Source organism: Streptomyces montanus (assembly GCF_005786655.1).
GTDB classification, from domain to species: Bacteria; Actinomycetota; Actinomycetes; order Streptomycetales; family Streptomycetaceae; genus Streptomyces; species Streptomyces sporangiiformans.
Genome location: NZ_VBZC01000014.1, coordinates 113,340 through 171,010, shown reverse-complemented (window position 1 = coordinate 171,010; position 57,671 = coordinate 113,340). Strand labels below are relative to the sequence as shown.

Here is a 57,671-nt window from a genome sequence, read left to right as displayed (position 1 = left end):
ATCCAGACCGGCTCGATGCCGGCCCGCACCGTGGCCCTCACCTTCGACGGCGGCCCCGATCCCGTATGGACTCCGCGTCTGCTGGACCTGCTGCGCCAGAATCGGGCGCGCGCCACGTTCTTCCTCCTCGGATCGCAGGCGGCCCGCCATCCGGAGCTGGTGCGGCGGATCCGCGCCGAGGGGCACGAGATCGGCTCGAACACGTACACCGGCCCCGCCCTGGGCGAGACGTCCCCCGTCCGCTTCTCGGCCGAACTCGATCTGACCCAGACCGCGTTGGCGGGTGCCTCGGGCATGAACACCACTCTGCTGAGGATGCCGAAGACCACCTCGGCGGACACACTGTGCGGCCGTGAGTGGCAGGCGGCGAAGCAGGCCGCCGACAAGGGGTATGTGCTGGTCGCCGCCGACAAGCCGTCCCGGAAGCCGGCCCAGGGCCTGGTCCGGCAGTTCAGCCAGACGGATACCGCGTACCAGGAGACGAAGAAACTCCTCGCCGACCCGAACGTCGACCGGTTCACCACCGTGTCGGCCGGCCTCAGGCTGCTCCCGGTCAACACGCAGGCAGCCTCCGCCGATCGATGGGAGGGCACGGGCCTGATCTGGGTCACCACCCTCGGCCGTCTGTTCGCGAACGCCATGATCTGGGTGCTCGGCATCGCGGGTGGTCTCGGCGTGCTCCGCCTGGTGCTTCTCTCCTTCTTCGCCCGTGCCCATGTCCGGCGCCTCGAACGCTTCAGTCCCGGCGCGCCCTGGCTGCGGGAGGTGACGGAGCCGGTGACGGTGCTCGTCCCCGCGTACAACGAAGAGGCCGGCATCGAGTCCACCGTCCTCTCGCTGCTCGACTCCACTCACCAGAACATGCAGCTCATCGTGATCGACGACGGTTCGACGGACCGTACGGCGGACATCGCCGAGGCGATCGACGACCCGCGCGTGACGGTGATCCGCAAGCCCAACGCGGGCAAGGCCGCCGCCCTCAACACCGGGCTGGGGTATGCGATGCACGACATCGTGGTCATGGTCGACGCCGACACCGTCTTCGAACCGGACGCCATCTACCGCCTCGTGCAGTCGCTTGCGCATCCGGCGGTCGGCGCGGTCAGCGGCAACACCAAGGTCGGCAACCGGCGCGGGCTGCTCGCCAAATGGCAGCACCTCGAGTACTGCTTCGGCTTCAATCTCGACCGCCGGATGTTCGAAGTCCTGGAGTGCATGCCGACGATCCCCGGCGCCATCGGGGCCTTCCGCCGGGACGCGCTGATGGGAGTCGGCGGGGTCAGCGAGGACACCCTCGCCGAGGACACCGACCTCACGATGACGCTGTGGCGGGCCGGCTGGCGCGTGATCTACGAGGAGTCGGCCATCGCCTGGACCGAGGTGCCCACCTCGCTGGGCCAGCTGTGGCGGCAGCGCTACCGGTGGTGCTACGGCACGATCCAGGCCATGTGGAAGCACCGGAGTGCCTTCTTCGGGGTGGGCACGGCCGGGCGCTTCGGCCGGCGCGGACTGAGCTACATCGCGCTCTTCCAGGTGCTGCTTCCGCTGCTCGCGCCGATCATCGACGTCTTCGCCCTGTACGGCGTGCTGTTCCGCGATCCGCTGGAGTCCGCCCTCGTGTGGTTCGGCTTCCTGGGCATCCAACTCATCACCGCGGGCTACGCGTTGAAGCTCGACGGCGAGAAGTTGAGGACCCTGTGGTCGATGCCCTTCCAGCTCCTCGTCTACCGGCAGCTGATGTATCTGGTCGTCATCCAGTCCGTGGTCGCCCTGCTGCTCGGAAGCAAGCTGAAATGGCATCGGATCAAGCGTTCCGGCACGGCCGCTGAACAGATCGGAGGCCCCGCGCCGTATAAGAGCCTGCCGACGAGGTGATTCCATGAAATGAGCTACTGGGCAGGCAGATGAGTGACTGGACAGACCGATGGGCGGGCCACGATCGGCGCGATGGCGTGATGGAGCCGCCGCGCGACACCACGGAGGGGCAGCCGTACGGGAACGCGGCCCCGCCCCCGGCGCGCACCGCACCACTGCCCGGCATGCCCTCGCCCACCGCCCCGGGGCGCACGGACGCCGGGCGCCCGCCCGCCGGGCACAGGACCAGGTCCCGTGTCCGGGGCGGGGACGGGGACGGGGGCGGGAGCAGGAGCGTCTACGACCGCGGCAGGAGATCCCCCAAGCCCCGCCCCACCCGGCGCCGCCGGCTGGCGCGGTGGGCGATCCTCGTGGTCAGCGCGGTGATCGCCTCCTTCTTGGGCACGTACGTGTGGGCCGACACCAGGCTCAACCAGGAGGTCGACCTCGGCGCGATCGCGCAGCGCGCGCCGAGGGGCGAGGGAACCAACTACCTGGTGGTGGGCTCGGACAGCCGTGAGGGACTGTCGGAGCAGGCCAGGAAGCAGCTGCGCACCGGCACGGCCGAGGGCCGACGCACCGACTCGATGATCCTGCTGCACACCGGCGCCAACGGCACCACGATGATGAGTCTGCCGCGCGACTCGTGGGTGACCATCCCGCCGTACGTCCGTCCCGAGACCGGCAAGAACTTCCGTGCCGCGAAGAACAAGCTGAACGCGGCGTTCTCGTTGGGCGGCCCCGACCTGCTCGTACGGACCGTGGAGTTCAACACCGGACTCCACATCGACCACTACGCGGAGATCGGCTTCGCGGGCTTCGTCGGGGTGGTGAACGCGGTCGGCGGCGTGGACATGTGTCTCGACAGGGCGGTCAAGGACGAGAAGTCGGGCGCCGACCTGCAAAAGGGCTGCCAGACCCTCGACGGCACCAAGGCACTCGCGTTCGTCCGGCAACGCAAGCAGGAGGCCAAGGGCGACCTGGGCCGCACCCAGAACCAGCAGAAGTTCCTGGCCGCACTCGCCAAAAAGGCGGCCAGCCGGGGCACTCTCCTCAACCCCTCCAAGGCCTTCCCGACTGCCGCCGCGGGCCTCGACACGCTCATCGTGGACAAGAGCACGGGCCTGCGGGAGCTCATGTCGCTCTTCGAAGCGATGCAGCGCGTCACAGCCGGCAACGGCAGACAGCTCAACGTCCCCGTCTCCGACACCAACTTCGTCACCTCCAAGGGCAGCGCCGTGCGGTGGGACGATCGCAAGGCACGGAAACTCTTCACCGAGCTCAGGGACGACCAGGCGGTGACGCTCCAGCCGGAGCAGGGCAGTTGAGAGACAGTCGAGGGGCAGTCGGTCAGAGGAAGGGTGTGCCCGCGTCGAGTCCGGACAGGACCCGGCCGTACAGCTCCAGATTGGTGGCGGGGTTGACGAACGAATGGAGGCTCAGGGCGTGCAGGTCGCGGACCGCCCGCTGGATGGGCACATCCCGGTGCAGGGAGGAAGCGCCCGAGGCCGAGCCGATCAGGTCGACGGCCTCCTTGCAGAGTCGCGTGACATAGCCGCTCTGCGCGCGGGTCCTGGCCCGCTCCTGCGGTGTGTACGGATCGCCGCAGGTGGCCCTGGACTCGATCCGCGCGACGATGTCGCCGGTGAGTAACTCGGCGCAGGAGATCTTCATCGCGGCCTCCGCCGCCTGCAGATGGGTGACGGCCGCTTCGCTCTGCCGCTCGTAGAAGGTGTACGTGATACCCCGTCGGTGGCTCCGCTCGGTGAACTCCGCCAGGGCCGCCCGCGCCACACCGAGCGCGTTCGGTGTCGTCCACGCGCAGAACAGCAAGAGCACCGGCATCCGGTAGAAGGGGTCGTCGGCGTTGGTCTTCGACGGGAAACCGCCGCCCAGCAGGGGCCCGACCGGCAGGACGCGGTGGGCGGGTACGAAGACGTCGTGGGCGACGACGCTGTTGCTGCCGCTGCCGGCCAGACCCGAGACGCGCCAGTCGTCGAGGATCTCGAGATCGCTCATGGGGACGGCGGTCCAGAGCACTTCGGGCGGCCCGTCACCGGACTCGACCCGGACGGTCAGCAGATGCCAGTCGGCGTCCTGGCAGCCGGTGGCGAAGGCGGAGGTGCCGTTGACCACGTAGCCGCCTGGCCGCGCGACCGCGGTCGCGTCCGGGATGAGGGTGCCGCCGACCCGTACGTCGGGACTGGTGAAGATCTCGTCCTGGGCCTCGTCGGGAAAGAGCGCCGCGATGTAGGAGCACCCCGCCTGGATCAGGGCCATGAAGGCGGCCGAGCCGCACGCGGCGGCGATCTCGGCCAGCGCGTCGACCTGGGTGCGCAGCGTGCTCTGGTAACCGCCGTACCGCCGCGGGACGTTCATCCGGTAGATCCCGGCGTCCGTGAGCGCCGCGACGACCTCGCGCGTCACCCGCCTCTCCTGCTCGGTGCGCAGAGCGTGCTCGCGGATGAGCGGTCGTATCGCTCGTACGCGTTCGACGATGTCGGCGTCGGGACGCGGTGCGGCGGCTTGCGGTGCGTCGGGGTGCGGTGCTGATGACGGAGCCATGGACGACCTCCGGGCACGACGGGTCATCACCGTGACCCGGATTGTCGCGAACTGTCAACGGCCCCTTCATAAGCGGGAGTTGAAGTCAGCAGCCGAGGGCTCGTTTCGCGGAAACGTGGACTGGCATACGTACGCCCGAAGTTGGGCCGTAGGTTGTGCGTGACCATGCACACCGGCTGAGGAGACGGCGCCCATGAGCGACCACGTGACCACGCCCAGAACGGTGCCGGACCGGGAGTTCGACACCTCGGTGCCGCACTCGGCCCGGATCTGGAACTACTGGCTGGGCGGCAAGGACAACTACCCGGTGGACCAGGAGGCCGGCGACGCGTACAGCGCCGTCTTCCCCGGCATCGTGACCATCGCCCGCAGCAGCCGGGCCTTCCTGCGCCGCAGCATCGACCACCTGGTCACCGAGACCGGCGTCCGGCAGTTCCTGGACGTCGGGAGCGGCCTTCCGACCGTGGACAACACCCACGAGGTCGCCCAGCGGAAGGCACCGGACGCCAGGATCGTCTACGTCGACAACGATCCCATCGTGCTGGCCCACGCCGAGACTTTGCTGCACTCCACCCCGCAGGGAGCGACCGCCTATGTGGACGCCGGCCTGTACGAGCCCGACCGTATCCTGGCGGCCGCCGCCGAGACCCTGGACCTCAACCGTCCCACCGCCCTGATCTTCAGCGGCATTCTGGGGCACGTTCCGGACTACGACCAGGCGCGCTCCATCGTCGGTCGGCTGTTGGACGCCCTTCCGCCGGGCAGCCATCTGTGCGTCAACGAGGGTTCGCGCGGCACCGACCCGGCTTACGAGGCTGCTCAGGATGCCTACAACGAGACCGGCGCGGTCCCGTACTTCCTGCGGCCGGTGGCCGACATCGCGGGATTCTTCGACGGCTTGGAACTCGTGGAGCCCGGCGTGGTCTCGGTGCCGCTGTGGCGGCCGGAGCAGACCGCGGCGGGCGAACCGACACCGATCGGTCAGCACGGCGGCCTGGGCCGGAAACCCTGACGGTCCCTCTGCCGGAACTGGAAACGGACAGGCCCTAGTTCTGATCCTGGGCGCGGGCGATGAGCAGGGCCACGTCGTCGTGGTTGTCCGGGTGGTGCAGGGTGCGCAGGAGGAGGTCGCAGACGTCTTCCAGGGGGCGGCCGGGATCGTCGAGGAGGCTCAGGAGTGTGTCGAGGCGCTCGTCGAGGGGGTGCTGGCGCGTCTCGACGAGTCCATCGGTGTAGAACACGAGCTGATCGCCGGGTTCGAGGGCGACGGTGGTGGTGGAGAAGGCGACGCCGCCCACGCCCAACGGTGCCCCGGTGGGCAGTTCGAGCAGTTCCGGACGCCGGCCGGCACGGAGGCGGACGGGCGGCAGGTGTCCGGCGTTGGCGATGAGGCACTCCCGGCGATGCGGGTCATGGACGGCGTACACGCAGGTGGCGATGTAGTGGTCCAGGCCCGCGGTGATCTTGTCGAGGTGTTCGAGGAGCCGGGCGGGATCGAGGTCGAGCGAGGCCAGCGTGCTCGTGGCGGTGCGGAGACGGCCCATGGTCGCGGCGGCGTTGATCCCGCTGCCCATCACATCCCCCACGACGAGCGCGGTCTTGTCGCCGTCCAGCGGGATGACGTCGAACCAGTCGCCGCCGACCTCGACGGCCGCTCCCGCGGGCTGGTAGCGAGAGGCGACCTCGAGTCCGGTCGTCGTGGGCGGGTGGCCGGGCAGCAGGCTGCGCTGGAGGGTCAGGGCGGTGTTGCGGGCGTTCTGGTACCAGCGCGCATTGTCGATCTGCACGGCGGCGCGGGCGGCCAACTCCCGGGCGAGTACGAGGTCGTCCTCGCTGAAGGGCAGGGGGTTGCGGGTGCGTTTGAGATCCAGGGCGCCGAGTACTTCGCCGCGTGCGATCAGCGGCACCGCCAGATAGGAGTGGACACCTGCCCGGTCCAGGAGCGCGGCCGCCTCCGGATCGCGGGCGATGCGGGGCAGATCCTCGTTCGTCACCCGCGGCACCATGACCGGGCGGCCCGTGCGTACGCACTCGGTGACCAGGCGGTCGGGCCCGTATCGGGCGATCCCACCGGGAGTATCGGCCGCCTCGAGGGCTTCGGCGGCACGATCCGCTTCGACGGCCAGCGCGCGGATCACCGCCGGCTCCGTGGGCCCGAGGCCGCTGGGGCGGCCTTCCACCACCGCGTCGAGCAGGTCCACGGCCGCGATGTCGGCGAGTTCCGGCACGGCGACGTCGGCCAGCTCACGGGCGGTCAGGTCCAGCTCCAGCGTGGTGCCGATACGGGTTGAGGCGTCGGCGATGACGGCCAGGCGCCGCCGCGCGGCCTCGGCCTCCACTCCTGCCTGGTACCGCTCGGTTACGTCCAGGACCGAGGAGGCCACGCCCAGAACATGTCCGAGGGCGTCCTCCAGCCGGTAGAACGAGATGGACCAGGCATGATCCTGATCCGGATCGGCCGGAGTCCGGCCGATGGTGGACTGTTCGACCAGAGGGACACCGGTGTCCAGCACCTGACGCGCCGCGGATTCGAGGGCTTTGACATCGACGAACGGCAGCACCTCGGGGACCGTCCGGCCGATATGCTCCTCCGCCGGTACGCCGTTGATGCGCTCCAGCGCCGGGTTGACCGATACGTACCGCAGGTCGGTGTCCAGGACGGCGAGCCCGATCGGGGACTGCGAGACCATGCGTGCGGACAGGGCCACATCCCGCTCCAGCCTGCGCAAGGTCGACTGATCGGCGGCGAGGCCGAGGGCGTAGAGGGAACCGCGGTCGTCCAGGAGCCGCATGTTCCGGAACTCCACGAGGCGCGTGGTGCCGTCCTTGTGCTGCACGGGAAAGGCCCCGGACCAGCTCTGACCGGTGCCCATGACGTCGGCGAACAGCTTGCTGACCAGATCGATGTGCTGCTCGTGGACCATCAACCGGGCCGCGTACTGCCCCAGTGCCTCCTGTGCCGTGTAGCCGAACAGCTCCTCGGCCTGCGGGCTCCACAGCACGATGCGCCCCTGGGTGTCCAGCACCACCGAGGCCACACCCAGCACATCCAGCAGCCCGCTCGGCTGCACCGGCCCGCGAACAGGCTCGTGGACCGGGTCATGAACCGGGTCATGAACCGGCTCGTGACCGTCGGCCACGGAGGAACCGGCCGCGCTCATGCCAGGCACCGCCTTCGCCCCTGCATGCGGCGCATGGCCTCACGCACCGTCGGCTGCCCCTGACTTATCGCGTTCACACTGCCCTCCGGCGTCACCATCGTGCTGCTTCACCATCCCCCAACAACGCACCGCCTGTCCGGCGAAGGCATCACGAGGGCATCGCGGAAATGCGAAGGTGTGATGGCCCGCATGTGCACAACGGAGGAGAAACCACGGCATGGCCGTCATTCACCACACCACCCTCAAGCCGACCAAGCTCGAACTGCTCACCTCCTGGCTTCCCTCCCGACCGTGGTACCACGGTGGCGCCGGCGCACCGGAGTTGGCCAAGGCCGGAGGCTTCCGGCTGGACGATCCCCAGGGCGAGGTCGGAATCGAGTTCATGGTGGTGTCCGACACCTCCGGCAGCCGGCCGGCCGCCTACCTGGTGCCGCTCACCTATCGAGGTGCCCCGCTCGCCGGGGCGGACGATGCTCTCGTCGGCACGATGGAGCACGGTGTGCTGGGGCCGCGCTGGGCCTACGACGGCTGCCACGACCCCGTACTGGTCGCCCAGTTGCTCGCTCTGATCGAGGGCCGGGTCCAGGCCCAGGCCCAGAGCCTCAGCGACACCCCCGACCGGGAGGTGACCCGCTCCTACACGGGTGACGGTGCCGCCTCCACGGAGTCCACCACGGCACACACCGCCACCGACGACCAGGAGGGCACCGAACTCCTGCTCCCGCACGGAGCGACGACCCTCCGCCTGCACAGGGCCCTGCACCCCGCTCCCGACGGCCCACCCCTCCTCCCGCAGGGCACGATCGGCCATGTCTCCGGCACCTGGCTCCTCCCGGACGGCACCCACGCACGAGGGCTGTTCGCCGCCCTGCAGTCGGTTCTCCAGGTATAGGCGGTCGAGGCGCGCCCTTCAGGGGCGCGGGGAACTGCGCGACCGGCCACAACCGACCCGCACCCGAAGGACGAAACCCACGCACCTCCCGCACCTTTCAGCGCGTGGGGGGGGGCGCCCCTTTAGGGGCGCGGGGAACTGCGCGACCAGCCACAACCGACCCGCACCCGAAGCACGAAACCCACCCACCCCCTTCCCCCTCCCGCGCGCGGGCGCCCGCGGGCACGGGGGCCTGGGGGCGCAGCCCCCCGTTTCGGGAAGGGGTGGGGTTGGGGAAGGAAACCCGATGCGACCGAACCGTTCGCGGGACCCTCGCGGAGGAGGCCATCAAGCCTTGACCGACATGCCGACCGAGGCGACGGGGTCGTGCCGGGGCAGCAGGAACGGGGTCGTCAGGAGAAGGAGACCGGCGATCGCGATCGCGGTGCGGGGGCTGGTGATGCCGGCCAGCAAACCCCACAAGGCGGTCATGGCCGCGATGGCGACCTTGCTGCTGATCGACCACGCGGACAGAGTGCGGATGACCCGATCCGGCGCTGTCTGCTCGAGCCGGTAGGTCGCGGACACCGGGTTGAACACGCCCGCGCAGGTGATCAGCCCAAGCTCCACGGCCATGACGAGCACCAGTCCGCCGACGCCGGGTCGGACGAAGGCCAACCCGAGAGGCCAGCACGCGCGCAGTGCCCCGGCGGTGAGCAGGACCTTGTGCTGTCCGAACCGCGCGACGAGTGGGCGGGCCAGCCGCGAGCCCACCAGGCCGCCGACGCAGGGCACGGCGAACGCGAGTCCGTACTGCCACGGCGTGAACCCGAGAGGGCCGAGCATCAGGAGGGCGAGCAGCGGCGCAGCGGCCATGATCAGGCCGTTGACCAGCAGCGTGTTGAGGAACAACGGGCGCAGCACGGGGTGGGCCAGGATGTACCGCCATCCTTCGAAAAGGTCACCGGCTCTCAGGCGTGACGCATCGGTGCGTACAGGCCGCGGCTCCCTCCCGCCGATCGCGCGGATCCCTGCCGCGGAGAGCAGATAGCTGACCGCGTCGGCCGCCACGGTCACCACTGGACCGAACAGCCCGATCGCGGCCCCGCCGAGCGGCGGTCCGAGCGCGGTGGCGGTCCAGGTCGTGGACTCGAACCGCCCGTTCGCGACGAGCAGGTCCTCCGGGCGCACCAGCGCTTTGAGGTGTGCGCCGCCGGCCGCGTTGAAGGTGATGTCGGCCGCGGCGGCGATGACCGACACGACCAGGAGCTGGGCGAAGGTGAGCAGGCCGAGCGCGAACGCGAGGGGGAGGCTTGCCAACGCCGCGAACCGGATCAGGTCCATCGTGACCATCACCGGCCGCTTACGGCGGAACTCCACCCACGGGCCGAGCGGCACCGCCACAGCCGCCCCCACCGCCGGCCCCACAGCCGCGAGCATCGACACCTCGGTCGGCCCGGCGTGCAGCACGAGAATCGCGATCAGGCGGAACGCGTCGAAGGCGAGCCATGTGCCGATCGCACTGACCGCGTACGCCGCCCAGAGCCATCCGAACTGCCGCCCCAGAGGCCGCCGCCCACCCACCATGTCCAGCGCACCCTTCGCCGCCCCGCACCGCCCCGCACCGCCCCGCCCCGAGCGACATCACGTCCCCGAGAGAGATCAAAGCGAGCAGCCGTCCAGTGGGTCAAACAACGGTTCGTCAGCGAGCAACAACCATGCGTTGTGCACCTAGGATCGGTCGGCGTGAATCTCGATGCCGTACGCACCTTCGTCGCCGTGGCGGACACAGGCCAGTTCCAGGAAGCCGCCGCGGATCTGTCGATCACTCAGCAGGCCGTCTCCAAGCGCATCGCAGCGCTGGAGCAGGACGTCGGTGTGCGGCTGTTCACCCGCACGGCGCGCGGAGCCCAACTCACCATCGACGGGCGGGTGTTCCTTCCGCACGCCCGCGGTCTCCTCCGAGCCGAGGAGCGGGCAGCCGCCTCCGTACGTCCCGGACGCCGCGCGCTGCGCGTCGATGTGATCGGCCGGAATCTCGCACCAGCAGGTTTGCTGCGCGACTTCCACCGCGCGTATCCCGAGACCGAACTCGATGTCGTGACCCACCTCCTCGACACGGACGCGGCCCTCGCCGCTGTCCGGTCCGGGACGATCGACGCGTCCTTCCGCGCGGTCACCTTGCCCGCGCGGCAGCTTCCCGACGACATCGAGGCTGTTCCGGTCCTCGACGAGCCCATCCAGCTCCTCACCGGTCCGGCACACGAGTTCGCCGCCGCCCGTGCGGTCATGCCCGCCGAGCTCGCCGGGCACAGAATCTGGATGCCCGGCATCGTCACCGGAACCGAATGGGCCGCGTACTACGGCGAACTCGCCGCCGCGTTCGGGCTCACCATCGACTCGACCGGGCCCAACTTCGGTATCGAGACCCTCCTTGACATGATCGCCGACTCCTCGGCTCTGGCGACCTTCGTCGGCGAGCAGACCCGGCTCGTCTGGCCCGCGGACTACGACCTGCGGCGCGTTGTCCTGCACGGTCCGACACCGGTCTACCCGCACTCATTGATCTGGCGCCGTGACAACCCGCACCCTGCCCTCACCACACTCCGCGACCACCTCGACTCCACAAGGCCCCTGCGCCGCGGCGCCGAGACGTGGGCACCCCCATGGGCCGCAAACAACTAACCGTTGCGTTCCACGACGTGGATGTTGAACGTGTGAGTGCTCGGCCCGCCCGCGATTCCCATGACGAGCAGGGCGAAGTGTTCCTGTCCACGTGCGGTGGCGATGCCGCCCAGATCGGTGCGGTCCTTCGGCTGCCGCGACCCGAGCAAGACGTCGTGCCCGGCCGCTGACCAGCCCGCGGCCAGTGCCCGGCCGACATTGCCCGTGCCCAAGGTTCCTATACGCATGGGGCGACGCCAATCGCCACCCCCAGGATCAGCGGATCGGGCTGCGGGCCCAGCCAGGACCGGTACCAACGACGTAGGCCGACGGCGCGGCCTCGCGGTAGGAGTCACGACGCGGTGCGCGCCCGCCGGCAGCGTCGTACGCGACGTGCGCCTGGCGATCGAGTCGACCGCGTCCGTCAGCACCTCGGCCGGGGGAGCGGCGCCGGGGGCGGCTCTATGTCTTTCGTCAAGCGAGGCGTTGAGCGTCGAATCCTTGACCCCCGGTCGGCGCTCCTCGATGCTGTGCGTTGCGGCACGTGAGGTGTGTGCCGTAATGAGCAACATCTGACTCAGATCTCGTACCAGCAGAGGAGTGGCCATGACTCACCAGGTCCGTGCTGTCGTCGCGCGGGGGAAGGGCGTCCCCGTCAGCCTGGAAACGATCAACGTGCCCGACCCGGGCCCGGGTGAGGCGCTGGTGAAGATCGAGGCCTGCGGGGTCTGTCACACCGATCTGCACTATCGCGAGGGCGGCATCAACGACGACTTCCCCTTCCTGCTGGGCCACGAGGCCGCGGGTGTCGTGGAGTCGGTGGGAGAAGGTGTCACCGACGTCGCCCCCGGCGACTTCGTCATCCTCAACTGGCGCGCGGTGTGCGGGCAGTGCCGGGCCTGCCTGCGCGGGCGGCCGTGGTACTGCTTCGACACCCACAACGCGAAGCAGAAGATGACCTTGGCCGATGGCACCGAGCTGTCGCCGGCGCTGGGCATCGGCGCGTTCGCGGAGAAGACACTGGTGGCGGCGGGGCAGTGCACGAAGGTCGACCGGGCCGCGTCGGCGGCCGCCGCCGGTCTGCTGGGGTGTGGGGTGATGGCCGGCATCGGCGCGGCCATCAACACCGGCAAGGTCGGACGTGGTGACAGCGTGGCGGTCATCGGCTGTGGGGGAGTAGGGGACGCGGCGGTCGTCGGGTCGAACCTGGCGGGCGCGGCGAAGATCATCGCGGTGGACATCGACGACCACAAGCTCGAAACCGCCCGCAAGCTGGGCGCGACGCACACGGTCAACTCCAAGGAGACCGACCCGGTCGAGGCGATCCGTGACCTGACCGGCGGCTTCGGTGCCGACGTGGTCATCGAGGCGGTGGGCCGCCCGGAGACGTACAAGCAGGCGTTCTACGCCCGGGACCTGGCGGGCACGGTCGTCCTCGTCGGTGTGCCGACCCCGGAGATGAAGCTGGAACTGCCGCTGCTGGACGTCTTCGGCCGGGGCGGCACGCTGAAGTCCTCCTGGTACGGCGACTGCCTGCCGAGCCGGGACTTCCCGATGCTCATCGACCTCTATCTGCAGGGCCGTCTGGATCTGGACGCCTTCGTCACGGAGACCATCGCGCTGGACGAGGTCGAGAAGGCCTTCGAGCGGATGCACGGTGGCGACGTGCTGCGCTCGGTGGTGGTCTTCTGATGGCCCGCGCCCGCATAGAACATCTCGTCACTTCGGGGACGTTCTCACTGGACGGCGGCACCTGGGACGTCGACAACAACGTGTGGATCATCGGCGACGACAGCGAGGCAGTCGTCATCGACGCCGCACACGATGCCGAGGCGATCGCCGAAGTCCTCGGTGAGCGCACCCTGCGGGCCATTGTGTGCACCCACGCCCACAACGACCACATCGACGCCGCGCCCGAGCTCGCGGCTCGCGCCGGTGCCCCGATCCTGCTCCACGGTGACGACCTGCCGCTGTGGAAGCAGACCCACCCGGACCGGACGCCCGACGGCGACCTGGCCGACGGCCAGGTCCTCACGGTGGCCGGTGTCGAGCTGACCGTGCTGCATACCCCCGGCCATGCCCCCGGCGCGGTCTGCCTGTACGCACCGGCCCTGACGGCGCTCTTCAGCGGTGACACGCTCTTCGCGGGCGGCCCGGGGGCGACGGGGAGGTCGTACAGCGACTTCCCGACCATCGTCGATTCCATCCGGCACCGGCTGCTGACTCTGCCGGGCGACACCGTCGTACACACCGGCCACGGCGAGACGACCACCATCGCCGCCGAGGCCCCGCACCTTCAGGAGTGGATCGACCGCGGCTTCTGACCCCGCCCAATCGAACAGCGCACGCCCGCTCTCGGCCATGCAGGCCGACGAGGCGGGCGTGCGTGCGTCCGCCCCGCAATCTGAGGGGACCCGACGGCTGGACACCCCCTCTGAGCAGGTCGAAGACGCTGATTCCGCGTTGCTCCCCCTCTCCGGTGAGTTGCTTATTGCGCTTCTAGTTGCGTGATGAGAGACGTTGATCGGTGACTCAACAGGCCTTCTGAATGCCTTGACAAGGGTTCTGGGCCGACCTCAGACTGATGTTGCGCTAACCGCAATCCGTTTCGCTATACGCACCGAGGTGTGATGATGATTCCCGCGTGCCGTCTCGCGGATCTCCCGCGCGGCGAGGCCCTCCGGCTCGACATCGACCCGCCGGTCTCGGTGTTCCACACCGAAGACGGCGAGATCTTCGCCATCGACGACACATGCACCCACCAGGACGCCTCGCTCGCCGACGGCTGGCTGGAGGGCTGCGAGGTGGAATGCCCGCTGCATGCGTCGAAGTTCAACCTGAAGACCGGTGCCGTCGACGCCCCGCCGGCCAAGCTTCCCGTCCGGACCCATGAGGCCGTCGTCGAGGACGGCATGATCTACGTCCGGCTGTCCACGGCTGCCCCCAATCTGCCGCCCTGTGTCGCAGCCCGGCTCGCCGGGGCTCCCGCGTGAGGACAGTGGCCGTGGTGGGTGCGTCGCTGGCCGGGCTGTCGGCGGCGCGCTCACTGCGGAAACAGGGCTACGACGGGCGCCTGGTTGTCATAGGAGACGAGCTCCACCGCCCGTACGACAGGCCCCCGCTGTCCAAGGAGTTCCTGGCCGGCACGATGGGTGAAGCGGAACTCGCGCTGGAGGCGGAAGACGAGGACCTGCAGGCGGAGTGGCTGCTCGGCGTCCGTGCCACCGGACTCGACAGCACCGACCGCGCCGTCCGGCTCGCCGACGGCCGGGAGGTCCGCGCCGACGGCTTCGTCATCGCGACCGGCGCCGCCGCGCGCACCCTGCCCGGCTCCGAAGGTCTGGCCGGGGTGCACGTCCTGCGCACCCTGGACGACGCCCGCACCCTGCGGGACGAATTGGCCCGCGGTGGACGGCTGGTGGTGATCGGCGGCGGATTCATCGGCGCCGAGGTCGCCTCCACCGCATACGCCCTCGGGCTCGATGTGACGGTGATCGAGGCGGCTCCGACGCCGCTCGCCGGGTCGCTCGGCGAGACCATGGGTGGCATCGTCTCCGCTCTCCATGCGGACCACGGCGTACGGCTGTTGTGCGGCGTGGGCGTCAAGGGGCTGAGCGGGGACGAGCCAAGCGAGATGGGGGTCCCCCCGGCCGAAGGCTGGGGGAGAAGCGAGGTGGGGGTCCCCCCGGACGGAGTCCGGGGGAGGGTTGACGCCGTCCTGCTCGACGACGGCCGCAGTATCCCCGCCGACATCGTCGTGGTCGGTGTGGGTGCACGGCCGTGTGTCGAGTGGCTGGAGGGATCCGGCGTCGCGCTCGACAACGGCGTCACATGCGGTGCGGACGGCCGCACCAGCCTGGCCGGCGTGGTCGCGGTCGGCGACTGCGCCAACTGGTACGACCCCCGTGCGGGTGCCCATCGCCGCGTCGAACACTGGACCGGTGCGCGGGAGCGCGCCGATGCGGCCGTCGCGACGCTGCTGTCCTGGGGTGCGGCGGAACCGGGCATGCCCCGGCCGCCGTACTTCTGGTCGGACCAGTACGGCGTCAAGATCCAGTTCGCCGGTCATGCGGCAGGCGCCGACAGCGTGACCATCGAGGAAGGCGCCCCGGACGAGCGCAACGTCCTGGCCGTCTACCGGCGTGCCGGTCATCCGGTTGCCGTGCTCGGGATGAACCAGCCGCGGCTGTTCACCCGCTGGCGCAAGCAACTGGCCCTCACGGCACCTTGACACCGCCCCAGAGGCGTCCCATGCTGCGGTTGCATATGGCGCGCAGCGTTGCTCCATACACAACGCCGTCCGGAGTCGCTCTTCCCGGCGCGTGAATGACCGATCCACGACGTTCCCCGAGGAGTGCACCGTGACCTCGACCAGCCTGCCGAACAGCCTGATCGCAACCCTCCCCGGCTCCTCCTACACCGATCCCGGGATCTTCGCCCAGGAGCAGGAGCGCATTTTCGAGACCATGTGGTTCTGCGCCGCGCGCTCGTCCGACCTGGCGAAGCCCGGTGCCTTCCGGACCGTCGATGTGGGCCGCGAAAGCATCCTGATCACCCGCGCCCGGGACAACTCGGTCCGGGCCTACTTCAACGTCTGCCGGCACCGCGGAGCCAAGCTCTGCACGGAGGACAGCGGCGAGGTCAAGCGGGCCTTCCAGTGCCCGTACCACGCCTGGACGTACGACCTGACCGGCAAACTCGTCGCGGCGCCCAACCTTACCAAGATGCCCGACGTCGGCCGCACCGAATACGGCCTGGCGAATGTGGCCACCCACGAATGGCTCGGCTATGTCTGGGTCTGTCTGGCGGAGAACCCGCCCTCCTTCGAGGAGGACGTCATCGGCGATGTCGTCAGCCGCCTCGGCGACGCCGAGGCGATCGAGCGCTACGACATCGCGAGCCTCTCGATCGGAAAGCGGATCGTCTATGACGTCAAGGCGAACTGGAAGCTCATCATCGAGAACTTCATGGAGTGCTACCACTGCGCCACGATCCACCCCGAACTGACCGAGGTGCTCCCCGAGTTCGCCGACGGCTTCGCGGCCCAGTACTACGTCGGTCACGGTGCCGAGTTCGGTGGGGAGGTCCAGGGTTTCACCATCGACGGCTCCGAGGGCCTGGATCGCATTCCGGGTGTCGCCGAGGACCAGGACCGCCGCTACTACGCGATCACCGTGAGGCCGCAGGTCTTCATCAATCTCGTCCCCGACCACGTGATCTTCCATCGGATGTACCCGGTGGCCGTTGATCGCACGATCGTCGAGTGCGACTGGCTCTACCTCCCGCACGTCGTCGACAGCGGCAAGGACGTCAGCCGGTCCGTGGAGCTCTTCGACCGGGTCAACCGGCAGGACTTCGAGGCATGCGAGCGCACGCAGCCCGGAATGGGCTCCCGGATGTACGCCAAGGGGGGCGTGCTGGTGCCCAGTGAGCACCACATCGGTGCCTTCCACGACTGGGTGCACGAGCGCCTGGGCACACAGCAGCCCCAGTAGCGGCGGTCTCTTGTGCGGCCCGAGCCTCGCCGTACGTCGGCCGGTGCGGACGGTACTCGTCGCGGACGGGCCGCTCAGCCCAGGTACCCCATGCGGTGGCTGATCTCCTCCGCGCCCTTGATCAGCACGGGAGCGAGCTCGTGCAGGCGCTCCTTGGTGAGCCGGTACGCGGGCCCGGAGGCGCTCAGTGCCGCGACGACCTCTCCGTCGCGGTTGCGGATCGGAGCGGCCATGGCGTGGAGGCCGAGCTCCAGCTCCTCCAGGGCCCAGGCGTAGCCACTCTCCCGGACGTCGACGAGGTTCTTCTCGAGCTTCGTCTTCGCGGTGATGGTGCGCTGGGTGACCTTCTTCAGGCCGGACTCGGCCAGCACCGCGGCGCGTTCCTTGGCGGGCAGGTAGGCCAGCAGGATCTTGCCGCTCGAGGTGGCGTGCAGCGGGGTCAGTTGGCCGACCCAGTTCTGTGCGGTGACGGCCCCCGGGCCGCGCACCTGGTAGAGGTTGACCGCGTAGTGCTCCTGCAACACAGCGATGTTGACGGTCTCGCCGAGCTCCTCGGCCAGGCTCTCGCAGACCGGTCGGCCCTGCTGGGTGATGTCGATGCGTCCCGTGACCGCACCGGCCAGGCGTACGATGCCGAAGCCGAGGCGGTACTTGCCGCGCTCGCCCGCCTGCTCCACCAGGCCGCGCGCCTCCAGGGCGCCGAGCAGGCGGAACGCGGTGGATTTGTGAACATCGATCTCGGCCGCTACCTCGCTGACACCCGCCTCGCCGCGTTGGGCCAGTATCTCCAGGACGCTGATGGCGCGGTCGACCGACTGGACTCCGCCGGCGTGTGAATTTGAGGTCTCGATACCAAGGTTGTAGTGGCTCACAACGAAACTATACTCACAGTAAACAACGCTACTGCAAGTAACGGTGACGAAACGAAGCCTTTGGAAGTTGCGTCTCTCGCAACCTGGTGCGCATGGTGCTACTGGTATTAGCATGCCTCGCGTACCTACGGCGTGAGCGAGACGAGGCATCATGGCTCCCCTGCAATACGACTTCGTCATCGTCGGTGGCGGATCGGCCGGCAGCGCACTGGCGAACAGACTCTCCGCGGACCCGGCGAACCGGGTGCTGGTACTGGAGGCCGGCCGGTCCGACTACCCGTGGGATGTCTTCATCCACATGCCCGCGGCGCTGACCTATCCGATCGGCAGCCGGTTCTACGACTGGAAGTACGAGTCCGAGCCCGAACCCCATATGGGCGGCAGACGTATCTATCACGCGCGGGGCAAGGTACTGGGCGGCTCCAGCAGCATCAACGGCATGATCTTCCAGCGCGGCAACCCCATGGACTACGAGCGCTGGGCGGCCGACCCCGGGATGGAGAGTTGGGACTACGCGCACTGTCTGCCGTACTTCCAGCGGATGGAGAACTGTCTCGCGGCCGACCCGGACGACGAGTTCCGTGGTCATGACGGTCCCCTCGTCCTCGAACGTGGCCCGGCGACCAGCCCGCTGTTCACCGCGTTCCTGGAAGCGGTCCAGGAGGCCGGTTACGCTCGCACCGACGACGTCAACGGCTACCGCCAGGAAGGTTTCGCCGCGTTCGACCGCAATGTCCATCGCGGACGTCGTCTGTCGGCCGCGAAGGCGTACCTCAAGCCGGTCAAGAAGCGGCCCAACCTCACGGTCAGGACCCGCGCCTTCGTCACACGCGTTCTCTTCGAGGGCAAGCGGGCCGTGGGCGTCGAGTACCAGCACGGCCGCGGCAAGCCCCAGCAGGTCCGCGCCGGAGAGGTCATCCTCTGCGGAGGTGCGATCAACTCCCCGCAACTGCTGCAGCTCTCCGGCGTCGGCAACGCCGACGAGCTCGGCGCCCTGGGGATCGATGTAGTCCACGACCTCCCGGGCGTCGGCGAGAACATGCAGGACCACCTGGAGGTCTACATCCAGTACGCCTGCAAGCAGCCCGTCTCCATGCAGCCGTACATGGCGAAGTGGCGCGCCCCCTTCATCGGACTGCAGTGGCTCTTCCGCAAGGGCCCGGCCGCCACCAACCACTTCGAGGCCGGCGGCTTCGCCCGCAGCAACGAGGACGTGGACTACCCCAATCTGATGTTCCACTTCCTGCCCGTCGCGGTCCGCTACGACGGCTCCTCGCCGACCGGCGGCCACGGCTACCAGGTGCACGTGGGCCCCATGTACTCCGACGCCATCGGCTCGGTGAAGATCAAGAGCAAGGACCCGCGCGAGCACCCTGCGCTCCGCTTCAACTACCTCTCCACCGAGCAGGATCGCCGCGAATGGGTCGAGTCGATCCGAGTGGCCCGCAAGCTCCTCAACCAGCCCGCGCTCGCCCCCTACAACGACGGGGAGATCTCGCCCGGGCCGAAGGTGGAATCGGACGAGGAGATCCTCGCCTGGGTCGCGAAGGAGGGTGAGACCGCCCTGCACCCGTCCTGCACCTGCAAGTTGGGCACCGACGAGATGTCCGTCGTCGACCCGGCCAGCATGCGCGTGCACGGTCTGGAGGGCCTGCGCGTGGTGGACGCCTCCGTCATGCCCTATGTCACCAACGGCAACATCTACGCACCGGTGATGATGATCGCCGAGAAGGCCGCCGACCTGATCCTCGGCAAGGAGCCGTTGGCACCGTCCAAGGCCGCGTACTACCGCCACCGCGACGCCCAGAAGCAGACGGGGTAGACGCGTTGGGTGACGCAGGGCTCCGGGCGCTGCTGCGCAGCGTCCGCTACGAGGTGCTGCCCGCCAAGTCGACCGAGGACAAGGTCCTCGCCCATGTCCCGCGCGACGTCGTCGTCACTGTGACGGCGTCGCCGGTCAAGGGCCTGGAGCCGACGCTCGACCTCGTCACCCGGCTCGCGGCGCACGGCTACCGCGTCGTCCCGCACGTCCCCGCGCGGCTGCTGCGGGACGAGGGGCACGTGAAGGATGTCGTCGACCGGGTCCGCGAGGCGGGCGTGGACGACATCTTCGTTCCGGCGGGCGACGCTGACCCGCCCGCCGGGGTCTACGACGGGGCGCTGCCCGTGCTGCGCAGCCTGAGCGAACTGGGCAGCCCCTTCTCCCGCGTGGGCATCGCCGGCTACCCCGAGAGTCATCCGCTCATCCACGACGACGTCACCATCCAGTCGATGTGGGACAAGCGCGAGCATGCCACGTACATCGTGAGCAACCTCTGTTTCGACCCGCGTGAGCTGGGTCAGTGGATCGCCCGGATACGGCGCCGGGACGTCCCCCTTCCCGTCCATGTGGGCGTCGCGGGGCCCGTGCAGCGCGCGAAGCTGCTGTCCATGGCGGCGAAGATCGGCGTGGGGGAGTCGACTCGCTTCCTGACGAAGCACGCCTCGTGGTTCCTGCGCTTCGCGGCACCCGGGGGATACTCCCCCGAGAGGCTGCTGGCACGTGCCGAAGAGGCGCTCACCGCGCCTTCGGCGGGGGTGGCCGGCCTGCACCTGTTCACGTTCAACCAGATCGCCGAGACCGAACGGTGGCGCTGCGCGCTGCTGGATCGGCTTGGCGGCTGAAGGTCACTGCGCAGGCCGTATACGAAGGCGGGCGGGCTGGTGGCAGTCCAGCCCGCCGTAGTGCCGTTGCGCTCAGCGCGAGCGAGTGGTTCACCCTGATCACGCAGGCTTTCGGGCGGCCTTCGCCGGTTCGTATCGCGCAACTCTGTGAGTATTGCGCAACATAATCCAGGCCGGAGGAGCCCCAGGTCAAGAGAGAGTGACCGACGGGCCGCGTGTGAAATCGTCATCCGCCAACCCCTTGACGTCTGCCAGGGCATTCGTAATCGTGTTCCACCACAAGCAATTGAATGCACGATGCGCAACGAAATTCATCGAAGGGCTCGGCGCGTGGCAGACCTGTACGTGGGCGGAGAGTGGCGGGAACCGGTGGCCGGAGGCCGCCGGGAAATCCGCTGTCCCGCTGACGGATCGCTCACCGCGACTGTTTCGGAAGGGACGCGTCCCGACGCCGCGGCGGCGATCGCCGCAGCCCGTCAAGCCTTCGACCAGGGGCCCTGGCCGCACACCCCGGAGCGGGAGCGCGGTGCGCTGCTGCTGCGCACCGCCGACATCATCGAGCGCGACGCCAAGGCATTCGCCCGCGCCGAATCGCTGGACACCGGCAAGCGGCTGGTGGAGAGCGAGTACGACATCGCCGATGTGGTGTCCTGCTTCCGCTACTACGGCGGGATCGGGGGCACCGACGCCGGCCGCGTGATCGACACCGGCCGCGACGACGCCGTCAGCCGCGTCGTCCATGAACCGATCGGCGTGTGCGGCCTCATCACCCCCTGGAACTACCCGCTGCTCCAGGCGTCCTGGAAGGTCGCCCCTGCCCTCCTCGCGGGCAACACCATCGTCCTCAAGCCCAGCGAGCTCACCCCCTCCACCTCGATCCTGCTGATGAAGGCACTTCAGGAGGCCGGTCTCCCCGCCGGCGCCGCCAACCTCGTCCTGGGCACCGGCCCCGAGGTGGGCGCCCCGCTGTCCGCGGACCCGGTCGTCGACATGGTCTCCTTCACCGGAGGCCTGGAGACCGGCAAGCGGATCATGGCCACGGCCGCGGCGACCGTGAAGAAGGTGGCGCTGGAGCTCGGCGGCAAGAACCCCAACGTCGTCTTCGCCGACGCCGACTTCGAGACGGCCGTGGACTTCGCCCTCACCGCCGTCTTCCTGCACTCCGGGCAGGTCTGCTCGGCAGGGGCCCGGCTGATCGTCGAAGCCTCCCTCCATGACGCCTTCGTCGACGAGGTCGTCCGCCGAGCCCGGCAGATCCGTCTCGGCGGCCCCTTCGACCCCGAGGCCGAGACCGGAGCGCTGATCTCCGCACAGCACCGGGAGAAGGTCGAGGCGTACGTCGCGGCGGGCCTCGCCGAAGGCGCCGTCCTGCGCTGCGGCGGCGCACGCCCGGAGGACCCCGCGCTGGCGAACGGTTTTTACTACCCGCCGACCGTGCTCGACGAGTGCCGCCGGGACATGCGGGTGGTGCACGAGGAGTCCTTCGGACCCGTGCTCACCGTGGAGCGCTTCACCGACGAGAACGACGCCGTGCGCATCGCCAACGACACCGAGTACGGGCTGGCCGGAGCCGTCTGGACGCAGGACGCCGGCAAGGCCCAGCGGGTCGCCCGGCGGCTGCGCCACGGCACGGTGTGGATCAACGACTACCACCCCTATGTGCCGCAAGCGGAATGGGGTGGCTTCGGGCACTCGGGTGTGGGCCGGGAGCTGGGACCGACCGGCCTGGACGAGTACCGAGAGCCCAAGCACATCTGGCAGAACATCCAACCCCGGCCGCAGCACTGGTTCCGCGGCTGAACGCCGAAAAGAGGTCGATCGTGACCCCAGTACAGACTCAGGTGCCGCAGCGGCGCGGCACACCCCAGGACTCGGACGGTACGCCGGTCGTATCCGTGCGCAAGCTGTGGAAGGTGTTCGGGCCGAAGGCCGAGCGGGTACCGGAATCCGAGGAGCTGTGCGGGCTCACCCGCCGTGAGCTCATGGACCGTACGGGATGCACCGCCGCCGTACGTGACGTGAACTTCGAGGTGTCGCGGGGCGAGGTCTTCGTCGTGATGGGCCTGTCCGGCTCGGGCAAGTCCACCCTGGTGAGATGTCTCACCCGGCTGATCGAACCCACCGCCGGTGAGGTCGTCTTCGAGGGCGAGGACATCCGCGGCGCGGACCACAAGCGTCTGCGCGAGCTGCGGCGCCGCAAGTTCTCCATGGTCTTCCAGCACTTCGGGCTGCTGCCCCACCGCCGCGTCGTCGACAACGTGGGCTTCGGCCTGGAGATCCGCGGCATGAGCAGGGCAGAGCGCACCAAGCGGGCCCTGGAGGTCGTCGAACTGGTCGGCCTCTCCGGTTACGAGAACTCCTACCCCGACCAGCTCTCCGGCGGCATGCAGCAGCGCGTCGGCCTCGCCCGGGCGCTGGCCGGTGATCCGGACGTCCTCTTCTTCGACGAGCCGTTCTCGGCGCTCGACCCGCTGATCCGCCGGGACATGCAGAACGAGGTGATACGGCTGCACCACGAGGTCGGCAAGACGATGGTGTTCATCACCCACGACCTCTCCGAGGCGCTCAAGCTGGGCGACCGCATCCTGATCATGCGCGACGGCAAGATGGTCCAGTGCGGCACGGGCGACGAGCTGGTCGGCGCCCCGGCCGACGACTACGTACGCGAATTCGTCAAGGACGTGCCGCGCGGCGACGTGCTCACCCTGCGGTGGATCATGCGGCCGGCCGAGCCGGACGACGCCCTGGACGGTCCCGAGCTGGGCCCGGACGTCGTGGTGAAGGAAGCCACCCGGGCCGTACTGGCGGCCGACAAGCCGGTCAAGGTCGTCGAGAACGGCAAGCTGCTCGGCATCGTCGGCGACGAGGAGATCCTCGCGGTGGTCGCCGGGCAGGAAGGCGACATGTGATGACCGTCGCCATGGAGAAACCGGAAAAGACCAAGACCGCGGAACCGACCGCGCCCGTCGAGGGCGTACGCAGAGTCAGCCGGGGCATGGTGGTTGCCGCGATCCTGGTCGTCTGGCTGGTGCTGTTCGCCGTGCTGCGCGGAAAGCAGACCATGTCACTCGCGGCGGCGGACCTCACCGATCTGCACCAGTGGCTGAACGACGTCAACGACTCGATCGGTGCGAACCGCAACTCCAACCCGTTGTTCCTCTACTTCTTCAACGAGATCCGTCTGGTCATCGACAACCTGGTGACCTTCGTGCAGAGCCTGATCTCACAGCCCACCGGAGCCCGCCCCGTACCGCAGATCGGGTGGCTCGGCGTGGTCGGCATCGCCGGCTTCGTCTCCTGGGCCGTGGGGAACTGGCGGGTCGCGCTGCTGACCGTGGCCGGGTTCACCTTCATGGGGCTGCAGGGCCTGTGGCAGGAGAGCATGGACACCCTGGCGCTTACCCTCTCCGCGGTCTTCGTGGCGCTGCTGTTCGCGATTCCGCTGGGCGTGTGGGCGGGGCTGTCCGACCGGTTCAACCGGATCATGACGCCCTTCCTGGACTTCATGCAGACGATGCCGACCTTCGTCTACCTGGCCCCGCTGACGCTGATCTTCCTCATCGGCGGGGCATCCGCCACCATCGCCACCGTGATCTACGCGGCTCCGCCGGCGATCCGTATCACCGCGCACGCCATCCGGTCGGTACCGGAGACGACCGTCGAGGCGGCCGACTCGCTGGGTGCGACCCGACGGCAGTCGCTGTTGAAGGTCCTGCTGCCGATGTCCAAGCGGACGGTGGTGATGGGCGTCAACCAGACCATCATGGCCGCCCTGGCCATGGTGACCATCGCGGCCCTGATCGACGCGCCCGGCCTCGGAAAGACCGTCATCCAGGCCCTGCAGTCGCTCGATGTCGGCACGGCCTTCAACGCGGGGCTCGCCATCGTCATCATGGCCATCGTCCTCGACCGGGTCACGACCGCGGCGAGCGGACGCGCGGAGGCGGCCCGGCGCTCGGGCAGCCGCTTCCTCACCTGGCGGCGGCCGCTGCTGGGCGCGGGAACGGTGGTCACGGCAGTCCTGATCTACATGTCGCACACCTACGTCTGGGCGGCGGAGTTCCCCGGCGAGGGCGGCATCGGCAGCTCCATCGCGCGCGTCGCCGACACCGCGACCACCTGGGCGCAGGACAGTCTGTCGGGCCTCACCACAGCCTTCCGCGACGCCATCAGCAACGGCCTGCTCAACCCGTTCCAGTCGCTGCTCACCGGGTCCCCCTGGTGGCTCGTCGGCGCGGCCCTGATCGGGATCGGTTCGGTGCTCGGCGGCTGGCGGGCCGGGGCCACCGCGGCCGTGTGCGTCGGCCTTCTGGTCGGCACCGGAGTGTGGTCGGACAGCATGACGACGCTGGCATCCACGATGGTGGCCACGATCATGGTGATGGTGCTCGGCATTGTCTTCGGGGTGTGGATGGGGCGCAGCCTGCTCGTGGACCGGCTGCTCAGGCCCACCCTGGACGCGGCACAGGTCATGCCGCCGTTCGTCTATCTCGTGCCGTTCCTCGCGCTGTTCGGCGCGACACGCTTCACGGCGATCGTCGCCGCCGTCGTCTACGCGGCACCCGTCGCCATGAAGATCATCGCCGACGGCGTGCGGAACGTGCCCGCGACCACCGTGGAGGCGGCCACCTCCGCCGGGTGCAACACCTGGCAGATCATCACCAAGGTTCAACTGCCGATGGCACGCAGCGCCCTCACTCTCGCCACCAACCAGGGCCTGATCTATGTGCTGTCGATGGTTGTTGTGGGCGGCCTGGTAGGCGCGGGCGCCCTCGGCTACGACGTCGTGGCCGGCTTCTCGCAAGGACAGCTGTACGGGAAGGGGCTTGCCGCGGGGCTGGCCATCGTCCTTCTCGGAGTCATGTTCGACCGGATCACTCAGGCAGCGGCGCGGCGTACCAGCGCGTAAGGAGTTACTGACCATGGCAAGGCAAGCAAGACAGTGGAGAGTCGGCGCGGCCGGCATAGCGGTCCTCGGGCTCACTCTCACCGCCTGCGGCGGTGCGAAGGTCGGTGACAGTTCCTCGGGGTCCGACAGCTCGGGCGGCTCCGCCAAGTGCGGCACCTTCAACCTCGCGGTCAACCCGTGGGTGGGTTACGAGGCCGACGCGGCTGTCGTCGCCTACGTCGCGGAGCAGGACCTCAAATGCAAGGTGGTCAAGAAGGACCTGAAGGAAGAGATCGCCTGGCAGGGCTTCGGGACGGGCGAGGTTGACGCCGTCCTGGAGAACTGGGGTCACGACGACCTGAAGAAGAAGTACATCACCGATCAGAAGACGGCCGTCGATGCCGGCCCGACCGGCAACGAAGGCCTTATCGGCTGGTACGTGCCGCCGTGGCTGGCCAAGGAGCACCCGGAGATCCTCGACTGGAAGAACCTGAACAAGTACGCGGCCAAGTTCAAGACCTCCGAGTCGGGTGGCAAGGGTCAGCTCCTCGACGGCGACCCGTCGTACGTCACCAACGACGCGGCGCTGGTGAAGAACCTGAAGCTGGACTTCAAGGTGGTGTACGCGGGCAGTGAGACCGCGCTCATCCAGGCCTTCCGCAAGGCGGAGAAGAACAAGGAATGGGTGATCGGCTACTTCTACGAGCCGCAGTGGTTCCTGTCCGAGGTGCCGCTGAAGAAGGTCAGCCTGCCCGAGTACAAGGAGGGCTGCGACGCCGACGCGGCGAAGGTCGCGTGCGACTACCCCGTGTACAAGCTCGACAAGATCGTCAGCGCCAAGTTCGCCAAGTCGGGCAGCCCGGCCTATGACCTGGTGAAGAAATTCAACTGGACGAACGACGACCAGAACACCGTGGCCAAGTACATCGCGGTGGACAAGATGTCCCCCGAGGCGGCGGCGAAGAAGTGGGTCGAGGCCAACCGCGACAAGGTGGACGCCTGGATCAAGTAGGGCCGGAAGCCCGAAGCTCGAAGCCGGTCGAACGTGCCCGGTGGGCGGTGCGCACACATGCGCACCGCCCACCGGGCATTGCTGTGTTCCAGCCCGTCTTCCAACCCGTTTTCCCGCGTCACGAACCCTCTTGACACCCACTTGCACGCCAGGCACATTGAGTTGCGCAACCTGAATCGCGTTGCGTACACAGCAACTAGACCGGCGGGGCTGGTTTTCAAACCGGAGGTGCGGCGATGGCGGGACCCCGAGTGGTCATCATCGGAGCGGGCGTCGTTGGCGCGGCCCTCGCGGACGAGATCTCCACACGAGGCTGGACCGAAGTGACCGTGGTGGACCAGGGCCCACTGCCCGCCACGGGGGGCTCAAGCTCGCACGCCCCGGGCCTGGTGTTCCAGACGAACTCCTCCAAGACCATGACCGAGCTGGCCCGCTACACCGTCGAGAAGTTCTGCTCCCTCGACGTCGACGGCAAGCCCTGCTTCCTGCAGGTCGGCGGCCTCGAAGTGGCGACCACCCCGGAGCGCCTCGCGGAACTGCACCGTCGCCACGGCTGGATCACCGCCTGGGGCATCGAGTCCCGGCTGCTGAGCCCCGAGGAGTGCGTCGAGCAGCACCCGCTGGTCAACCGGGAAAGGGTCCTCGGTGGCCTCCTGATCCCCACGGACGGTCTCGCCAAGGCGGTCCTCGCCGTCGAGGCGCAGATCCGCCGGGCCACCGAGCGAGGAGTGCGTTTCCTCGCCCGCCACGAAGTCCTCGACGTCCAGCAGAGCGAGGGCCGCGTCACCGGCGTCCTCACCGACCAGGGCGAGATCCCCGCCGACATCGTCGTGTGCTGCGCCGGCATCTGGGGCCCGAAGATCGCCCGCATGGTCGGCATGAACCTCCCGCTCACCCCGCTCGCCCACCAACTCGCCTGGACCGGCCCGGTGCCGGCCCTGGCGGGACAGACACGGGAGGCGGTGCGTCCGATCCTGCGCCACCAGGACGCCGACCTCTACTACCGCGACCGCTTCGACGGCCTGGGCATCGGCTACTACGGCCACCGCCCGATGCCCATCTCCGCCGACGACATCCTCTCCGTGGACGAGGCCGACGAGATGCCGTCGGTCCTGAAGTTCACCGAGGAGGACTTCGAGGACGCCTGGAGCGAGACCCAGTCCCTGCTACCCGCGACGATGGAGGCCAAGGTCGAGGAGGGCATCAACGGCCTGTTCTCCTTCACCACCGACGGCCTGCCCCTCCTCGGCGAGTCACCGGACGTCAAGGGCTTCTGGGTTGCCGAGGCCGTGTGGGTCACCCACTCGGCCGGCGTCGGACGGGCCGTCGCCGAATGGCTGGTCGACGGCTACTGCTCCTCCTTCGACCTGCACGAGTGCGACGTCAACCGCTTCGAGCCGCACCAGCTCTCGCCGGAGTACGTCCTGGCCCGCGACTGCCAGAACTTCGTCGAGGTCTACGACATCCTGCACCCGCTGCAGCCGTCGGGTGACCCGCGCCCGATCCGCACCAGCCCGTTCCACGCCCGCCAGCAGGAGCTGGGCGCCTTCTTCCTGGAGGCCAACGGCTGGGAGCGCCCGCAGTGGTACGAGGCCAACGCCTCACTCGTCGAGGGCCGCTCCATCCCGACCCCCAACGACTGGGCCGCGCAGTACTGGTCGCCCATCGTCGGCGCCGAGGCGCGGATCACCCGCGAGACCGTCGCGATGTACGACATGACGGCCCTCAAGCGGCTCGAAGTGAGCGGCCCCGGTGCCGCCGCCTTCCTGGAGAGCCTGTGCACCGGCAAGGTCGCCAAGTCCGTCGGCTCAGTGACGTACACCCTGCTCCTCGACCACGACGGCGGCATCCGCAGCGACATCACCGTCGCCCGGCTGGGCCGCGACCTCTTCCAGGTCGGCGCCAACGGCAACCTGGACCTCGACTGGTTCACCCGCCATCTCCCCGCCGACGGTTCGGTCCAGGCACGCGACATCACGCCCGGCACCTGCTGCATCGGCCTGTGGGGCCCGCTCGCCCGCACGGTCCTGCAGCCGCTGACCGACGAGGACTTCTCCAACGACGGCCTGAAGTACTTCCGCGCCAAGCGCGCCCACATCGGCTCCGTCCCCGTGACGGCCATGCGTCTGTCGTACGTAGGTGAACTCGGCTGGGAGCTGTACACCACCGCCGACCTGGGCCAGAAGCTGTGGGACACCCTGTGGCAGGCGGCCGAGCCGCTGGGCGGCATCGTCGCCGGCCGCGGCGCCTTCAACAGCCTCCGTCTGGAGAAGGGCTACCGCTCCTTCGGCACCGACATGACCTACGAGCACGACCCCTACGAGGCCGGCGTCGGCTTCGCCGTCAAGCTCGACAAGGACGACTTCATCGGCAAGGCCGCACTGGAGCGCCGCAAGGCCGACGTGCGGCGCAGGCTGACCTGCCTCACCATCGACGACCCGCAGTCGGTCGTCATGGGCAAGGAACCGGTGTACGACGGCGACCGCGCCGTCGGCTACGTCACCAGCGCCGCCTACGGCTACACGATCGGCAAGGGCATCGCCTACGCGTGGCTCCCGGCGGAGCTCGCCACCCCCGGCACCACCGTGAACATCGGCTACTTCGACCAGCGCGTCGAGGCGGTTGTCGCCGAGGAGCCCCTGTTCGACCCGACCATGTCCCGCCTCCGTGGCTAACACGCAGCGTCGGCTTTGAGTTTGAGGGAAAGGAACACTGCCGGTGAACGCACAGCTGCTCGACGGCAAGGCGACAGCCGCCGAGGTCCGCCGTGAACTCGCGGAGCGCGTGGCCAAGTTGACCGCGACCGGCGGTCGCCCGCCGGGGCTCGGCACCGTCCTGGTCGGCGACGACCCCGGCAGCCACACCTACGTCGCCGGAAAGCACCGCGACTGCGCACAGGTGGGCATCGCCTCTCTCCGCCGCGAACTGCCCGCCGACGCAACCCAGCAGCAGGTCGAGGACGTCATCGACGAACTCAACGCCGACCCTGCCTGCACCGGCTACATCGTCCAGCTCCCGCTCCCGCGCCACCTGGACGCCAACCGTGTACTGGAACGCATGGACCCGGCCAAGGACGCCGACGGGCTGCACCCCGTCAACCTCGGCCGGCTCGTCCTGGGCGTCGAGGCCCCGCTGCCCTGCACCCCGCGAGGCATCGTCGAACTCCTGCGCCGGTACGAGGTGCCGCTCGCCGGAGCGCGCGTGTGCGTGATCGGACGCGGCATCACCGTGGGACGGCCCATCGGACTACTGCTCACCCGCAGGTCCGAGAACGCCACCGTGACGCTGTGCCACACCGGCACCAAGGGCCTGGCCTGGCACGTGCGCGAGGCGGACATCGTCGTCGCGGCCGCCGGCTCACCCGGGCTGATCACCAAGGACATGCTGCGCCCCGGCGCGGCGGTCCTGGACGTCGGCATCACCCGCACCGACCACGGGCTGGTCGGCGACGTGCACCCGGACGCCGCCCAGGTCGCCGGATGGCTCGCGCCGATGCCCGGGGGCGTAGGACCCATGACACGCGCGATGCTCCTCGCCAACGTCGTCGAGGCCGCTGAGAGGAACGCGAACGCCGCATGAACGCCCCGGCCCCGACGTACCCGCTGTATTCGCACCTTTCAGAAGACGGAGCTGTCCGATGAGCCTCCGCACCCCCGGCGCCGAGCTCCCCGAGCACCCCGACTGGCTGTGGCGCACGCCCGAGCCGAAGCGCTCGTACGACGTCATCGTCGTGGGCGGTGGCGGACACGGCCTGGCCACCGCCCACTATCTGGCGAAGAACCACGGCATCACCAACGTCGCCGTGCTGGAGAAGGGCTGGCTGGCCGGCGGCAACATGGCCCGCAACACCACCATCATCCGCTCCAACTATCTGTGGGACGAGAGCGCCGGCATCTACGAGCACGCGCTGAAACTGTGGGAGGGGCTGGCGGATGAGCTCGACTACCCGATCCTCTTCTCCCAGCGAGGCGTACTGAACCTGGCCCACAGCCTGCAGGACGTCCGCGACAGCGTGCGCCGCGTCGAGGCCAATCGGCTCAACGGCGTGGACGCCGAGTGGTTCGACGCCGAGCAGGTCAAAGAGGTCTGCCCGATCGTCAACATCTCACCGGACGTGCGCTACCCGGTCCTCGGCGGTACCTACCAGCCGCGTGCCGGCATCGCCAAACACGACCACGTCGCCTGGGGCCTGGCCCGCTCCGCCGACGCCGCCGGAATCGACATCATCCAGAACTGCGAGGTCACCGGCCTCGACATCGTCGGCGGCCGGGTCGTCGGAGTGCAGACCACACTCGGCCCGATCGCGGCGGGCAAGGTGGCGCTCTGCTCGGCCGGCCACACCTCGGTCCTCGCCGCCATGGCCGGCATCGAACTCCCGCTGCAGAGCCACCCGTTGCAGGCGCTCGTGTCGGAGCTGCTGGAGCCGGTGCACCCGACCGTCGTCATGTCCAACGCGGTCCACGTGTACGTCAGCCAGGCCCACAAGGGAGAGCTGGTGATGGGCGCGGGCGTCGACTCGTACAACTCCTACACCCAGCGCGGCGCGTTCCACATCATCGAACAGCAGATGTCCGCGGCCCTGGAGCTCTTCCCGGTCTTCGCCCGCGCCCATGTGCTGCGCACCTGGGGCGGCATTGTCGACGTGAGCCCCGACGCCTCGCCGATCATCGGCCTCACTCCCGTCGACAATCTCTACCTCAACTGCGGCTGGGGCACGGGCGGTTTCAAGGCCACCCCGGGCGTGGGCTGGGTCTACGCCCACACCATCGCCCACGACACCCCCCACCCCCTCAACGCCCCCTTCTCGCTCGACCGTTTCACCACCGGCGCGCTCGTCGACGAGCACGGCGCGGCCGCGGTGGCCCACTAGGGAGCCGAACCATGCTGCTCATCCCCTGCCCGTGGTGCGGGCCCCGCGACGAGGCCGAGTTCCACTACGGCGGCCAGGCACACGTGCCGTATCCCGAGGACCCGTCGGCCTTCACCGACGAGGAGTGGGCCCGGTATCTGTTCTTCCGCGACAACCCGAAGGGCCCGTTCGCCGAGCGGTGGAGCCATGCGGCGGGCTGCCGCAAGTGGTTCAACGCGGTGCGGGACACGTCGACGAACGAGATCCTGGCGGTGTACCGGGCTGGGGAGGAGCGCCCGGCCATTGAGGAACTGAGGCGTGCGGCAACTTCGCAGTCACGTCCGGTACTACCAGCCCGTCCGGCCTTTGAGGACGAGGCCGTTCAGGCTGATATCGGGGGTCTGGGGGCGGAGCCCCCAGCGGGGGTCCAGGGGGAAGCCCCCCTGGTTTCGGGAAGGGGCGGAGTGGGGGAGGAGAACCAGCCGTTCCGCCTGCCCACCGGCGGACGTATCGACCGCGACGAACCGCTGAACTTCACCTTCGACGGAACCGAATACCGGGGCTACCGAGGCGACACCCTCGCCTCCGCCCTGCTCGCCAACGGCGTCATCCAGGCCGGCACCAGCATCAAGCTCGGCCGCCCCCGCGGCATCTTCTCGGCCGGTGTGGAGGAGCCCAACGCGGTAGTCCAGATCGAGGCGCCCTTCCCCGAGCCGATGCTGCCCGCGACGACCGTCGAGCTGTACGACGGCCTGGTGGCGAGCAGCCTCCCGGGCCAGGGCCGCCTCGCCACCGAGCCGGACCCGGCCCGTTACGACGCCGTACACGCACACTGCGACCTGCTGGTGGTCGGCGCGGGACCGGCCGGCCTCGCCGCCGCGGCGGCAGCCGCCCGCAGCGGAGCACGCGTCATCCTCGCCGACGACCAACGGGAACTGGGCGGCAGCCTCCTGGGCACCGGCGAACACCTCGACTGGGTGGAGGAGGTCGCCGGACGACTCGAAGCCGAGCCCGAGGTGCGCGTGCTGCGCCGTACCACCGTCTTCGGGTACTACGACGACAACCACCTCCTCGCCGTCGAGCGCCGCACCAACCACCTCGGCGCCGAGGCCCCCGAGAACGTCTCCCGCGAGCGCGTCTGGCGCATCCGGGCACGTCGTGTCGTTCTCGCCACCGGCGCCCACGAGCGCTCGCTGGTCTTCGCGGACAACGACCGTCCCGGAGTGATGCTGGCCGCTTCGGCCCGCACCTACCTCAACCGCCACGGTGTCCTGCCCGGCCGCCGCGTGGTCGTGTTCACCACCAACGACAGCGCCTATGCTGCGGCGCTGGATCTCGCCGCGGCGGGCGTGGACGTCGGGGCGATCGTCGACACCCGCTCCGAGCCGGGGGAGTGGGCGGTGCGTGCCCGATCGGCCGGCATCGAGGTGCTGACCGGCCACGCCGTCACCGGCACGCAGGGCGACCCGCGACTCACCGCCGTGACCGTCGCCCCGTACGGAGAGTCCGTGGGACAGCGGGAGTTCACCGCCGACCTGCTTTTGGTCTCCGGCGGCTGGAACCCGGTGGCGCACCTGTTCAGCCAGGCGGGCGGCAAGCTGCGCCACGACGAGGCGCTCGGCTCCTTCGTCCCGGACACCTGCCGTCAGGCGGTCGAGATCGCGGGCGGTGCGAACGGCGTCCTCGACCTGGCCGGTGCCCTCGCGCAGGGCGCGACCGCCGGTGCCCGCGCCATCGAGGCCGAGGGCTACACTCCCGAGGCGCCCCGACTCCCGGACGTGGCCGCACAGCCGCAGACACCACCCATGCACGTGTACGTCGTCCCCGGTGCCCCGGGCGCCCCCCGTTTCGTCGACCTCCAACGGGACGTCACCGTCGACGACCTGGCCCGGGCGACCGGTGCCGGTATGCGCTCGGTCGAGCACACCAAGCGCTACACCACGGCCGGCACCGCCAACGACCAGGGCAAGACCTCCGGCGTCCTGGCCAGTGGTGTCGTCGCCGAACTGCTCGGCGTGGACGTCTCGGCCCTCGGCACGACCACCTTCCGGCCGCCCTACACACCGGTTTCCTTCGCCACACTCGCGGGCCGCGACCGCGGCGCGCTGCACGACCCGGTGCGGGTGACCGCCCTGCACGCATGGCATGTCGCGCACGGCGCCCTGTTCGAGAACGTCGGTCAGTGGAAGCGGCCCTGGTACTACCCGCAGGACGGCGAGGACATGGAAGCCGCGGTGCTGCGCGAGTGCGCCGCCGCCCGCGAGGGCGTGGCCTTCATGGACGCCTCCACCCTCGGCAAGATCGACGTACAGGGTCCGGACGCCGCCGTCTTCCTCGACCGGCTCTACACCAACATGATGAGCACCCTGAAGGTCGGCATGATCCGCTACGGCGTCATGTGCCGCCCGGACGGCATGGTCTTCGACGACGGCACGGTCATCCGTCTCGCCCAGGACCGCTTCCTGGTCACCACCACGACAGGCAACGCCGCCGCCGTCCTGGACTGGATGGAGGAGTGGCTCCAGACGGAGTGGCCCGAACTGCGCGTCCACTGCACCTCCGTCACCGAACAGTGGGCCACCGTCGCTCTGGTCGGCCCGCGATCGCGCCAGGTCCTCGGCGAGCTCGCGCCCCAACTGGCCGTGGACAACGACGACTTCCCGTTCATGGCATGGCGGGAGACGACGGTCGCCGGCATCGAGGCCAGGGTGTGCCGGATCAGCTTCTCCGGCGAACTGGCCTACGAGATCAACGTGTCGCCGTGGGAGGCCCTCGCCCTGTGGGAGGCGCTGTACGAGGCCGGCGCCCCGTACGGCATCACCCCGTACGGCACGGAGACCATGCACGTCCTGCGGGCGGAGAAGGGCTACCCCATCATCGGCCAGGACACCGACGGCACCGTCACTCCGCAGGACCTCGGCATGAGCTGGGTGGTGTCGAAGAAGAAGCCCGACTTCATCGGCAAGCGCTCCTACGCCCGTGCCGACACCGTCCGCCCCGACCGCAAGCACCTCGTCGGCCTGCTCCCCGAGGAGCCGGGCACCTTCCTCCCCGAGGGCACCCAGCTGGTCGCCGACGGCGTGCTGCTCGCGCCGCCCGTCCCGATGCTCGGCCACGTCACCTCCAGTTACCGCAGCGCGGCGCTCGGCCGGACCTTCGCGCTCGCCCTGATCAAGGGCGGCCGGGACCGTATCGGCGAGCGGCTGTACGCCCCCGTAGGCGACCGAATCGTCCCGGTGACCGTCGCCAGCCCCGTCCTCTACGACCCCGAGGGAGCCCGCCGCGATGGCTGACACCGCCCTTACCGCCCCGCTCCGCAGCCCTCTGTCGCACTTCGCCGGCCGCCTGGCCGCCGCGACACGTACGTCCGAGGGCGCGATCCGGCTGGCCGAACTCCCCTTCCTGTCCCAGATCAATGTGCGCCTCGACGCCAAGGGAGCAGCGGCGGACGCCGTCGGGCTAGCGCTGGACCTCCAACTGCCCCTTGAGCCGAACACCGTCGTACGTGCCGGGGAGCTTGCCGCGTTGTGGCTGGGTCCGGACGAATGGCTGCTGGTGGGCCCGCCCGGCAGCGGGCGCGACCTGGAGAGCCGGATCCGGGAGGCCGCGGGGGACGAGCCCGTCTCCGTCACCGATGTCTCCGCCCAGCGCACCACGCTCCTCGTCGCGGGCCCCCGCGCCCGAGACCTTCTCGCCCACGGCTGCTCGCTGGACCTGCATCCCCGCGCGTTCGGCGCCGGACGCTGCGCCCAGACGACCCTGGGCCGCACGCAGATCGTCCTGGTCGCCCGGGACGAACCCCGGGCCGGATTCTGGGTGCTGGTGCGTTCGTCCTTCGCCGGCTATCTGGCGGACTGGCTGCTCGACGCGGCGACGGAACACATCTGAACGACATCGCGAACGTGTGTCTCCATGAACATGTGTCTCCACGCACCACGCACGCCCTGACCGGTCGGCCCCGCGGCAGGGCTCACCGCGCGTGCGCATGCCCGGCACCGCGGCCGGAGGCACCGCCGTGCGGGTCGGTGTGCGGGTGGGCGTGCGGGTCGCCCGCGGCATCGAACAGCGGGCGTGGACGCGGTCGTTGGTGTATCGCCGCCGTGTACACGTCCACGGTCGCGGAGGCCGCCGTGTCCCAGCCGAAGGACACCGCGTGCCGGGCGGCCGCCTCACCCATCCGGGCCGAGAGCGCCGGGTCGTCGGCGAAGCGGCCAAGCGCCCGCGCGTAGTCGGCCGGGTGGTGCCCTGGCACGAGCACGCCGCTCACCTCGTTCCGAACGGCCACCGGCAGGCCGCCCACCTCGGCCGCGATCACCGGTGTGCCGCACGCCTGGGCCTCGAGGGCCACCAGGCCGAAGGATTCGCTGTAGGACGGCATGACGAGAACGGACGCCGCCCGGTACCAGTCCGCGAGCCGGGCCTGTCCGACCGGCGGACGGAACAGGACCACATCGGAGATGCCGAGTCGTGCTGCCAGCTTCTGCAGGCTCTCCGGCTCGGTCAGGCCTGATCCGCTCGGCCCGCCCACCACCGGCACGACGAGCCGCTCACGCAGCTGTGGCCGCTCTTCCAGGAGCCGGGCGACCGCGAGCAGTAGGACGTCCGGCGCTTTGAGGGGCTGAATACGGCCGGCGAACAGCAGGACCAGCGCGTCGGGCGGTAGCCCGAGGCGCATACGGGCTGCGGTCCGGCCGGCCTCGACGCCTGAGGCGTCCGGCCGGAAGCGGTCCAGGTTCACGCCCGGGTGGACGACGGTGACCTGCGCGGGGTCGGCGTCGTAGTGGCGGATCAGCTCGGCCGCCTCGTTGCCGGTATTGGCGATGAGCCGATCTGCGGCCTCGACGATCTGGGCCTCGCCCGTCACTCGGGTCGCGGGCTCAGGTCTGTCCCCTACGGCGAGGGAGGCGTTCTTGACCTTGGCCATGGTGTGCATGGTGTGCACGAGCGGGACGTCCCAGCGCGCGGCGGCGAGCCGGCCGACGTGGCCGGACAGCCAATAGTGCGAGTGGAGCAGGTCGTAGTGCCCGGGGCGCCGGTCGGCCCACGCCCGCATCAGACCGTGTGTGAAGGCGCACAGGTGCGCGGGCAGGTCTTCCTTGGCCAAGCCCTCGTAAGGGCCCGCGTCCAGATGCCGGACGAGAACGCCGGGCGCGAGATCGACGACGGGCGGGAGCGCGGCGGAGGCGGCCCGGGTGAAGATCTCCACCTCTACGTCCGCGGCGGCCAGGCGTCTGGCCAGCTCGACGACATAGACGTTCATCCCGCCCGCGTCGCCGGTGCCGGGCTGGTGCAGCGGCGAGGTGTGCACGCTGAGCATCGCCACCCGACGGGGGCGGCGCCGGACGCTCGGGGGGCGCAGCCGGGGCGGGCCGAAGAGAGTGTCGGCGTGGGGGCCGGCGTGGGTGTGGTCGCCGAACCCTCCGGGCTGGGGCACGTACTGGCTCACCTCGTTCGCCGCCCCGTTCAGCACTCGATGATGTTGACGGCGAGGCCGCCGCGGGCGGTCTCCTTGTACTTGACCGACATGTCGGCGCCGGTGTCCTTCATGGTTTTGATGACCTTGTCGAGGGACACCTTGTGGGAGCCGTCGCCGCGCATGGCCATGCGGGCGGCCGTGACGGCCTTCACGGCGGCCATGCCGTTGCGTTCGATGCACGGGATCTGGACGAGGCCGCCGACGGGGTCGCAGGTGAGGCCGAGGTTGTGTTCCATGCCGATCTCGGCCGCGTTCTCGACCTGTTCGGGGGAGCCGCCCAGGACCTCGGCGAGCGCGCCGGCCGCCATGGAGCAGGCCGAGCCGACCTCGCCCTGGCAGCCGACCTCGGCGCCGGAGATGGACGCGTTCTCCTTGAAGAGCATGCCGATCGCGCCCGCGGCCAGCAGGAAGCGGACCACGTCGTCTTCCTTCTCTCCCTCGGAGGCTGCTCCCGCCCCGAAGTTGATGTAGTAGTGCAGGACCGCCGGGATGATGCCGGCCGCGCCGTTCGTCGGGGCCGTCACCACCCGGCCGCCCGCCGCGTTCTCCTCGTTCACGGCCATCGCGTAGAGCGTGATCCACTCCATGGCGTGCGCCAACGGGGCGCCCTCCGCCCGCAGTTGACGTGCCGTCACCGCAGCCCTCCGGCGCACCCGCAGACCGCCCGGCAGGATCCCCTCGCGGGACATGCCGCGCTGCACGCACTCCCGCATCACCCGCCAGATCTCCAGCAGGCCCTCGCGGATCGCCTCCTCCGTGCGCCAGGCCCGCTCGTTCTCCAGCATCAGCGAGGAGATCGACAGGCCCGTCACCTTCGCCAGGCGCAGCAGCTCGTCGCCCGTGCGGAAGGGGTACTTCAGAACCGTGTCGTCCAGTGTGATCCGGTCCGCGCCGACCGCGTCCTCGTCGACGACGAAGCCGCCGCCCACCGAGTAGTACGTCTTCGTCAGCAGTTCCGTCCCCGCCGCGTCGTACGCCCACAGCGTCATGCCGTTCGCGTGGTACGGCAGCGCTTTGCGGCGGTGCAGGACCAGGTCGTCGTCGGAATCGAAGGCAATGTTCTGGGCATCGCCGATCTCGGCGCCCAGCAGTCGGAGCCTTCCGCTCGACTTGATCCGCTCGACATCGTCCTCGGCCTGGACGATGTCGACCGTGTGCGGCTCGTTGCCCTCCAGTCCAAGCAGTACGGCCTTCGGGGTGCCGTGGCCGTGGCCGGTGGCACCGAGGGAGCCGTAGAGCTCGGCGTGGACCGTGGCGGTCTGGGCGAGTGCGCCGTCCTCCTTCAGGCGGACGACGAACATGCGTGCCGCGCGCATCGGGCCGACCGTGTGGGAGCTGGACGGGCCGATGCCGATCGAGAACAGGTCGAAGACCGAGATGGCCACGGTGACTCCTCAATACGGGGGTGATGCGAGGGGGCGGGCACCGAGCTCACCTCTCAGTGCGCACGCGGTGCCCCGTACAGCGCTGTTACTTGTTCAGTCCGGGGTACAGCGGGTGCTTGTCGGCCAGGGCCTTCACCCTGGCCTTGAGTGTCTCCGCGTCGGCCTCCGCGAAGGGAGAGGGGGCCTTCAGGGCTTCCGCGATGATGTCCGCGACCTCGGCGAAGTCCGCGGCCGTGAAGCCTCGGGTGGCCAGGGCGGGCGTGCCGATCCGGAGCCCCGAGGTGACCATCGGCGGGCGCGGGTCGTTCGGGACGGCGTTGCGGTTGAGTGTGATGCCGACCTCGTGGAGGCGGTCCTCGGCCTGCTGCCCGTCCAGCTCGGACTCGCGCAGGTCGACCAGGATCAGGTGCACGTCCGTACCGCCGGACAGCACGTTGACCCCGGCCTCACGGGCGTCGGCGGCCGTCAGCCGCTCGGCGAGGATCTTCGCTCCCTCGATCGTGCGGCGTTGGCGCTCCTTGAAGTCCTCCGAGGCGGCGACCTTGAAGGAGACCGCCTTGGCCGCGATCACGTGCTCCAGGGGGCCGCCCTGGAAGCCCGGGAAGACGGACGAGTTGAGCTTCTTGGCGAAGTCCTTCCTGGCCAGGATGATGCCGCCGCGCGGGCCGCCCAGCGTCTTGTGGGTGGTGGAGGTGACCACGTCCGCGTACTCGACCGGGTTGGGGTGCAGTCCGGCCGCTACCAGACCGGCGAAGTGCGCCATGTCGACCCACAGATACGCGTCGACCTCGTCGGCGATCCGGCGGAACTCCGCGAAGTCCAGCTGCCGCGGGTACGCCGACCAGCCGGCGATGATCACCTTCGGTCGGTGCTCCTTGGCCAGCCGCTCCAGCTCGGCCATGTCGACCAGACCGGTCTCGGAGTCCACGTGGTAGGCGACCACGTGGAACTGCTTGCCGGAGAAGTTCAGCCGCATCCCGTGGGTCAGGTGGCCGCCGTGGGCCAGGTCCAGGCCGAGGATGGTGTCACCGGGCTGGGCCAAGGCGAAGAGCGCGGCCTGGTTGGCGGAGGCGCCCGAGTGCGGCTGGACGTTGGCGTACTCGGCGCCGAACAGCTGCTTGATCCGGTCGATGGCGATCTGCTCGACCACGTCGACGTGCTCGCAGCCGCCGTAGTAGCGGCGGCCCGGGTAGCCCTCGGCGTACTTGTTGGTGAGGACCGAGCCCTGGGCCTCCATGACCGCGAGCGGTGCGAAGTTCTCGGAGGCGATCATCTCGAGAGTGGACTGCTGGCGGTTCAGCTCGGCGTCGACCGCGGCGGCGACCTCCGGGTCGAGCTCGTGCAGGGGCGTGTTCAGAACGGTCATCTGCGGCTTCCTGGGGTTGGGGCGCAGGGTGCGGCGTCGCCTTGGCGGGGGAGTGTCGGGCGGCGGCCACGACAGCGCGGTGAGCGCGCGGCGGAGCCGGTTGAAGAGCTTCTGCGTGAGCGCCTCGGTGCCGAGGTCATCCTTGGGGAAGTCCATGGACAACGGCGGGCGGCCGTAGGGGAGATGGGCCAGCAGGTGTCGTCGATGGCGCACACCGTTTCGTCGACATCGAACAGCGCGATGGGGGTGGGAACGCCGTCGGTCGCGCGGAGCGCCACGCGTGTCGCGCATGGCGCAACATGCTTCTACATATGCAACATGGTTTCTCCTCGGCTCCGAGGTTGTCAAGGGAAGTGCCGCACTGGCGTACCCGCGCGGCACCGGCGAACCTCGCGGAGTCTCGACGTGACGTGACGTGACGTGACGCGACGTGACGCGGGGACGGGATCCTCAGCGGAAGACCACGGTGTGCTGGCCGTTGAGCAGGATGCGGCTCTCGCTGTGCCACTGCACGGCCCGTGCCAGTGCCCGGGCCTCGACGTCCCGGCCCAGGGTGACCAGTTGGTCGGGATCGTGGGAGTGGTCCACGCGGACGACGTCCTGCTCGATGATGGGTCCCTCGTCCAGGTCGGGAGTGACGTAGTGGGCCGTGGCTCCGACCAGCTTGACTCCTCGTTGGTGGGCCTGGAGGTAGGGGCGGGCTCCCTTGAAGCTGGGGAGGAAGGAGTGGTGGATGTTGATGGCCCGGCCCTCGAGCCGCTTGCACAGGTCGTCCGAGAGGATCTGCATATAGCGGGCGAGGACCACGAGGTCGATCTCGAACCGCTCCACCAGCTCCAGCAGTTCCGCCTCCGCCTCCGCCTTGGAGTGCGGCGTGACGGGGATGTGGTGGAAGGGGATGCCCTGGCTGCGTGCGAGCGACTCGAAGTCCCGGTGGTTGGAGACGATCGCCGGGATCTCGATGTTGAGAGCGCCGGTGCTCTTGCGGAACAGCAGGTCGTTCAGACAGTGGCCGTACTTGGAGACCATGATCAGGGTGCGCGTGGGGGCGGCCGCGTCGTGCAGCCGCCAGTCGATCCGGTAGGCCTCGGCCACCGGGGCGAAATCGGCGCGCAGGTGCTCCAGTGATGTCTCCGGGTCGGCGACGTCGAAGTGCACGCGCATGAAGAAACGACCCTGCAGGCGGTCGTCGAACTGCTGGCTTTCCAGGATGTTCCCGGAGTGGGCGACAAGGAAGCCGCTGACGGCATGGACCAAGCCGGCCTGGTCGGGGCAGGAGAGGGTGAGGACGAACTCGCGGCCGGGGCGGGGGCGAGGTGGCACGGCATCCTCCAGCGGTGCGTAATAAGCAACAGTGCGAGTGATACGCAACATGGTGCAAGGGGGGAAAGGGTCCGGTCAAGGGTTCTGTCTTGACAGGGGGTCGCCAGGCGGGCTTCCTTTGTCATGTTGCGTTATGGGAAACTATCGGCGCAATGAGAAACATCCCCCGCGGCTGTGTCACCGCCGCCCGGGCAGCGACGCTTGGTGCGGCGTGGTCTGTGGAGCCCAGCGGCGGGTCGGCTTCCACCGATTCCCACACACCGCGGAGCGCGATCGATGACCCGCAAAGCACCTGCTGAGGATCCCGGCGACGCCCGACTGCGGGTGGGCCCACGGAAGGACTACGCCGCCGGAATTCCGGCGGTCACCTCCTCGCTGCGCCACGCGGGCACCCAGATGGGCGCGCGTCGTAGCCTGCTCACCCTGCTCCGGGTCAACCAGAAGGAGGGCTTCGACTGTCCGGGCTGCGCATGGCCCGAACCGGAACACCGGCATCGTGCGGAGTTCTGCGAGAACGGTGCCAAGGCCGTGGCGGAGGAGGCCACCCTGCGTCGGGTGACCCCGGAGTTCTTCGCCGAGCACGGATTGGAGGAGCTCGCCGGCCGCAGCGACTACTGGCTCGGACAGCAAGGGCGCCTCACCCATCCCATGTACCGCGCGGCGGGCAGTGAGCACTACCGCGCGATCTCGTGGGAGGACGCGTTCGCCGTTGTCGCCCGGGAGCTCGCCGCCCTGGACCACCCCGACCAGGCCGCCTTCTACACCTCCGGCCGGGCGAGCAACGAGGCCGCCTTCGTCTACCAGCTGTTCGTCCGGCTGCTGGGCACGAACAACCTGCCGGACTGCTCCAACATGTGCCACGAGTCGAGTGGTTCGGCCCTGGTCGAGACGATCGGCATCGGCAAGGGCAGCGTCAGCCTGGAGGACCTCTACGAGGCCGACCTGATCCTTGTCGTCGGCCAGAACCCCGGCACCAACCACCCGCGGATGCTTTCCGCGCTGGAGCGGGCCAAGCAGCGCGGCGCCCGTGTCATCGCGGTCAACCCGCTCCCCGAGGCCGGCCTGCTCCGGTTCAAGAACCCCCAGCGGCCGTCCGGCATGGTCGGCGGCGGCACACAGCTGGCCGACCTCTTCCTGCAGATCAGGCTGGGCGGCGACCAGGCGTTGTTCCAGGCCTTCAACCGGCTGCTGCTGGAAGCGGAGGACGACGCACCCGGCACTGTCCTCGACGCCTCCTTCATCACCTCGCACACGCACGGCTTCGAGGAGTTCACCGAGCTCGCCCGAAAGACCGCCTGGGAGGACGTACTGGAGGCCACGGGCCTGTCCGAGCAGGAGATCAAGGCCGCGTTCCGAGAGGTGCTCGCCGCCGAGAAGATCGTCGTGTGCTGGGCGATGGGACTCACCCAGCACCGCCATTCCGTCCCGACCATCCGGGAGGTCGTCAACTTCCTCCTTCTGCGCGGCAACATCGGCCGTCCCGGCGCCGGGCTGTGCCCGGTGCGCGGCCACTCCAACGTGCAGGGCGACAGGACGATGGGCATCCACGAGAAGCCGGGCGAGGACTTCCTCGACGCACTCGGCGCCGAATTCGGTTTCGAACCGCCACGTCACCATGGGCACGACGCGGTCGAGACCATCCGTGCCATGCGCGACGGCCGAGTGAAGGTCTTCGTGGGACTGGGCGGCAACTTCGTCGCCGCCGCCCCCGACACGGAGTTGACGGAGCGGGCGCTGCGCGGCTGCCGACTCACCGTGCAGATCTCCACCAAGCTCAACCGGTCACACGCGGTCACCGGAGAACAGGCACTCATCCTGCCCTGCCTGGGCCGCACCGAGGCCGATCTCCGGCCCTCGGGGCCCCAACCGGTGACGGTGGAGGACTCCATGGGCATGGTGCACCTCTCGCGAGGACGGCTCGCCCCCGCCTCCGATGACCTCCTCAGCGAGGTGGCGATCATCTGCAGGATGGCCCGGGCCGCCCTCGGGGCCCACGACCCCCAGGTGCCCTGGGAGGACTTCGAGGCCGACTACGACCGCATCCGCGACCGCATCGCACGTGTGATCCCCGGCTTCGAGGAATTCAACGACCGGGTGCGGCAACCGGGTGGCTTCGCACTGCCCCACCCGCCCCGCGACGAGCGCCGCTTCACCACCGCCACCGGCCGGGCCAACTTCACCGTGAACCCACTGGAGATCCTGCGCGTACCGGAAGGCCGGCTGCTGCTCCAGACGCTGCGTTCGCACGACCAGTACAACACGACCATCTACGGACTGGACGACCGCTATCGCGGCATACACCAGGGACGCCGGGTGCTGTTCGCGCACCGGGACGACCTCGACGCCCGCGGTCTGGCCGACGGCGACCTCGTCGACATCGTCAGTGAGTACGAGGACGGGGTGGAGCGGAGGGCGCCCGGCTTCCGCACGGTTGCCTTCCCGACGCCCCGCGGCTGCTGCGCGGCGTACTTCCCGGAGACCAACGTCCTGGTGCCCCTGGACTCCACGGCAGCCATCAGCAACACCCCCACCTCCAAGTCCATCGTGGTCCGGCTGGAACCGGCTGCCGGGATGCCCACGAGCCCATGAGTCCTTCTCGCGCCAGTCGATGGTCGTGGCCCATGCGGCTCCTCGACCGGGAGAGCGAGAGTGGTTCCCGCCCTAGTCCCGCTCGTCGTCGAGGTGGATGTCGACGATCGCGAGCGTGATGTTGTCGGGGCCGCCTGCCGCGATGGCGGCCTTCCACAGTTCGAACGCGGCCCGGCCGTCGTCGTACTCCCGCAGCAGGCCCTCGAGGACGTCGCTCTCCAGCGGGTCGGTCAGGCCGTCGGAGCAGATGAGATACCGGTCGCCGTGTACCAGGGGCGAGGTCGTCAGATGGGGGGTGACTTCGCGGTACCCCACGGAGCCGCCGAGCGATTGCGTCAGCAGGGAGGTGGTGCGCTGTCCGGGTGCGAGCGGCGGGTTGTCGTCCACGCTCACCTGGTGCAGCCCGTCCTGAGCGGAGGCGAGGACCCGGCTGTCGCCCACGTTGAACGACAGCAGCGATGCGGACAGCACGACCACGCCCGCGACGGTGGTGCCCATGGTGATGAGCTGGTCGCCACGGACGCCCCCCGCTTCGTACACCTCGCGGTTGCAGGTGTGCAGCGCATCGCGGACGGCGTCCTCGCTGCTCAGGACCGGTCCCGTCGTCGCGAGCCGGTGGGTGACCAGGGCGCTGGCGACCTCGCCGCCGGGATGCCCGCCCATGCCGTCGGCGACCGCGACGACGAGTGGTGTACCGAGCGGGAACACCAGTGTCTGCGGATTCTCGGTCACGGTGCAGGGCAAGGTCCACGGCCCGACGACAAGGCTGTCCTCGTTCCGGTCGCGGATCAGCCCCGGATGACTCAACGCGCTCACAGAGACGTACGACATCGAAGGCCACCGCCTTTCCCCGCCGACGCACCATGCCGTGCGCACGCCCTCATGTCGTGCGCTCCTTGCGCAGGAACCGGCGCAGCCGCTGCAACGGCCAGGTGTTGATCACGTCGTCCTTGGTGAGCCATCCACGTTGCGCCGTCCCGACCCCGTAGCGCAGATGCGCGAGGGTGACGGTGGAGTGGGCATCGGTGTCGATGGCGAACTTCACGCCGTACCGCTTGGCGCTCAGAATGTCCTCGTCGCACAGGTCCAGGCGGTCGGGCTGGGCGTTGACCTCCAGCGCGGTGCCGGTCCGCGCACACACGGCGAACACCTCGTCCCAGTCCGCGTCGATGCCCTGCCGTTTGCCGATCAGACGCGTGGTGGGGTGGCCGATGACGTTCACGTGGGGGTTCTCGCAGGCGCGCACCAGCCGCCGGGTCATCTCCTTCCGGCTCAGATTGAAGTGCGAGTGGACCGAGGCCACGCAGATGTCGAAGCCTTCGAGGAAGTCCTGGGGCCAGTCCACCTCCCCATCCGGATCGATGTTGAGTTCGGTGCCGTGCAGCAGCCGCATCCGGCGATGCTTTCCGTCCAGCTCCCGTACCCGCTCGCGCTGGGCCAGGATCTTCGCGTCGGTCATCTGCTGCATGTACAGGTTGGGGGCGTGGTCGGTGATGGCGTAGTACGCGTAACCGCGTGCGGCGGCCGCTCGCACCATCTCCTCGAGCGGGGCGAGGCCATCGGTGAGATCGGTATGGGTGTGCAGGTCACCGCGGATGTCCCGCTCGGTCACCAGGGCGGGCAGCTCTCCCTTGATTCCGGCCTCGATCTCCCCGCGGTCCTCGCGCAGCGTGGGCGGGATCCACGGCAGATCGAGCCTTGCGTACACCTCTTCCTCGGAGCGGGAGGCGATCTGCTGCCCGCTCTCCGCGTCGAACAAGCCGTACTCGGAGAGCTTGAGGCCCCGGCGGACGGCGATGGTGCGGGTGCGGATGTTGTGCGCCTTCGAACCGCTGAAGTACTGCAGGCCGGCGCCCCAGGAGTCGGGCGGTACCACCCGTAGGTCGACCTGGAGACCCTTGGTGGTGCGGATCGAGGTCTTCTTCCCGCCGTGCGCGATGACCTCGGCGGTCAGGGGCAGTCCGGTGAGCGCGGCCATGAACGGGGCCGACCGGTCCGCCGCGACGAGGACGTCGATGTCACCGATGGTCTCCTTCATACGGCGCAGCGAGCCGGCGTAGGCACAGCGCTCGCAGCCGCTCGTCCGGGAGAGCTCGGCCACGATGTCCTCGGCCGTGTCCATGGCGACGTTCAGCAGGATCCGATCGCCCGCCTGCTGCATCAGCGCGATGCCGTGCAGGATGTTCTCCTCGGTCTTCTCGCCGAAGCCCCGTAGATCGCGCAGTTTCTCGGCGTGGATGGCATCGGCCAGCTCATCGATCGAGGAGATGTGCAGATCCTGGTAGAGCGTCATCGCCTTCTTGGGGCCGAGCGTCGGAATCGTGATCAGCTCGCGCACTCCCGCGGGAATCCGCGACCGCGTCTCCTCCACCGCCGAGACCCTGCCGGTGCGGAAGTACTCGGTCACCTTCTCGGCGATCGATTTCCCCACGCCCGGAATGTCCCGCAAACCCTTGACGTCCAGGTGGGAGACATCGGAAGGGTAGCCGCCGATGGCACGTGCGGCCTTCTCGTAGGCGCGCGCCTTGATCGCATCGCCACGGGTGATCGCGATGAGGTCGGCGTACTCCTGAAGGAGCGCCTCGACCTCTTCGTTCGGCCGGGCCACAGTTGCCAGTCTAGGAACGGAGGTGCCCGATATGCCAGTTACGCGCGTTGCTCGGCCGCAGGGACGCTGAACTGGGGCGGTGGCCCCCGTCCTGCCTATCCTGGTTCTGGGCGGTCCGGCTCGCGGAGAGCGAGAAGGGAGCCGCGTGTGGCTGACCAGACCAGGGACACCGGGCAGCGGCTCGGCCCGGCAACGGGACAGGCAGTCGTCGGCACGACCGCGCAGACCGTGCGACAGGCCAGGGATGCCGTCGCACGAGAGGCGTGGGCCGACGCGTACAGAATCCTGAACGGCCTGGATCCGGCCCAGCTCGCCCCGGACGACTTCGCCGCGTTCGCCGATGCCGCGTGGTGGACGAGTCGCATCGAGGAGTCGATCGCCGCGCGGATGAGGGCGTACGCCGGTTATGCGGCGGCGGGCGCCGCCCGGAAGGCCGGATACTGCGCCTGGATGCTCTTCTACGAGCACCAGCTGGCCGGACGCACGGCGGCGGCCGCCGGCTGGCTGCGCCGGGCGCGACAGCACCTCCGCGACGAGCCCGAGTGCGCCGAACAGTGCTATCTCGCGTGGATGGACACGGAGGAGGCGCAGCAGCGGGGCGGGTTCGACGAGGCGATGGCTTCGGCCCGGCGCATGGCCGACATCGCCCGGCGATGCGGCAGCCCGGACCTCTACGCCATGAGCATCCAGGCACAGGCGGGCGTCCTGTTGGCTCAGGGACGGGTCGCCGAAGGACTTGAGCTTCTCGACGACGCGATGTGCTCAGCAATGGCGGGTGAGCTCAGCTCCTTCTTCACCGGGTGGATCTACTGCCTGGGCCTCCAGCGAAGCATGGCCTTCGCCGACCTGGAACGCGCCTCCGAATGGACCGACGTGGCCATGAGGTGGTGCGCTGCGATGCCGGCGGAGAACAACTTCCGGGGGCTGTGCCGGGTGCACCGGGTGGAGGTACTGGAACTACGCGGCAACTGGCCCCGGGCCATGACCGAGGCCGCTCGCACCTGCGAGGAACTGCTGCCCTACGAGGGACGGATGGCTGCCGAGGCCTTCTACGTGATGGGGGACATCCAGCGGCGGCGCGGCGACCTGGCCGCGGCCGAGGCGGCGTACGAACAAGCGCATGAACTCGGCCGTGACCCGCAGCCCGGCCTCGCCCTGCTGCGTCTGGCTCAAGGGAAGGCCGAGGCCTCGGTCGCCGCACTGCGGCTGGCCCTCGCGAGCGAGGAGGGCGGTGCGGGGGCGGACGGCGGGGCCGGTTGCCTCGGGCGCTGCCGCCTGCTCGCGGCCCAGGCCGAGATCTCGCTCGCCCTCGGTCGGCTCGACCAGGCCGGCACGGCGGTAGACGAGCTGGACGCTCTGGCCCGCGACTGGCAGCGGCGGCGCGCATCCGAGACGACCATGGTGCACGCGACTGCGGCGTCGGCGGGCGGTGCGGTGGCGTTCGCCGCCCGTGACCTCGACCGGGCGCTCCGCCTGCTGCACCGGGCCCTGGCGCTGTGGCTGGAACTGGCAGTCCCGTACGAGGCCGCCCAGGTCCGCATGACCCTGGCCGCCGCCGACCGTGCCGCGGGCGACGACGAGGGCGCCCGGATGGAGCTGCGGGCCGCGCGCGAGGCCTTCGGACGGCTGGGCGCGGCGCCGGACGCACGCCGGGCGGCAGCGCTCCTCGACAGCGCGCGTCACCGCCGGCCCGGCGGGCTCACCGAGCGCGAGATCCAGGTGCTGCGGCTGGTCGCCGCCGGCTGCACGAACCGGTCCATCGCCGCGGAACTGGTGATCAGCGAGCACACGGTCGCCCGGCATCTCAACAACATCTTCGCCAAGCTCGACGTGTCCTCACGGGCCGCGGCGACGGCGTACGCGTACACGCACGGCCTCGCGTGACCCGATGGACCCGTGCCGGATCGGGCATGGGCTGTTCTGCCCATGCCCGATCCGGCGCGGGTGGGCCGTTCGGGCGATGAGCGCGGCCCGCCCCCGCGCGTACACCGGTGGTGTAACCCGTTCCCCGACGCAGCGGAAAGCCGGTGGCGGTCATGACCACCTACACACCTGTCATGGACGAACAACTGCTGAAGCGGCTGCGTCGTGCCGTACGCGGCGACATCGTCGAACCCGGCGACCCGGACTACGACGAGGCCCGCAAGGTCTACAACGCCATGCACGACAAGCGGCCGACGGTCATCGTCCGGGCCACCGACGCGGGCGACGTCATCGCCACGGTCGACTTCGCCCGTGAGCAGCGGCTGCCGCTCGCGGTACGCGGTGGCAGCCACAGCGTCCCCGGATACGGGACCTGCGACGACGGTGTCGTACTCGACCTCGGGCGGATGCGCGGGATCCGTGTCGCCCCCGACGCGCGTACGGCATGGGTCGAGGGCGGCTGCACCTGGGCCGACGTCAACCACGCCACGTACACCTTCGGTCTGGCCACCACGGGAGGAATCGTCTCCACCACCGGCGTCGGCGGGCTGACCACCGGCGGAGGGATGGGGTACCTGGATCGCCGCTGCGGTCTGGCCTGCGACAACCTTGTCTCGGTGGACCTGGTGACGGCCGACGGCTCCTTCCTGACCTGTACGGAGGAGCAAAACGCCGACCTGATGTGGGCGGTGCGCGGTGGCGGCGGGAACTTCGGAGTCGTCACGTCCTTCGCGTACCGGCTGCATCCGGTGGCCGACATCCTGGGCGGGCCGACGTTCTACCCGCTCGACGGCGACGTGATCCGCCGCTACCGCGAGCTGATCGCCGACTCCGACGAGAAGCTCGGCGCCATACTCGTCGTCGGCCTCGGCCCGCCGCTCCCGTTCCTGCCCGAGCGCTGGCACGGGCGGCCGATCTGCGGAGTGGTCACGTGCTGGACCGGCCCCGAGGATCAGGACGACGAGATCCGAGCGCGTCTCGCCGGCCTGGGCCCGGTGGTGGGTCAGCACGTGGGGCGCATGCCCTATCCGCTGATCAACACCCTCTTCGACGAACTGGTGCCCGCGGGGCTCTACCACTACTGGAAGGGCACCTTCAGCCATGGGCTGCCGGACGGTGCCATCGACGCCTACGTGGACTACGGTGCCACGACCCCGTCCCTCCAGAGCGTGACCGTGGTGTTTCCCATCGACGGCGCCTGCCACAGGGTCGGCCCTGAAGACACCGCCTTCTCTTACCGGGACACCGATTTCTCGACCGCGCTCAGTCCCACCCTCACCACCCGCCAGGACTGCGAAGCCCAGAAGGACTGGGTACGCGGCTTCTTCTCGGCCCTCCAGCCGCACTCCGCACAGGGCGGCTACGTGAACTTCATGGACGGCGACGACCAGCACCGCGTGCGGGCCAACTACCGCGGAAACTACGCCCGTTTGCGGGACATCAAACGCCGCTACGACCCCGGGAACCTGTTCCGGCTCAACCACAACATCGCTCCATGAACGTCGTCGAGGGACGCCGACAGCTGCCGGGCGGCTGTGGACAACCGCCCGGCAGACAGCGGGGATCAGGCCCTCGACCGGTCGTTCACTCGCGCACCGCCCCCTTTGAGGCGTCGGCGATGAAGCTGCGGGCGAACAGGGAGAACACCAGCACCAGCGGCAGTACGGCGAGCAGTACGCCGGCCATCACCATGGCGTAGTCCTGTCGGCCGTGCGAGACATTGAGCTGGGAGAGGGCGACCTGCAAGGTCACCTTGTCGGGGTTGACCAGGGCCACGAGGGGCCAGACATAGTCGTTCCACGCGGTGACGAAGGTGTAGATCGCGAGGAAGGCGATTCCCGGCCGGACGACTGGCAACCCCACGTGCCAGTACTGCCGGAAGAAGCCGCAGCCGTCCATGCGGGCGGCGTCGAGGAGTTCATCGTGAATGGCGCCGATCATGTACTGGCGCATCCAGAAGATCCCGAAGGCATTCGCCGTCGCCGGGACGATGACGGCCTTGAGCGAGCCCAGCCAACCCAGTTCCGACATGATGAGGTACTGCGGGATGATCGCGAGCTGGAGCGGCAGCATGAAAATGCCGAGCAGCATCCCGAAGAGCACGCGTCTGCCGGGGAATTCGTATTTGGCAAAGGCAAATGCCGCCAGTGAGTCGAGGAACACCACGAGCAGCGTGGTACTCACCGCCACGATGACGGTGTTGAACATCGACCCGAAGAAGTCAATGCTGTTCAGCAAGCGATCGATGTTCTCGAACAGATGGGACCCGAAGGTGAGCTTCGGCGGGTACTTGGAGATGTCCTGCGACGTATTGGTCGCCATCACGATGGTCCAGTAGAACGGGAACATCGAGACGAGGACTCCGAGCATCAGGATCGCATGGACGAGAAGCCCTCTGGTTTTCACGGCCCGACGGCCGCCGGATGACTTCACACCTTCCTCCCTCGCTGGACGACTCGCCAGTTGATGATCACGAACAACAGGATGACCAGGAAGAAGGCCCACACGATCGCGGCCGCGTAACCGAAATTGTTGTTGTCGAAAGCCTGGTGGTAGAAGTACAGCAGCGTGGTCAGACCCGCTTGGCCGGGCCCGCCGGAATTCGGATTGTTGGCCGCGTTGCTGCCGAAGAGGACCTGGGGCTCGGTGAAGCTCTGCAGACCGTTGACGGTTGAGATGATCAGGGTGAACAGGATGATCGGGCGCATCATCGGAACCGTGATGGAGAAGAAGGTCCGGACCGGTCCCGCACCGTCGATCTTGGCGGCCTCGTAGACTTCCGTGGGGATCGCCTGCAGACCGGCCAGGTAAATGATCATGTTGTAGCCGGTCCACTGCCAGGTCATCAGCATCGCGATGACCGCTTTGATGGTCCACTCGTTGTTCAGCCACGGGACCTCCGGCAGGTTTATCGCCTGCAGAGCCGCGTTGACGACGCCGTAATGGTCGCTGAAAGCCGAGAAGAAGAAGATGGAGACGGCGACGACCGAGGTGACGTTCGGCACGAAGTAGGCGACGCGGTAGAAACCGGTCAGCCGGCGCGTGGAGTTCAGCATCGCGGCCAGCGCCAACGCCATGAACAGCATCGGGAACGTGGCCATCACCCAGATCACCAGGGTGTTCCGCAGCGCCAGCCAGAAGGTGGGGTCGTCGAGCAGGAAGCGGAACTGGTCGAACCCGACGAAGGTCTTTACACCGATGCCGTCCCAGCGCTGGAACGCCAGATACAGCGAATAGACCATCGGGAAGAAGAGGAAGGCCAGGAACAGCAGGAAGAACGGCGACACCGCCGCGTACTGAGGCCAGAAGGACAGAAGCCGCCGCAGCCCCCGGCGCCGTTCGGGCCGTCCGGTGTTCCGGTCGGTCCGGCCGTGCCTCCGGGGCACGTCGGACGCCGCGGCGGGTCCAGTCGTGGGGGGAGCCACCACGTCAGCTCACACCTTGCTGCTTGGCTATCTGCTTGGCCTGGCTGACGGCGTCCTTCCATGCGTCGTCCGGCTTCTTGCCCTTTGACTCGATGTTGGTCAGTTCGTTGTAGTAGGGCACGGCCACGGCCGCGTTCGTCGGAGCCTCGTAGAAGGCCGGCACCTTCTCGGCCGCCGGGCCGAAGACCTCGATCGTCTTCTGTCCACCGAAGAACGGGTCGCCGCCGGTCAGGGCGGGCAGCTTGTAGGCGGCCGGGCAGGCCGGGAAGAGGGCGGCGTCCGTGAAGCCACGGGCCTCGTTCTCCGGGCTGAGCAGCCACTTGATGACCTTGAAGGCGGCTTCCGGGTTCCGGCATTCCTTGGGCAGGGCCAGGAACGATCCGCCCTGGTTGGAAGGGCCGCCCGGCAACGGAGCGACCCGCCATTTGCCACTTGTCTTCGGTGCCATGTCCTTGATGTCGAGCGCCATCCACGCGGCGCCCAGCTGGGTGGCCACCGTGCCGTCGGCCACGGCGGCCTTCAGGCTCTCGTCGTTGATCTTCGCGTCGACGCCGAGTTCGTAGACGCGCGCGGCGAGGTCCCAGGCCTTGCGAATGTGGTCCTGATCGCCGATGAACTTGTTGTCCTCGTCGACCATGCGCTTGCCCTGCTGCCCCATGGCCATGTCGAAGACGGCCGTCATGTTGTTGATCAGGAACGACTTGGGGTACGCCTTCTGGATCTCGGCGCCGATCGCGAAGTAGTCCTCCCAGGTGGATATCTCCTCGGCCACCTTGGCGGGGTCCGTGGGCAGTCCGGCCTTGGCGAACATGTCCTCCCGGTAGAACATCGCGGTCGGGCCGATGTCGATGGGGAAGCCGATCTGCTTGCCGTCCTGGGTCTGTCCCTGCTTCAGCTTCCACTCGAGGTACTGGGAGGCGATCTTGTCGGCACCCAGGGTGTTGAGGTCGATGAACCGGTTGGCGTTGGGCAGGAAGGAGGCGATGTCCTCGCCCTTGATCCCGGTGATGTCCGGCACGAAGCTGCCGCCGTTCATCGTCGTGAGCAGCTTCTGCTTGAAGGTGCCACCGATGACCGAGGACTTCAGCGTCACGTCGGTGAAGTGCTTCTTGGCGTCTGCCACGACCTTGTCGCTGAGGCCACCGCCCCAGTACCACAAGGTGAGGTTCTTGCCGTTCTTCGTACCGCCGCTGTCCGAGCCGCCGCCGCACGCGGCGGTGACCCCGGCGCCCGCCGCGGCGAGCAGAGCCGTCTGGACGAACCGTCTACGGGACAGATCCACTTTCGCTCTCCTACGTGTTCGACGTGCTGCTTGTTCGACGTGCCTGTTCGACGTGATCGATGACCGCGGGCGTGTCGCCCGGGCACCGGCCGTGCGCGGGTAGGGCGGGGCGTCGGTGTCCGAGGGGAGGGACCACGGAGCGCCGACGGGGAAGGGCAGCATGCTGCCTTTTGCTCGGAAGTACCAGGAGCAGTGATTGCATCTGCTCGAAGTACGCAAGAGCTTGCACCCTATGCATAGGTCTGGCAAGACTTAATCGCTAGCCTGCGCGAGTTTGATTGAACTTGGAGGGTGGAGTGACTGGTATGCGCCCCGATCGTCGGCATGAGTTGATCTTGCGGGCGCTGCGTGCGGACGGCCCGACCGCCGTCGTCGCCCTCACCGAGAAGCTGGGCGTGAGTCAGGCGACGATACGCCGCGACCTCGCGCAACTGGAGGACGAGGGCCTCCTGAGACGGATCCACGGCGGCGCGATGCCGACCGAGGGCAGTGACGAACCCTTCACGCAGGTGTCGACCGTACGGGCGGCGGCCAAGGACGCCCTCGCGGACAAGTGCGCCGACCTGGTCAGGGACGGTGAGATTCTTCTGCTCGACATCGGCACCACGGCACACCGGCTGGCGCGGCGCCTGCGCGGGCGCTCCCTCACCGTGGTCACCAGCAATCTCGCCGTGTACGAGGAACTCGTGGACGACCCGGGTATCGAGCTGGTGATGCTGGGCGGAGCCGTCCGCCGGGACTACCGCTCCCTGGTCGGCTTCCTCACCGAGGACAACCTCCGGCAGATCCACGCCGACCGGCTGTTCCTGAGTACCAGCGGCATCCGCCCGGACGGGCAGGTCCTGGACACGACGTCCGTGGAAGTGCCGGTGAAACGCGCCATGATCGCCGCCAGTGACCAGGTGGTCCTGATGGCGGACGCCGGGAAGTTCCCCGGCACCGGTATGGCCCGGGTGTGCGGGCCCGACAGCCTCGACATGGTGGTGACCAACGCGCCCACGGACGAGACGACCCGTACCGCGCTGCGGGCGGCCGGAGCCGAGGTCATCGAGGTGTGAGAGAGGGCGAATGCCGGCGCTCCCGACGCGGCGCGCACCCCGCGGTGAGACACCGCTGGTCAAGGTCGATCGCATGCGTGCACGAAGTTGCAGAAAGTTGCCACTTTTTACACGTGTGACGACTATCTCCTTCGCATTACCTGCAGACTTTTGACGACTCCGACCGGCTGAGGCCATCCGCAAGGGCGCCGGATGCGGGACGCGGGCTGCCGGAGGCCTGCCGTCGTACGTCCGGACGCGCTCCGCATGCCGTGGTGATCACTCCGACGTTCAATGAGTGAGCCGCACGTGTCTGCCGAGGGAGCAGCCCATGCACGTAACCCGGTCCGCCGACGCAGTCGCCGGCCGGGCCACGCGCGGGAGGCTGCGCCGAATGGGGGAGTGGTGCGCCCGTCACTTCGTGATCGTCATCGTGGCCTGGCTGATCGTCCTGGCCGCGCTGGAAGTGCTGAACCGCAATTTCGGCGGTGACTACTCGGACAACTTCACGCTGTCCGGTACTCAGTCGCAGCAGGGCCTGGAGGTCCTCGAACGACACGATCCGGCGGCCGGCGGCTACAGCAGCCAGATCGTGCTCCGTGACACGGACAAGCCGCTGACGTCGTCGACCTCGCAGATGAACGAGACGATCACCGACCTGCAGAAGCTGGCGCACGTGCTGTCGGCGCAGAACCCCCTGACATCGACGCCATCGCAGCCGTCCTCGGGCCAGTCGCAGCAGCAGAACGTGGGTCCGCTGTCCGCCGACGGTAAAACCGGCTACATCACCGTCCGCTTCGACGTACAGCCGTCGACCCTGGGCGACTCGTATCTGGACGGCGTGGACAGCTCCGTGCAGCCGCTGCGGGCGGCCGGCGTCGACGTCGAGTACGGCGGTCCGCTCGGTGAACTCGCCAGGCCGAAGCCGGACGACCGGATCAGCGAGCTGATCGGCTTCGGGGTGGCGATCGTGGTCCTCCTCGTGGGCTTCGGCAGTGTGATCGCGGCGGGCATCCCCTTGCTGACCGCGTTGATCAGCGTGGTCGGAGGCCTGGCGTGCCTGGGGCTGCTGGCCGCGGCCTTCACCTTCGCCACGGTGTCACCGACGCTGGCCACCATGATCGGACTGGGCGTAGGTATCGACTACGCGCTGTTCCTGATCACGCGTCACCGGCAGAACCTCCTCGACGGTGCCGACCCGGTACGGGCGGCGGGGCGGGCCACCTCCACGAGTGGCCGAGCCGTGCTCGTCTCGGGCTGCACGGTGATCATCGCACTCGCCGGCCTGAGCGTCTCCGGAGTCAGTTTCATCGCCAAGCTGGGACTGGCCGCCGCCGTGACGGTCATCTCGGCCGTCGCCGGTGCTCTGACTCTTGTCCCCGCCCTGCTCGGGCTCATCGGCAGGCACATCGACCGCTACCACGTGCGCCGCCCCGTCGCGGAGACGGACGCGGCCGAGGGTGCACCCGCCCAGGGCACATGGCATCGCTACGCCCAGCGAGTGGAGCGGCGTCCGTGGTGGTTCCTGGCCGGTGGGGCCGCCGTGGTGTTCGTGCTCGCCATTCCGTTGTTCTCGATCCAACTCGGCCACATCGGCGACGGCGCGGACCCGGAGTCGTTCACGGACAGACGGGCCTACGACATCATGGCGGAGACCTTCGGCCCCGGATCCAACGGCCCGCTGACCGTCGTCATCGACCAGACCTCGGTGCCGTCCGACCAGCGCTCCGCCCTGGCGTCCCAGGCGCAGAAGGCACTCACCGACGTGCCCGGTGCGGCCACGACCACTGCGCTGACCCCCACCAAGGACGGAGACGTGCTGGTGGGCACGGTGTTCTCCCAAGAGTCCCCACAGAGCGCGGACACCACCGATCTGACGAACCGCCTGGTGGACGACACCCTGCCGCAGGCGGTGTCGGGCACCGACGCCAAGGGCTACGTCACCGGAACGACGGCCGCTCAGGTCGACTTCCGGGACATCGTCGCCGCCCGTCTCCCGCTGATCATCGGTGTCGTGGTCGCTCTGGCCTTCCTCATCATCCTGATGGTCTTCCGCGGTGTGCTGATCGCCGTCAAGGCGGCCGTCCTGAACGTCGTGTCGATCGCGGCCTCGTACGGTGTCGTCGTCGCCGTCTTCCAGTGGGGTTGGGGCGGGCCCGCGCTGGGGGTGAACGGGAAGGTGCCCATCGAGAGCTATGTACCGATGATGATGTTCGCCATCATCTTCGGGCTGAGCATGGACTACGAGATCTTCCTGCTGTCGCGGGTCCGTGAGGCCTGGCTGCGCACAGGAGACGCGAAGGCGAGCGTCGCGCATGCCCTGGAGATCACCGCGCGCGTGATCACTTGCGCCGCCCTGATCATGGTGAGCGTCTTCGCCGCGTTCATCGTCAGCGACAACATCGTGGTCAAGATGCTCGGACTGGGCCTGGCCGTGAGCGTGCTGATCGACGCGACAGTCGTGCGCCTCCTTCTGGTTCCGGCGGTGATGACACTGCTGGGACGACACGCCTGGTGGACGCCACACTGGCTCGACAAGATCATGCCGCACATCGACACGGAGGGGGAAAGGGAGGGGGAGGAGAGGCGAGCGACGGTGAGGTCTCCGGTCGGTGACTGAGGTTTTGGATCCCGCTCGGCGGCCTGGCGGAGACTGGTCACCCTTCCCACCTGAACAGCACGACGAGTCCGACGCGCCAGCCCCAGCTCAGGTCCGGCAGGAACTGGTCCACCACGAAGCCGCCGCCGATGAGGGCGAGGGCGGTGCGAAGCCAGGCCAGAAAGGTTCCGCTCGTTCGCCAACGAGAACCGGTAGTCGGGTGTCCCGCCCTCCTCCTGGATCTCCTCCGGCACGAACCGGCAACGCCCAGATCGCCCGCAGGCTGGGCGTCGGCCAACTCGCACGTGCTGCGCCGACGAGCCGGTGGCCCGGTCGGCGGGTCCGATCCGGCGTCTTCATGGCCGGCACCTGATGAACGCGGCGCAGCCTCCTGGAGTGCAGACCGCGGGGCAAGGTGCACCGACGCGGCTGGACCGGGTGACACTGTTCCCGTCACTCGCCCGACCGGGGCGTGCGGTGGCCCCGGGATGCACGGAGACCTGACGGAGACCCGATGGAACGACGCCAGCTGGAATATTTCATCGCGGTCGTCGAGCACGGCGGATTTACAGCCGCGGCCATTGCGCTCCATGTCGCCCAGCCCTCGCTGTCGCACGCGATCCGGTCCCTGGAACGCGAATTCGGCGGAAAACTGTTTCACCGTCTCCCGCACGGTGTCGCCCTCACCGCGGCCGGTGAGGCGCTGGTCCGGCCGGCCCAGCAGGTCCTGCGAGACCTGTCCACGGCCAGTTCCCTGGTCCGGGAGGTCCTGGGCCTCAGCGGCGGCAGACTCGACATCGTTTCGCAGACGACCCTTTCGGTCGACCCCTTGGCCGACATGCTGGGACGCTTCCATCGCGCGCATCCGAAGGTCTCCGTGCGCGTGGTCGACCCGGAGCGGGGACCTGCCGTGGCGCACATGGTCGCGGCCGGGCAGTGCGAACTCGGCCTGGTGGACGCCTCGGTGACCACGGGGGACCTGCGCGGGATCGACCTGCCGGAGCAGGAGATGCATGTCGTGCTGCCCGCTGACCACCCGCATCCGGCAGGCGACACGATCACCTCGAGTGAACTGGCCGCGCTGGACATGATCGTGACACCGCCGGGCACCGAGACCCGGGCGGCGGTGGACGACGTGTGCACCGCGCTGGGCGTCGCCCCGAGGATCGTGGTGGAGACCGCGCACCGCGCGATGATCGTGCCGCTGATTCTCTCCGGCGTCGGTGCCTCCTTGCTGCCCGCCTCCATGGCCCGGGACGCCGCGCTGCGTGGGGCGCGGATGCTGTCCAACCGCCCTCGGCTGGTGCGCCACGGCCGGCTGGTCTGGCGGTCGGGCCCGCTGTCGCCCGCCGCCCAGGCGTTCGTGGACCTGGCGTCCTCACCTGCCCGGGACTGACGCCCACTGCAGGTATAGAAGCTTTCTATTGCCTTCATTCAAAACCGGTTCACGACAATTCAAGGCGCCTTGTTGACCGGCTCGGCGACGACTGACACTTTGACTGCATCGCAGGCAGGGGGCATTCCGCGGCTGCTGAAGTCCAGCTGCATTATGCCGGTAATTCGGCCGACACGAGGGTGTGACATTTCCCGCCGGGCACCGAATCGGAGAAATACATGACTGAGTTCGACGCCGGACGGCACATACTTCCCCGGCCCGACACGCGTCGGCCGCTGAGCACCGCGATGGACGTCCACGACCAGGAGACCCCCTTCACCCCCATCGGCCCGGTCCCTCCGCCCGAGGGCGCACCGAACGTGGTGAT

Annotated in this window: 42 protein-coding genes and 1 pseudogene (2 of these 43 cut by a window edge); 28 read left to right on the top strand and 15 right to left on the bottom strand. The window is 69.0% G+C overall.

Annotation, left to right across the window (positions count from 1 at the left end):
• On the top strand, positions 1–1,875 hold the 3' portion of the coding sequence (locus tag FE633_RS15400) for a glycosyltransferase (protein ID WP_138045694.1). The gene continues 207 nt to the left of window position 1, outside the view; the window shows 1,875 of its 2,082 coding nt (coding positions 208–2,082); its start codon lies off the left edge, out of view; its stop codon occupies positions 1,873–1,875.
• Between the two features lie 29 nt (positions 1,876–1,904).
• On the top strand, positions 1,905–3,182 hold the full coding sequence (locus tag FE633_RS15395) for an LCP family protein (protein WP_138045693.1): 1,278 nt from the start codon (positions 1,905–1,907) through the stop codon (positions 3,180–3,182).
• 22 nt (positions 3,183–3,204) lie between these two features.
• On the opposite strand, the gene FE633_RS15390 is transcribed toward FE633_RS15395, so the two are convergent.
• Positions 3,205–4,419, bottom strand: a complete 1,215-nt coding sequence (locus FE633_RS15390; protein ID WP_138045692.1) for a flavin-dependent monooxygenase — start codon at positions 4,417–4,419, stop codon at positions 3,205–3,207.
• Between the two features lie 193 nt (positions 4,420–4,612).
• Here FE633_RS15390 and FE633_RS15385 point away from each other — a divergent pair, with 193 nt between their 5' ends.
• Positions 4,613–5,431 carry an SAM-dependent methyltransferase gene (locus FE633_RS15385; protein WP_138045691.1) on the top strand — a complete coding sequence of 273 codons (819 nt, stop codon included), beginning with the start codon at positions 4,613–4,615 and terminating at the stop codon, positions 5,429–5,431.
• A gap of 34 nt (positions 5,432–5,465) precedes the next feature.
• On the opposite strand, the gene FE633_RS15380 is transcribed toward FE633_RS15385, so the two are convergent.
• Positions 5,466–7,580, bottom strand: a complete 2,115-nt coding sequence (locus FE633_RS15380) for a SpoIIE family protein phosphatase (RefSeq protein ID WP_138045690.1) — start codon at positions 7,578–7,580, stop codon at positions 5,466–5,468.
• A gap of 217 nt (positions 7,581–7,797) precedes the next feature.
• Here FE633_RS15380 and FE633_RS15375 point away from each other — a divergent pair, with 217 nt between their 5' ends.
• Positions 7,798–8,472 (top strand): maltokinase N-terminal cap-like domain-containing protein, encoded by a 675-nt coding sequence (locus FE633_RS15375; protein WP_138045689.1) that lies wholly within the window; start codon positions 7,798–7,800, stop codon positions 8,470–8,472.
• Positions 8,473–8,799: 327 nt separating this feature from the next.
• Here the strand turns inward: FE633_RS15375 and FE633_RS15370 are convergent, their stop codons facing one another.
• Positions 8,800–10,035, bottom strand: coding sequence for an MFS transporter (locus FE633_RS15370; protein ID WP_138045718.1), 1,236 nt, complete (start codon positions 10,033–10,035; stop codon positions 8,800–8,802).
• A gap of 162 nt (positions 10,036–10,197) precedes the next feature.
• Between FE633_RS15370 and FE633_RS15365 the strand changes: the two genes are divergently transcribed.
• Positions 10,198–11,136 (top strand): LysR family transcriptional regulator, encoded by a 939-nt coding sequence (locus tag FE633_RS15365; RefSeq protein ID WP_138045688.1) that lies wholly within the window; start codon positions 10,198–10,200, stop codon positions 11,134–11,136.
• Here FE633_RS15365 and FE633_RS15360 read toward each other — a convergent pair.
• A complete protein-coding gene (locus tag FE633_RS15360; RefSeq protein ID WP_138045687.1) occupies positions 11,133–11,363 on the bottom strand; it encodes an NAD(P)-binding domain-containing protein in 231 nt (76 codons plus the stop codon). The two genes, FE633_RS15365 and FE633_RS15360, sit on opposite strands and share 4 nt — an antisense overlap.
• 358 nt (positions 11,364–11,721) lie before the next feature.
• Here FE633_RS15360 and FE633_RS15355 point away from each other — a divergent pair, with 358 nt between their 5' ends.
• From FE633_RS15355 to FE633_RS15335, 5 genes are all read left to right on the top strand, one after another.
• Positions 11,722–12,807 (top strand): S-(hydroxymethyl)mycothiol dehydrogenase, encoded by a 1,086-nt coding sequence (locus tag FE633_RS15355; protein WP_138045686.1) that lies wholly within the window; start codon positions 11,722–11,724, stop codon positions 12,805–12,807.
• The gene (locus tag FE633_RS15350; RefSeq protein WP_138045685.1) at positions 12,807–13,439 is read left to right on the top strand and encodes an MBL fold metallo-hydrolase; all 633 of its coding nucleotides are present in this window, start codon (positions 12,807–12,809) and stop codon (positions 13,437–13,439) included. The genes FE633_RS15355 and FE633_RS15350 overlap by 1 nt, the downstream gene beginning before the upstream one ends.
• A gap of 306 nt (positions 13,440–13,745) precedes the next feature.
• Positions 13,746–14,108 (top strand): bifunctional 3-phenylpropionate/cinnamic acid dioxygenase ferredoxin subunit, encoded by a 363-nt coding sequence (locus FE633_RS15345; protein ID WP_138045684.1) that lies wholly within the window; start codon positions 13,746–13,748, stop codon positions 14,106–14,108.
• Positions 14,105–15,346, top strand: a complete 1,242-nt coding sequence (locus FE633_RS15340) for an NAD(P)/FAD-dependent oxidoreductase (protein WP_138045683.1) — start codon at positions 14,105–14,107, stop codon at positions 15,344–15,346. Before FE633_RS15345 ends, FE633_RS15340 begins: the two co-directional genes overlap by 4 nt.
• 130 nt (positions 15,347–15,476) lie before the next feature.
• Positions 15,477–16,610: an aromatic ring-hydroxylating oxygenase subunit alpha gene (locus FE633_RS15335; protein ID WP_138045682.1), complete on the top strand. Its 1,134-nt coding sequence runs from the start codon at positions 15,477–15,479 to the stop codon at positions 16,608–16,610.
• A 74-nt stretch (positions 16,611–16,684) separates the two neighbouring features.
• On the opposite strand, the gene FE633_RS15330 is transcribed toward FE633_RS15335, so the two are convergent.
• On the bottom strand, positions 16,685–17,482 hold the full coding sequence (locus FE633_RS15330) for an IclR family transcriptional regulator (RefSeq protein WP_246113622.1): 798 nt from the start codon (positions 17,480–17,482) through the stop codon (positions 16,685–16,687).
• 151 nt (positions 17,483–17,633) lie between these two features.
• Here FE633_RS15330 and betA point away from each other — a divergent pair, with 151 nt between their 5' ends.
• The 11 genes from betA (at position 17,634) to FE633_RS15275 (ending at position 34,783) form a co-directional block, all read left to right on the top strand.
• Positions 17,634–19,304, top strand: coding sequence for a choline dehydrogenase (gene betA / locus FE633_RS15325; RefSeq protein ID WP_138045680.1), 1,671 nt, complete (start codon positions 17,634–17,636; stop codon positions 19,302–19,304).
• Positions 19,305–19,309: 5 nt separating this feature from the next.
• On the top strand, positions 19,310–20,146 hold the full coding sequence (locus FE633_RS15320) for a methylenetetrahydrofolate reductase (protein ID WP_138045679.1): 837 nt from the start codon (positions 19,310–19,312) through the stop codon (positions 20,144–20,146).
• 330 nt (positions 20,147–20,476) lie between these two features.
• On the top strand, positions 20,477–21,946 hold the full coding sequence (locus tag FE633_RS15315; protein WP_138045678.1) for an aldehyde dehydrogenase family protein: 1,470 nt from the start codon (positions 20,477–20,479) through the stop codon (positions 21,944–21,946).
• A gap of 20 nt (positions 21,947–21,966) precedes the next feature.
• Positions 21,967–23,055, top strand: a complete 1,089-nt coding sequence (locus tag FE633_RS15310; RefSeq protein WP_138045677.1) for a quaternary amine ABC transporter ATP-binding protein — start codon at positions 21,967–21,969, stop codon at positions 23,053–23,055.
• Positions 23,055–25,055, top strand: a complete 2,001-nt coding sequence (locus tag FE633_RS15305; protein WP_138045676.1) for an ABC transporter permease — start codon at positions 23,055–23,057, stop codon at positions 25,053–25,055. The genes FE633_RS15310 and FE633_RS15305 overlap by 1 nt, the downstream gene beginning before the upstream one ends.
• A gap of 13 nt (positions 25,056–25,068) precedes the next feature.
• Positions 25,069–26,046 carry an ABC transporter substrate-binding protein gene (locus tag FE633_RS15300; protein ID WP_138045675.1) on the top strand — a complete coding sequence of 326 codons (978 nt, stop codon included), beginning with the start codon at positions 25,069–25,071 and terminating at the stop codon, positions 26,044–26,046.
• A gap of 236 nt (positions 26,047–26,282) precedes the next feature.
• Positions 26,283–28,721 (top strand): GcvT family protein, encoded by a 2,439-nt coding sequence (locus FE633_RS15295; RefSeq protein WP_138045674.1) that lies wholly within the window; start codon positions 26,283–26,285, stop codon positions 28,719–28,721.
• Between the two features lie 43 nt (positions 28,722–28,764).
• A complete protein-coding gene (locus FE633_RS15290; protein WP_138045673.1) occupies positions 28,765–29,625 on the top strand; it encodes a bifunctional methylenetetrahydrofolate dehydrogenase/methenyltetrahydrofolate cyclohydrolase in 861 nt (286 codons plus the stop codon).
• Positions 29,626–29,683: 58 nt separating this feature from the next.
• Complete coding sequence (locus FE633_RS15285) at positions 29,684–30,916, top strand: sarcosine oxidase subunit beta family protein (RefSeq protein WP_138045672.1); 1,233 nt, start codon at positions 29,684–29,686, stop codon at positions 30,914–30,916.
• A gap of 11 nt (positions 30,917–30,927) precedes the next feature.
• Positions 30,928–34,188: a sarcosine oxidase subunit alpha family protein gene (locus FE633_RS15280; RefSeq protein ID WP_138045671.1), complete on the top strand. Its 3,261-nt coding sequence runs from the start codon at positions 30,928–30,930 to the stop codon at positions 34,186–34,188.
• Positions 34,181–34,783, top strand: coding sequence for a sarcosine oxidase subunit gamma (locus FE633_RS15275; protein WP_138045670.1), 603 nt, complete (start codon positions 34,181–34,183; stop codon positions 34,781–34,783). Before FE633_RS15280 ends, FE633_RS15275 begins: the two co-directional genes overlap by 8 nt.
• Before the next feature lie 82 nt (positions 34,784–34,865).
• Here FE633_RS15275 and mshA read toward each other — a convergent pair whose 3' ends face one another.
• The 4 genes from mshA to purU form a co-directional block, all read right to left on the bottom strand.
• Positions 34,866–36,254 carry a D-inositol-3-phosphate glycosyltransferase gene (gene mshA, locus FE633_RS15270; protein WP_246113630.1) on the bottom strand — a complete coding sequence of 463 codons (1,389 nt, stop codon included), beginning with the start codon at positions 36,252–36,254 and terminating at the stop codon, positions 34,866–34,868.
• A gap of 104 nt (positions 36,255–36,358) precedes the next feature.
• Positions 36,359–37,756 carry an L-serine ammonia-lyase gene (locus FE633_RS15265; protein WP_138045668.1) on the bottom strand — a complete coding sequence of 466 codons (1,398 nt, stop codon included), beginning with the start codon at positions 37,754–37,756 and terminating at the stop codon, positions 36,359–36,361.
• 85 nt (positions 37,757–37,841) lie between these two features.
• Complete coding sequence (gene glyA, locus FE633_RS15260; RefSeq protein ID WP_138045717.1) at positions 37,842–39,122, bottom strand: serine hydroxymethyltransferase; 1,281 nt, start codon at positions 39,120–39,122, stop codon at positions 37,842–37,844.
• A gap of 450 nt (positions 39,123–39,572) precedes the next feature.
• Positions 39,573–40,445: a formyltetrahydrofolate deformylase gene (gene purU, locus FE633_RS15255; protein ID WP_138045667.1), complete on the bottom strand. Its 873-nt coding sequence runs from the start codon at positions 40,443–40,445 to the stop codon at positions 39,573–39,575.
• A gap of 276 nt (positions 40,446–40,721) precedes the next feature.
• Between purU and FE633_RS15250 the strand changes: the two genes are divergently transcribed.
• Positions 40,722–43,034, top strand: a complete 2,313-nt coding sequence (locus FE633_RS15250) for an FdhF/YdeP family oxidoreductase (protein ID WP_138045666.1) — start codon at positions 40,722–40,724, stop codon at positions 43,032–43,034.
• 72 nt (positions 43,035–43,106) lie between these two features.
• On the opposite strand, the gene FE633_RS15245 is transcribed toward FE633_RS15250, so the two are convergent.
• Together FE633_RS15245 and polX are read right to left on the bottom strand one after the other, a co-directional pair.
• Positions 43,107–43,865, bottom strand: a complete 759-nt coding sequence (locus tag FE633_RS15245; protein WP_138045665.1) for a PP2C family protein-serine/threonine phosphatase — start codon at positions 43,863–43,865, stop codon at positions 43,107–43,109.
• 49 nt (positions 43,866–43,914) lie between these two features.
• Complete coding sequence (gene polX / locus FE633_RS15240; RefSeq protein ID WP_138045664.1) at positions 43,915–45,642, bottom strand: DNA polymerase/3'-5' exonuclease PolX; 1,728 nt, start codon at positions 45,640–45,642, stop codon at positions 43,915–43,917.
• A gap of 228 nt (positions 45,643–45,870) precedes the next feature.
• Here polX and FE633_RS15235 point away from each other — a divergent pair, with 228 nt between their 5' ends.
• Positions 45,871–47,526, top strand: a complete 1,656-nt coding sequence (locus FE633_RS15235) for a LuxR C-terminal-related transcriptional regulator (protein WP_246113629.1) — start codon at positions 45,871–45,873, stop codon at positions 47,524–47,526.
• Between the two features lie 152 nt (positions 47,527–47,678).
• A complete protein-coding gene (locus FE633_RS15230; protein WP_138045662.1) occupies positions 47,679–49,064 on the top strand; it encodes an FAD-binding oxidoreductase in 1,386 nt (461 codons plus the stop codon).
• An 85-nt stretch (positions 49,065–49,149) separates the two neighbouring features.
• Here the strand turns inward: FE633_RS15230 and FE633_RS15225 are convergent, their stop codons facing one another.
• The 3 genes from FE633_RS15225 to FE633_RS15215 are packed head-to-tail and all read right to left on the bottom strand — an operon-like array spanning position 49,150 to position 52,272.
• Positions 49,150–49,935, bottom strand: coding sequence for a carbohydrate ABC transporter permease (locus FE633_RS15225; RefSeq protein ID WP_138045715.1), 786 nt, complete (start codon positions 49,933–49,935; stop codon positions 49,150–49,152).
• 59 nt (positions 49,936–49,994) lie between these two features.
• Entirely contained in the window at positions 49,995–50,993 is a 999-nt protein-coding gene (locus tag FE633_RS15220) for a carbohydrate ABC transporter permease (RefSeq protein WP_246113621.1), read from the bottom strand.
• A 1-nt stretch (position 50,994) separates the two neighbouring features.
• Positions 50,995–52,272, bottom strand: coding sequence for an ABC transporter substrate-binding protein (locus FE633_RS15215; protein ID WP_138045661.1), 1,278 nt, complete (start codon positions 52,270–52,272; stop codon positions 50,995–50,997).
• Positions 52,273–52,577: 305 nt separating this feature from the next.
• On the opposite strand from FE633_RS15215, the gene FE633_RS15210 reads away from it, so the two are divergent.
• A complete protein-coding gene (locus FE633_RS15210; protein WP_138045660.1) occupies positions 52,578–53,330 on the top strand; it encodes a DeoR/GlpR family DNA-binding transcription regulator in 753 nt (250 codons plus the stop codon).
• A gap of 310 nt (positions 53,331–53,640) precedes the next feature.
• Complete coding sequence (locus FE633_RS15205) at positions 53,641–55,929, top strand: MMPL family transporter (RefSeq protein WP_138045659.1); 2,289 nt, start codon at positions 53,641–53,643, stop codon at positions 55,927–55,929.
• A gap of 58 nt (positions 55,930–55,987) precedes the next feature.
• Here the strand turns inward: FE633_RS15205 and FE633_RS15200 are convergent.
• Positions 55,988–56,162, bottom strand: a pseudogene (locus FE633_RS15200) (YidH family protein); the annotation flags it as partial.
• 260 nt (positions 56,163–56,422) lie between these two features.
• Between FE633_RS15200 and FE633_RS15195 the strand changes: the two are divergent.
• The gene (locus FE633_RS15195; RefSeq protein ID WP_138045658.1) at positions 56,423–57,304 is read left to right on the top strand and encodes a LysR family transcriptional regulator; all 882 of its coding nucleotides are present in this window, start codon (positions 56,423–56,425) and stop codon (positions 57,302–57,304) included.
• Positions 57,305–57,522: 218 nt separating this feature from the next.
• A protein-coding gene (locus FE633_RS15190; protein ID WP_138045657.1) for an arylsulfatase crosses the window boundary here: on the top strand, positions 57,523–57,671 show its beginning. The gene runs 2,212 nt beyond the window's last position; 149 of the gene's 2,361 nt are visible here — the first part of the coding sequence; it begins with the start codon at positions 57,523–57,525; the stop codon falls past the right edge of the window.

Bases quoted from the DNA above. Each gene is read 5' to 3' on its own strand.
- FE633_RS15375 (WP_138045689.1), top strand. From the start codon at position 7,798: ATGGCCGTCATTCACCACACCACCCTCAAGCCGACCAAGCTCGAACTG.
- FE633_RS15230 (WP_138045662.1), top strand. From the start codon at position 47,679: ATGACCACCTACACACCTGTCATGGACGAACAACTGCTGAAGCGGCTG.
- FE633_RS15360 (WP_138045687.1), bottom strand. From the start codon at position 11,363: ATGCGTATAGGAACCTTGGGCACGGGCAATGTCGGCCGGGCACTGGCC.
- FE633_RS15355 (WP_138045686.1), top strand. From the start codon at position 11,722: ATGACTCACCAGGTCCGTGCTGTCGTCGCGCGGGGGAAGGGCGTCCCC.
- FE633_RS15280 (WP_138045671.1), top strand. From the start codon at position 30,928: ATGCTGCTCATCCCCTGCCCGTGGTGCGGGCCCCGCGACGAGGCCGAG.
- FE633_RS15225 (WP_138045715.1), bottom strand. From the start codon at position 49,935: ATGCTCGGAGTCCTCGTCTCGATGTTCCCGTTCTACTGGACCATCGTG.
- FE633_RS15210 (WP_138045660.1), top strand. From the start codon at position 52,578: ATGCGCCCCGATCGTCGGCATGAGTTGATCTTGCGGGCGCTGCGTGCG.
- FE633_RS15250 (WP_138045666.1), top strand. From the start codon at position 40,722: ATGACCCGCAAAGCACCTGCTGAGGATCCCGGCGACGCCCGACTGCGG.
- FE633_RS15195 (WP_138045658.1), top strand. From the start codon at position 56,423: ATGGAACGACGCCAGCTGGAATATTTCATCGCGGTCGTCGAGCACGGC.
- FE633_RS15350 (WP_138045685.1), top strand. From the start codon at position 12,807: ATGGCCCGCGCCCGCATAGAACATCTCGTCACTTCGGGGACGTTCTCA.
- FE633_RS15275 (WP_138045670.1), top strand. From the start codon at position 34,181: ATGGCTGACACCGCCCTTACCGCCCCGCTCCGCAGCCCTCTGTCGCAC.
- betA (WP_138045680.1), top strand. From the start codon at position 17,634: ATGGCTCCCCTGCAATACGACTTCGTCATCGTCGGTGGCGGATCGGCC.
- FE633_RS15305 (WP_138045676.1), top strand. From the start codon at position 23,055: ATGACCGTCGCCATGGAGAAACCGGAAAAGACCAAGACCGCGGAACCG.
- FE633_RS15285 (WP_138045672.1), top strand. From the start codon at position 29,684: ATGAGCCTCCGCACCCCCGGCGCCGAGCTCCCCGAGCACCCCGACTGG.
- FE633_RS15300 (WP_138045675.1), top strand. From the start codon at position 25,069: ATGGCAAGGCAAGCAAGACAGTGGAGAGTCGGCGCGGCCGGCATAGCG.
- FE633_RS15345 (WP_138045684.1), top strand. From the start codon at position 13,746: ATGATGATTCCCGCGTGCCGTCTCGCGGATCTCCCGCGCGGCGAGGCC.
- FE633_RS15395 (WP_138045693.1), top strand. From the start codon at position 1,905: ATGAGTGACTGGACAGACCGATGGGCGGGCCACGATCGGCGCGATGGC.
- FE633_RS15205 (WP_138045659.1), top strand. From the start codon at position 53,641: ATGCACGTAACCCGGTCCGCCGACGCAGTCGCCGGCCGGGCCACGCGC.
- FE633_RS15380 (WP_138045690.1), bottom strand. From the start codon at position 7,580: ATGAGCGCGGCCGGTTCCTCCGTGGCCGACGGTCACGAGCCGGTTCAT.
- FE633_RS15385 (WP_138045691.1), top strand. From the start codon at position 4,613: ATGAGCGACCACGTGACCACGCCCAGAACGGTGCCGGACCGGGAGTTC.
- FE633_RS15390 (WP_138045692.1), bottom strand. From the start codon at position 4,419: ATGGCTCCGTCATCAGCACCGCACCCCGACGCACCGCAAGCCGCCGCA.
- FE633_RS15295 (WP_138045674.1), top strand. From the start codon at position 26,283: ATGGCGGGACCCCGAGTGGTCATCATCGGAGCGGGCGTCGTTGGCGCG.
- FE633_RS15245 (WP_138045665.1), bottom strand. From the start codon at position 43,865: ATGTCGTACGTCTCTGTGAGCGCGTTGAGTCATCCGGGGCTGATCCGC.
- glyA (WP_138045717.1), bottom strand. From the start codon at position 39,122: ATGACCGTTCTGAACACGCCCCTGCACGAGCTCGACCCGGAGGTCGCC.